The sequence below is a fragment of the Actinocrispum sp. NPDC049592 genome (assembly GCF_040675465.1).
GTDB lineage: Bacteria > Actinomycetota > Actinomycetes > Mycobacteriales > Pseudonocardiaceae > Kibdelosporangium.
This window is the reverse complement of sequence record NZ_JBFAPA010000022.1, coordinates 173,014-230,354: the sequence shown is the minus strand read 5'-3', so window position 1 is coordinate 230,354 and position 57,341 is coordinate 173,014. Positions and strand designations below refer to the sequence as shown.

Sequence of the window (57,341 nt, the reverse complement as noted above, 5' to 3'; positions counted from 1 at the left end):
TGGCGCCGCTGGTGTCGACGACGATCCGCACGTCCGGCCGCGATTCCGGGGCCAGCGAACGACTCAGCAGCCGCCCCAGCCGGGTCAGCGCCAGCTGCACCAACGGCCCCAGCTCATCCGGTTCCTCCAGCACGATCACCACCGTGGCCGCCGAGGTCCGGGCCACCATCTCCAGCTCGGCAAGCCGGTGCAGGCCAAGGAAGGCGACCGGTCCGGTCAGCTCGACCGGCAGCCCGTACAAGGCATCCACGGCCTCCGGCGGCTCCCAGTCCAGCGGCTCGGCCACGAATGGGGCCTGCGGAACCCACGCATCGGTCAACTGCAGGTCCGCCAGCGCCTCGCACGCCGTGATGAGGTCGAATGGTTCGACCAAAGCACCGTCGATATCGGCCAGCTGAGAGGCGCCCTGCATCGCCGTGACCGCCATCCCGGCCAGCCGGACCCGGCTGAACGGCGGTGCCACGACCGGGCCCAGCCGTTCCAGCGCCAGCCCGAGCATGATCGCGGTCACCCTCGTGAGCTGGGCGAACGCCGTCCGGGACGACTCCTCGGCGAGGATCTGCGGCATCAGGTCCCTGGCCAGGGCGGAGTGCTGGCGGACCGAGACGAGCGCGAACGAGCTGAGCGCCGCCTTCACCGTGGTGGCCGGGCGCAGCTGCGGCACGTCGACCGGTTCCCGGGCCAGCACGGCGAAGTACAGCGCCCGCTTGCCCGGGAAGTTGGAGTAGACCGCGCCCCGGGTCAGCCCGGCCACCTCGGCGATCTCGTCGATCTTGACCGCGCCGAACCCGCGCGCGGCGAACTGTGCCCGGGCGGCGTCGAGGATCTTCGCCCGGTTGACCGCCTGCGTCTCGGCCCTGCTCGGTCGTGCCACGCAGATGATTACACCATCTGTTACTTGATCGGCACCCAGGGCGGCGGGATCTCCTCCTCGGTGCCGAACGCCAGCGGAATGCGGTACGGCACGGGGTTGACCAGCGGCGGGATCGGCCGCCCCGAGGACACATACCGGTCGGCGACGACATGTCCGGACACGTCGACCACGCCGAAGCAGTAGCCCAGCGAACGGGCCTTGTCGATGATCTGACCCACCGCGTCGACCGTGGCGGCGCCGGCCGGGGTGTCGATCGGGCCGTCGTGCATGCCGATGATCACGCCCGGTTTGAGCTGGGCCACGATGTCGTCGCGGATCGCCGCCGCGCTCTTGTCCGGCAGCCAGTCGGCGCCGTCGATCCGGTTGAGGAAGTACGTGTACCCCAGCTCGATCAGGAGTTTCTGCACGGCCGGGTTGGACCCGCCGAACGGCGGCCGGATGCCCTTGAACGGGATCGGCGCGCCCGCGGCGGCGAGCACCCGCTCGTTGTGCACGACCTCCTCGGTGTTCTGCTCAGGGGTCAGCTGGTCCATATGGACGTGCGAGTAGGTGTGGTTGAGCTCGACGTGTCCTTCCGCGGCCTGGAACCGGGCCCACTGCGGGTTGGCCTCGACGCGGACGCCGTTGTCGAAGAAGGTCGCGTGGACCTGCTTGTCCCGCAACACTTGCAGCAGCTTCGGGCGGTAGCTCGAGGTGCCGTCGTCGAAGGTGAACGCGATCCGGTTGGCGCACGAGTTGTCGAACTCGGGCACCGTGCCCACATCCGAACGGACAGCGGCCATCAGGATCGCCGCGCGCTGCCACGGGCCGAGATGGCGGGTCTCACGTTCCACTGTGGACACGAAGGCTCCGTGCGAGGCAAACGGAGCGTTGTCCCAGATCCGGTCGAGGATCGTGCAGCCGTCCGGGCTCTGCTGGTTGCGGACCTTGGAGTCGGCCTTGCCGAAGGCGACCGTTTGATCGGGTGACCAGCCATACGGACAGGCGTCCCGCGCCGGGATCACGTCCTTCTGTCCGGAAACGGCGTTGATGAGGCGTTCGGGAGCGTTCGCGGCCACGTTCATCACGACGCGGATCGGCGGGTAGGCGGAATGACCTGGCAGCGGGTCACTTCGGTGGCACGTCGTGCCTTCGCAGGTCCATCCCTTGCCTGCCACCGCTGTCGCGGTCAGGCCCGCGGGCAAGGGATCGGTGATGGTGACCGTGCCGGTCGCGGTGGCGGACCTGGGATTGGCGACGGTGATCTCGGTGTAGGCGGCCACCATTCCCGGCAAGAAGTGCGAGGGTGCGTGGCTGAGGGAGACAACGAGGCCGGGTGATACGGGTTCAATGGCAGTGGCAGGGGCAGGGGTACCAGCCGTGATCAGAGCCGCGATCGCGGCGATGACGACCTTTCTCATGGCGACCCATTCGTTAGGAATCTTTACACACCGGTCGCTCCCAGTGTCGCGCTCACGTCAACCCCGGCGGGGAGTAGGTTGGGCGGTGTGCAACCGATGCTGGGGGTCACCGGGATCACCAAGCAGTTCAACGACGTGGTGATCCTGGACGACGTGAGCTTTGAGGTCCACAGTGGACAGGCGCTGGCCTTGACCGGCCCGAACGGGTCCGGCAAGACCACGTTGCTTCGTTGCGTGGTGGGCGCGGACATCCCCGACGAGGGTGACGTTCTGCTCGACGGCCGGCCGTTGGTGGAGAGCGATCCCGAGGTTCGCGCGGCCATGGCGTGCGCCCTGGACGACGCGGACTTCTTCGCCGAACTGTCGGTGGTCGAGCACCTGGAGTTGCTGGCGCGGGCGCACGGAATCGCCGATCCGGGGCCGGTCGTGTCGCTGGTTCTGTCCGAATTGGACTTGGTTGGGCAACGCGACCAGATGCCAGTCACGTTGTCCAGCGGTCAGCGCCGTCGGTTCACCCTGGGCGCCTGCCTGGTCCGGCCGCGGAAGCTGCTGGTGCTCGACGAACCCGAGCAGCGGCTGGATGTCGCCGGGCGGGCGTGGCTGGCCGAGCGGTTGCGGCAGGAGAAGGCCGAGGGCTGCGCGATCCTGTTGGCCACGCACGACCCCGACCTGACCGACGCGGTCGCCGACTACACCCTCGAACTGGGATGACCGCCACCGTCCGGCAGATCCGTGCCGAGATCCGCACCGCACGCCGCAACAACCGCGACGCGCACGCCCGCCGGGACCGCAACGACAATCTGTACATGCTCCTGCTCGGGATCCTCATCTATGGCGGGATCCTGGTCCAGGCGGTGCGCCGGATGATCCGGACCCCACCGGAAGGCCCCGCCGCCCTGCCGAACCTGCCTGCGGCGCAATGGCTTGTACTGGGCTGCGCGGTGCTCGCGCTGGGTTTGTTGATGCGTGGGCTGCTGTTGTTCGGTCCGGTGGTGGCCGGTTCGCCGTTCCAGTTCTGGTTGTTGTCCACTCCCCTGGACCGCAAAGGCTTGCTCGGCAGGCGGTTCTGGTGGTCCGCCGGGCTCGCTACCGCCTTCGGGGCTTTGTTCGGGCTTGCTTTGTCGGCGTTGTTGCGTGCCGGCTCGGACGGCAAGGTGTTGACCACCGTGGTCGGCGCGACTCTCACGCTCACCGTATTCGCCGTGAGTGTTCTGTTGCAGGCCAAGGCGAACGAGGGACGGCCGCTGTCGAACACCTTGATCGTGGCGGGTGCGCTGCTTGCCGCCGCGGCCGCTGGTCTTTCGGTGCCGACCATCGATCTGCCCTTGGTCACGGTCGCGATCGCTGTCGTACCAGTAGTTCTGGTCGTGCAGGCGTTGTTCGCGCTGGGGCGGCTGGATCGGGCGGCTTTGGCGAGCGGGACCGAGATCCTGACCACCACCCGGGCGGCGGTGACTTGGCTGGACATCACGATGTTCAGCGGGATTTCGGCGACCCGGAGGTGGCGGCGGATCGGGCGGGTCACGTCCCGGCCGATGCGCGGAACCCGGTACCAGGCCATGCTTTCCGCCGAGCTGATCCGGGTTCTCCGCAACCGCAGGTCGTTGCTGGTCTGGCTCGGGCTGCTGATCGCGCCTTATGCCGCGGCACGGGTGATCCCGGCGCTGTTCGTGCCATTGGTCGAGCTGGTGGTGTGCACGATCGCGGTGAGCCCGTTCGCTTCCGGGTTGCGGAGTGCCGGGCGGTCACCGGCGTTGCGGCGGAGTCTGGGCGGGACGGACGCGCTGATCCGGCTGGCACACGTCGTTCTTCCGGCGGTGATGGCCTTGCTGTGGACCGCTTTCGCCGTTCCGGCCACCGGTTTCGCCTGGGCGGTGCTGCTCGTCCCGGTCGGTGCGGTCGCGTACGCGTACCGGCGCGCCACGCAGCCGCCGATGGAGTACTCAGGCGCGGCCGTTGACACTCCCTTCGGGTTCTTCCAGCCGGACGTGTTCCGGCAGATGAGCCGCGGGCCGCTCCTCCTGCTCGTGCTGGCCGCGATTCAGCTGAACCTGTGAGTCCAGCACGAACTCCCGCACCACCAGAACGAGCGCGACCAGCATCGCCACGGCCAGGTACTTGAGGTCGACCGCGGCCGTGCCTGCCCCGCGTGCGCCGAACAGGAACGGAACGTAGGAAAGGAAAGACGCGAATTGGACCAGTAGCGGAACAACCCAGAGCCGCGGCACGTAGAACGCGAGGATCACCGTGAGTGCATCGGCGAGATAGAAATAGCGCTCGTGCATCGCGGGCAGGAAGAACGGCACGAGAATGGCGAAAAGCGCGGCGAGGTGAACCACCCGGGTCGCGGTCAGCGGCACGCGCCTGATCACGGACAGTAGTACGACAACAAAGACGAGCGCCCCGGTGAACCACACCCCAGCGGACCGGATCAGGTCCGAACCGACCTGGACGCTGAGGAACTGGTATGCGTTCGGCGCGTTCAATGTCAGCTGGGTGTATTCGCCGATCTGGCTGGTGTAGACCGAGAGCAGCTGGCCCGGGTCGGCGCCGACCAGCAGCGCCGGGATGTCCAGCGCCAGCACGACTCCCGGAATGACCGGCAGCGCGGCCCACGGGAGTTTCTTCAGCAGGAGCAGGACCAGCACGGCCGGCAGGATGAAGATGACCTGCAGTTTGAAGGCCAGCGAGAGCCCGAAGAACACGCAGGCCAGGTAGGGGCGCGAGCGCAGGGCGTAGTAGAGGCCGCCGAGTCCAAGTGATGCGTAGATCGAGTCGCACTGACCCCACATCGCGCTGTTCGTCACGACCGTCGGCAGCAGGATCACGGTCGCCGCGGCCAGGAACGGTTTCCAGCCAGCGGGATATTTCAGTGCCACGAGCTTGTACGTGAAAAACGCCAGGAGCAGGTCGAACAACACCGAGATCGCCTTGACCCCGGCCAGGACCGGCACCGGCAGGTAGGTCAGCAGCGTGATCAGGTACAGGTAGGGCACGTTGTAGTCGGCGAACTGGAACCGCAGCGCGGGCAGGCCGCCGTTGGCCTTGATGAAGTCGTACCAGCGCGCGAAGAACGCCGTGTAGTCGTTGGACTCGAACGGGAACAGCACCAGGCGGACGTAGATCGCGAGGACCGCGATCATCGCCGCCGCGAACAGCGCTGGGGTCGACCGTGCGACACGCACCTGGGGCTCCTTATGCCGGCTTGGACCATTCCAGCAGACCACCGCCCGCTGTGTCCCCGCTGTGAGGTTCCTGAATGCCGGGCTATTGACGAATGTGGTCCAGACCACACACACTCGGGGTGACACCTCCGCCGCCACCGGACGTCCTCCGAAGGAGAACGATGCCTGAATCCGGTCGGGGTCTACGGCTGTTGTCAGCTGCCTTAGCGGTGTTCTGCGCAGCCACACTCCCTGCATCGCCCGTATCCGCCGCGCCCGCCACCTTCACCCACCCTGGGGTGCTGGTCAGCCGGGCCCAACTCGATTTCGTCCGTACCCAGGTGAACGCGAACGCGCAGCCCTGGCGCAACGCGTACACCCAGATGATGGCCAGCAAATACGCCTCGCTGAGCCGCACACCGAAACCCCGCGCGATCGTCGAATGCGGACCCACCTCCAACCCCAACCTGGGCTGTACCGACGAACGGGAGGACGCGATCGCCGCGTACACCCTGTCGCTGGCCTGGTACATAACCAGGAACTCCCAGTACGCCACCAAAGCGATCCAGATCATGGACGCCTGGTCCGCGACCGTCCAGGACCACACCAACTCCAACGCTCCACTGCAGACCGGCTGGGCGGGAGCCTCCTGGACCAGGGCGGCGGAGATCATCCGGTACACCTACACGTCCTGGCCCAACGCGGGCCGGTTCGGCACCATGCTGCGCAACGCCTACCTCCCCAAGATCATCAACGGCCACGCCACCAACAACGGGAACTGGGAGCTGGTCATGATGGAGGCGACCCTCGGGATCGCCGTCTACCTGGAGGATCGGACCGTCTACGACCGAGCGGTGGCCAAGTACCGCACCAGGGTGCCCGCCTACGTGTACCTCCCCAGCGACGGAGCCCTCCCGAAAACCCCACCAGGAAGCGGGATAGACACCCGCACGGAGATCGTCAACTACTGGCAGGGCCAAAGCACGTTCATGGAAGGCCTCACCCAGGAAACCTGCCGCGACTTCACCCACGTCGGCTACGGCATAGCGTCCATAGCGGACTTCGCGGAGACAACAAGGATCCAGGGCCAAGACCTCTACCCCGAGATCGCCGACCGACTACGGACCGCCCTCGGCTTCCAGGCCAAGTACGAACTGGGCACCGCCCCACCATCAAACCTGTGCGGCGGCACCATCCACAGAGGACTTGGCCCGGTCACCGAAGTCGGCTACAACCACCTCCACACCCGCCTGGGCCTGACAATGCCCAACACCCAAACCCTCACCGAATCAAGAAGACCCCAAGGCACCAACAACCTCTTCGTAGCCTGGCAAACCCTCACCCACGCCAACAACCCCCACTAACATCCACCACACCCCCGGGCCCCGCACCCCAGCAGCCCGGGGGTGTGGTTTTGGAGACGCGGGGCAAGGGACCTACCTAGAAGCAAAACCTATTCAAGCCCAACATCCTCAGGAGCCCCACCCGCAATACCCGCAAGAGTATCCAAAGCAGACGCAAGAACATCCCGCGCCGGAGCAGCAAGAGACAACCGGACAGCGTTGGGAGCATGCCCAGGAACCACAGCAAAGGCAGCGGCGGGACTCAACGCGATCCCCCGCCGAGCAGCAGCGGCAACGAAAGTCTCAGCCCGCCAAGCCCCCGGAAGCTCCCACCAACAGTGGTAGGCACGCGAGTCACCAAGCAACCCAGGGATGCGAGCCCGAGCAAGAGCCTGACGCGCCAAAGCATCGGCCCGCTTCTCCTCCTCGACCCGAGCCACCACCCCATCCCCAACCCACGCCTCCATCGCGGCCACAGCAAAGGACTGCGCACCCCACCCACCAGAACGCACCGCAGAAGCGACCCGATCAACAAGCTCCGGAGGCGCCGAAAGAAACCCGACCGAAAGCCCCGCCGCAAGACGCTTCGAAAGGCTGTCCACCACAATCGACCGCGAAGGAGCCACCGGCGCAACCGGAGCCAGAAAGCTGTAGATGCTGTCCTCAATCGCATAGATGTCCAGGTCGGCAAGAGCAGCGGCCAAGTCGACTCGCCGCGCAGCAGACATGTTGCACCCCAAGGGGTTGTGCAGCACCGGCTGGATGTACACAGCCTGTACACGAGCGGTATCCAAAGAGGACACAACCAGACCGGCAGAGTCCACGGCAAGCGGAACAAGAGTGATCCCCAACCGCGCAGCCAAAGACTTCACGACCGGATAGGTAATCGCCTCAACCCCAAGCCGCCCGCCAGCAGGTACCAAAGCCGCCATAGCCGCGGCAATGGCCTGACGCCCGTTCCCGGCAAAGAGAACAGACCCAGGCACCCACCCATCCCGCGCCAGCAAAGAACCAGCCGCAGCGACCGCCCCCGAAGGGCCACCCACAACAGAGGGCCGCAACACGGAAGCCCGCATCACCCCACCCAACGACCCAGCCATCAACTCGGCCTGCCCAGGCAGCACCGAGAAGTTGAGCTGCAGATCAACCGGCGCCCCACCAGGCTCAGCCAAAGCATGCTCGACCGGAGAAGACGCCCTGATGTAGGTCCCCCGCCCCACCTCCCCCACAGCCAGCCCGCGCCGGACCAGCTCCCCGTAAACCCGCGCCGCGGTGGAAGAAGCGATCCCCCGCTGGCGAGCGAACCGCCGTTGAGGCGGCAACCGATCCCCAGGCTTCAACCGCCCCGATGCGATGTCCGAAGCCAACGAGTCAGCCAGCGCCTGATAGTCCACGACATTGCTCCGAGTGCATTGTTTTCATTGCACCGAGATAGTGCACCGATTACGGTCGAGACGTCAAAGGAGGGACGCATGTACGACGACAAAGGCGCAGGCCAACCCATACTGCTGATCCACGGTCACCCGTTCGACCGCACCATGTGGCGTCCCCAGCTCGACCACTTCAGCCAGACCCACCGGGTCATCACCCCGGATCTCCGCGGCTACGGCGAGCACAAAACCACAGCCACCAAAACCCCGCTGAGCACCCACGCCAAGGACCTCAACGACCTGCTCCACGAGCTGGAAATAGACACCGCCATCGTCGGCGGCCTCAGCATGGGCGGCCAGATCGCGATGGAGTTCTACCGGACCTACCCGCACAGGGTGAAAGCCCTGATGCTCGCGGACACCTTCCCGGACGGCGAAACGGAAGAAGGCCACCGCGCCCGCAACGCCATGGCGGACCGGCTGCTGAGAGAAGGCATGGCGAGCTACGCCGAAGAGGTCATCTGGAAGATGGTGGCCCCATACAACAAGCACGCCGCCGACCACGTCATGGCCATGATGAAGAACACAGACCCCACCGGCGCCGCCGCGGGCCTGAGGGGCCGCGCGGAACGCCCGGACTACGTGGAAACACTGAAAACCATCAGCATCCCCACACTCGTAGTCGTCGGCCGGGACGATGAGTACACGCCGGTCGGCGTCGCCGAGCGGATGCGCGATCTGATCCCAGGCGCCACACTCGAGGTGATCGAAGGCGCCGCGCACCTGCCCAACCTCGAGCGGCAGACTGAGTTCGATCGTGCGTTCCAGCGATTCCTCAACACGGTGGGATAGATGAGCAACTACAAGATCGCGTTCGTGACCGGGGCGAGCAGCGGGTTCGGTGCCGCGATCGCGCGGCGGTTCGCCGCCGAGGGCATCCGGGTGGTCGCCGCGGCCCGGCGGGTCGAGCGGATGCGAGATCTAGGCGACAACGTGCTGCCGCTCGCGCTCGACGTGCAGGACCGCGCGGCGGTGTTCGACGCGGTGAACGGCCTGCCGGCCGAGTTCGCCGAGATCGACATCCTGGTCAACAACGCCGGGCTGGCGCTGGGCATCGAGCCCGCGCACAAGGCCGACCTGGACCAGTGGGAGCAGATGATCAACACCAACTGCACGGGGCTGGTGTACTGCACCAAGGCGATCCTGCCGGGCATGGTCGAGCGCGGCCGCGGGCACGTCGTGAACATGAGCTCGGTCGCGGCCACCTGGCCGTACACCGGCGGCAACGTCTACGGCGGCACCAAGGCGTTCGTCCGCCAGTTCAGCCTCGGTCTGCGCAGCGACCTGCACGGCACGGGGGTCCGCGTGACGTCCATCGAGCCGGGCATGGTCGGCGGCACGGAGTTCTCCAACGTCCGGTTCTCCGGTGACGATGCCAAAGCCGACGCGACCTACGAGGGCATGCAGCCGCTGACCGCCGAGGACATCGCCGAGTCGGTGCACTGGGTGACGTCACAACCCGCGCACGTCAACGTGAACACGCTCGAGCTGATGCCGGTGGCGCAGAGCTACGCGGGGTTCCAGGTCTCGCGCAAGTAAACGTCCAAAGTGGTCTCCAGGGCGTCGCTGCCGGTCAGCACGAGACCGTTCAGCGACGCCCACAGCGAGGCCGCGAGCAGGCCCGGGTCGGCGGCCGACCGCCAGCCCGTGGCCTGCACATCCGCCACCAGCGACCGGAACCGCGCGACCAACGACTCGTCCGGGTACCTGGCCATCAACGCGAACAACGCGGGCTCACGCCGCCCGAAGTCCACATAGGACTCACAAGCCGACACCAACGCGGAAACCGGATCACCCGAAGGCGCGATCGAGGCAGTCACCCGCGAAAACCCGCTCGCCGCAACGGCACTGAGCAACGCCTCGCGGTTCGGGAAGTGCCGCAGCGGTGCGCCGTGCGAGACCCCGGCCTCCCGGGCCACCCGGCGGATGGTGACGGCGTCGACGCCCTCGGCCGCGAGCACCGTGACCGCGCACGCGATCAGGCGTTGCCTTGTACCGTCCGGCATTCCGCCACCGGCAACAGGTCGGGCCGCTTGGGCAGGATCCCGTCGCCCGGCTGACGGCCGATGACCCGGTTGCGGATCCGTCCCCGCACGACCGGCCACACCTGCTGCAACAGCCATCGAGCGTGTGCCCCCATCCCCAGCACCGGCGCCGGACCGGTCAACGGCGCCAGCCACGAAGCCTCGTGCGAAATCCCCAGGCTGCCCAGCAGGTGCGCGGCCAGCCGCTGGTGGCCGAGCTCGGCCAGGTGCAGCCGGTCCGGGCCGAAGTAGCGGTGGTCGGCGACGGCCGGGTCCGGCCAGAGATCGATCAACCGCGCGCCGTAGCTCACCGCGGCCTCACGCAGAGAGGCGTTCAACGCCTCGATCCGCGGCCGCATCCGCCGGCCGAACGGCATCCGGTTGGCGATGTCGCTCAACGTGAACACGACGACGGTGGGAGCAAACGAGGTTAGCGACCGCACCGCGTGGTCGACGCGACGGGCCACCGTTCGCTCGTTCCAGCCACCCGACATGATGTCGTTGCCGCCGCCGAACAAGGCCACGAGGTCCGGTCGCAGCCGGGCGGCAACCGGGATCTGCTCGACGATGATCTGGTCCAGCCGCCGGCCGCGGACGCCCAGGTTGGCGTACCGGAAGCCGGGGTTGTCCTGAGCCAGGCGCGCGGCGACCAGGTCGGCCCAGCCACGGTAGGTCCCGCCGTCCGGGTACGGGTCGTCGAGGCCCTCGGTGCAGCTGTCGCCGAGGGCGACGAAGCGTTGGTATGGCATTCAGATCCTAGTAACCTGGAGTTCACGTTGTAGACACTGTCTACCAGAAAAGCGCGATTGAGGCCAGGAACTGACCGCAATGGCGCATAAGGTCACCTCATGGCTCCGAAGATCTCGCTGAAAGCGCTCAACCGCGCCACCCTGGACCGCCAGCTGCTGCTGGAGCGCTCGACGATGTCGCCCCTGGCAGCGGTCGAACACCTCGTGGGCCTGCAGGCGCAGACCACGAGCACCTGGTACCACGGCCTGTGGAGCCGCCTGGTGGGCTTCGACCCGCGCGAGCTGTCGGACCTGCTCGCACGCCGCGAGGTCGTGCGTATGGCGCTGATGCGGTCGACGATCCACCTGGTCAGCGCGCGCGACGCGCTGTTCCTGCGGCCGCTGGTGCAGATCGTCAGCGAGCGCGGCACGGCCAGCATCTTCGGCAAGAACCTCAAGGGCCTCGACCTGGACGAGGTGCTCAAACACGGCCGTGAGCTGCTCGACCAGGAGCCGATGGTGTTCAGCGAACTGGGCCGGCGGATGGCCGAACGCTGGGACCGGGATCCCGCCTCCCTGGCTCAGGCGGTCCGCGCGCACGTCCCCCTGGTCCAGATCCCGCCGCGCGGCCTGTGGGGCGGCAGCGGCCTGGCCAAGCACTCGACCGTGGAGACCTGGCTCGGAAAGGCGGTCGACGAGAACCCGTCGGTCGAGGACATGGTTCTGCGTTACCTCAAGGCGTTCGGCCCGGCGTCGGTCAGGGACGCGCAGACCTGGTCCGGTCTGACCAGGCTGAACGAGGTGTTCGACCGGCTGCGCCCGCAGCTGGTGACCTTCGCGGACGAGAACGGCCGCGAGCTGTTCGACCTGCCCGGGTCACCGCGCCCGGACGAGGAAACCCCTGCCCCGCCACGGTTCCTGTACGACTTCGACAACCTCCTGCTGTCGCACGACGACCGGTCGCGCGTGGTCACCGAGCCCGCCCGGCTGTTCAACCGGCCGGTCAACGGCTTGCTGGCCAAGCTTTTCCTCGTCGACGGGTTCACCGCGGGCCAGTGGACCATCGAGCAGGACAAGGACACGGCGGTGCTCAACCTCAAGCCGTACCGCAAGTTGACCCGCAAGGAGATCGCCGCGCTGACCAAGGAGGCCAAGCCGTTGTTCGACTTCGTGGCCCCGAAGTCGGCTAGGCGTGACCTGCGAGTGGTGTAGTCCCGGGGAACATCGACAACGCCCGCAGAGCCGTGCCGATCTCCATGATGTCCGACGGGTCGGTCAGCGACCGGCCCAGCTCGTCGGTGATCCGCTTGAGCCGGTGCCGGATCGTGTTGGGGTGGCAGAACATCCGCTGCGCCGCCAGCCGGGTCGAGCCCTGGCTCTCGAACCACGACCGCAACGTCAGCAGCAGCACGTTCCGCTCCTCCCCGGGCAGCTCGAGGATCGGCTTCAGCACGTGGTGCGCCAGCTGGACGGACGCCTCCGGCGCGCTCGCCACCAGCCCGGCCAGCGGGGAGTCGTTGAACTGCACCATTCCCGAGGACCCGGCGGCCAGACTGGACAGCGCCACCCGCGCCAGGTGCAAGGCTCGCGCGGTGTTCCCGAGACCCGTGTAGACCAGGCTGACGCCGACCCGGCCGGTCAGGTTCGCCCGCACCAGGTCCACGATCACCGCGGACGCCTCGGCATGCCGCAGCGACACCACGCCGACCTGCAGGTCCGGCGTCAGCCGCCAGGCCGACGCATGACCGCGCCCGCGCAGCTGGATCTCGATCTGCGGCAACGGTTCCTGACCCAGCATCGGCGTCTCGGCGGCCACCACGACGAACTTGCCGTCCAGCGACAGCTCGAGAACCCGCGCGATGTCCCACAACGTGCCCTCGGTCGCGCAGCCACCGGCGAACAACGCCTCGATCAGCGCCGACCGCCGGGCCTGGTGCGCGAGCGTCAACTCGTCGGTGGTCGCGCGGTAGGCCTGGGTCAGCGCCTCGGCGTAGTCGTCGACCAGCTTCCAGATCGCGGTCGTCGCGGCGACCAGAGCGGCGATGTCACCGGGTCCGCCGGCCGCGGTCAGGTCCACGAACCGGTTCCAGACCTGGGTCAGCCCGATCCGGTACGCGCGAAGAAGTTCCGGCAGCGGCGCGCCCTGCAATGCCCGCGCCCGGCCGGTCGCGGTCGCCTGCGACAGGTCCGGCGGGGCGCCGCGCAGGGTGCGCATGACCTCCTGCAGGTTCATCACGACGGACCGGCGCAGCTCAGCGTGCCGGACGAACTCGGCCCGGCCGTACACCGGCATCTCCTCGAGGATCTGTTCGTACGTCGCCTCGATCAGGTGCGGCATCCGCCGTTCGACCTCGACGGCGAGCTGCGCCACCACCGGGTCGGTGTCCACGAAGTGCATCGACGCTCCACGCTGAGCCCCTGCAAATCACCAACACCGGACAGTAGCACCCGGATGGGCCGGATGGTCTAGCCGTTGTTCATCTTTTCGGCGGCACGCTTGATCGCCTGGCGGATCCGGAAGTACGAGCCGCACCGGCAGACGTTCTCGATCTTGTCGATGTCCGCGTCGGTGATGTCCCGCTTCTCGGCCAGCAATGCCGCCGCGGCCATGATCTGACCCGGCTGGCAGTAGCCACATTGGGCGACGTCCTGCTCCAGCCAGGCCTCCTGCACCGGATGCAGGTCGTCGCCGTCGGCCAGGCCCTCGATCGTGGTGACCCGCTGGCCGTCGGCCTGTTCGACCGGGGTCACGCAGAGCTGGATCTCCTTGCCGTTCAAGTGACTCGTGCAGGCCCGGCAGACGCCGATGCCGCAGCCGTACTTGGGGCCCTTGACGTTGAGCTTGTCGCGCAGCACCCACAGCAGGGGCATGTCCGCGGGCAGGTCGAGGCTGACCGGCTTCCCGTTGACGGAGAAGGTGTACATGGGCATTCCGGCTCCTCAGCGGGGGAACGGGTCGAAGTCGACCGGGAAGTTGATCGGGAAGCTGCGCGGTTTGATGCCGGTCGCACGGGCGTAGGCGTTCGCGATCGCGCCGACCGCCGCGGGGACGCCAAGCTCGCCCGCGCCGCCGGGTTCCCCGTTGGCGGGCATGATGTGGATTTCCACCTGTGGCGGCGAGTCCTTCTGCCGCGCGTAGTGGAAGTGCGAGTAGCTGCCCTCGAGCGGAAGTCCCTTGTCGATGTGCAGGCCGGCGCGCAGGGTCGTGGAGATCGCGTCGGTCAGACCGCCGAGCAGCTGCGCCTCCAGGCCGCGCGGGTTGATCGGGCGGCCGACGTCCGCGGCGATCACGGCCTTGGTCACCCTGGGCGCCTTGGGATCCCGCGCGTCGATCTCGACCAGGCAGGCCGTGCACGACTTGTACTCGTCGTGGAAGCCCACGCCCTGGGCATAACCCTTTGGCATGACGCGGCCCCAGTTTCCCGCGCTGGCAACCTTGTCCAGCACGGCCCGCTGACGGTCGTGCTTGAGGTTGGCGCGGCGGAACGCGACCGGGTCCTTGCCTAGGCGTTTGGCCAGCTCGTCGACCATGATCTCCTCGGCGCCACGGGTGTTCGCCGAGTACACCGACCGCCAGGAACCGGTGTGCATCCGCAGCGGGACCTCGTTGAGCAGCTGGGTCACCACGCCGAAGTTGTACGGCACCTTCACTGTCGTCAGAAACACCGTTTCCGCGAACGAAAGATCGCCGCCGACCGGCAGATGCGCCGCGGTGGCAGTGAGAATCTCGCCGAGGCCGTGCCGGAAGTCGGTCTCCACCGAGGCGACGCGATGCTCGAACGTGAGCACCTCGCCGAGCGCGAAGGTGGCGCGGATCTTGTGGTGACTCGCGGCGCGGGCGCGGCCGTGGCGCATGTCGTCGGTGCGCGTCCACATCAGCTTGACCGGCCGGCCCATCGCCCTGGAGATCTGCGCGGCCTCCAGAGCCGAGTCGAAGAACAGCCTGCGACCGAACGAACCGCCGCCCTGGACCACGTGGACCTTCACTTTGTCCTGTGGTAGCCCCAAAGTGGCGGCGATGGTCTGCTGGGCCACGATCGGCGACTTCAGCCCGGCCCAGATCTCCGCGCGGTCGGCCCGCACGTCGGCGATGGCCGAGTTGGTCTCCATCGGCGCGTGGCTGACGAACGCGAAGTCGAACTCGGCGTCGACGTACTGGGTCAGCAACGGCGGCACGACGAACGGCAACGCGGCCGCGTGCAGCTTGCCACGGATGTCCACATCGGACAGATCGTCGACCGTTCCCTTGTTCCAGGTGACCGTCAAGGCGTCGCGAGCGTCGAGCGCCTGACCGAACGTCTCGGCCATGACCGCGACACCGGTGGGCACCACCGCGACCGCGAGCACACCAGGCATTGCCTTGGCCGCAGCGGCGTCGACCGCCCGAACCGAACCGTTGATCGTCGGTGGCCGCCGGACCACGGTCGGCATCGCCCCGGGAACGTCCAGGTCGAGGGTGTAGCGCTGGTTGCCGGTGACCATCGCGCGAGCGTCCACCCTGGACGTCGGCGTGCCGACGAGGCGGAACGCCGACTCGTCCTTCGGCTGCGCGGCCGCGACCGCGATCCGCGCGGCCGCCGTGGACAACGCGCCGTAGGTGAGGCTGCGGCCGTCCGGCGCGAACACCTTGCCGTCCTTTGTGGACAATCGGCCCGTGTCGAGCTGCCACTCCTGCCCGGCGGCCGCCACGAGCTGAGCCCTCGCGGCGGCGGCCGTGCGGCGCACCGGCCCGTAGACCGAGCGGATGGTGTTCGACCCGCCGGTGAGCTGGTTGAACAACAGCTCCGGGCGGGCGTCCGAAAGCGACACGTGCACCGAGCCGAGCGGCAGGTCCAACTCCTCGGCGACGAGCATGGTGACGGCGGTGGCGATGCCCTGGCCGACCTCGGCCCTGGGCAGCTGGAACGAGACCTGGCCGTCCGCGCCGACCTCGAGGACCAGCATGTTCGACGTGGGCGTGCCGGCAAGGATCAGCACGTCGCCGAGGTCCATGACCTCGGCCGGGGCAGGCAGGCTCGGCAGGGCGTCCGCGGGCAGCCGGCTTGCGACCGTGAGCGTGGGAGCGGCCACCAGAAAGGTGAGAAAACCGCGACGGGTGGTGGGGCTGGCCATCCGCCGACCCTAGGAAAGCGGTCCGCGGGTGACAACGTTCCGTAGCCGCGTGCCCCCGATTGTGTGACGAGATGACAGTGGACGCTGGGGAAAAGTGCACCCGGGCACAACCCGGCATAATCACGGGTGTGACGGGGAGTTTCCAAAACGCCTGCGCCGAGTTGCGGTCCGTGTGGGACCGCACGATCGCCGCCGCGGACGGTCCCCTGCCCGGCTCGGTGCTCGATCCGCTGGTCACGCCGCAGGGCTGGTGCGGGCACGTCCGGCTGGCCGCCGGGCAGACCGCGGCCAAGCTGATGGCCGCGGCCGGTGACATCCAGGAGGCCTACGGGCTGCCGGGCAAGTCCATCGTGGTCCGGACCTTCGACAACGGCGGCGAGGCGTTCCTCTGGGCGTACAGCACCAGATCGGGCGCCGACTACCACCTGGGCTGGCCGCACCCGGTGCTCGACGGCACCGAGTTCATCGACATCAAGCGGGAAAGCGCCGGCACCACCCTGTTCGACCTGGTCCAGCTGACCACGTGGGCGCGGGCGTACAAGGAGAGCTGGATCGCGATGCGCTCCGGCCGTCCCGTTGACGTGCAACAGTTCGTGCGCCGCCTGGCCCGGGTGCGCGCGGGCATCCTGGACATTCTCGCTCGCGCCAAGCCCCGGCAGGTCAAGGAGCTGCTGCTGCGGGTCGGCATCGACCACGAGTCGCTGCCCGGCGACCTCGTCGACGCGCTGGACTACCCGAAGGACCGCGATCCGACCATTCCGATCCCGCGCTGACGGTATCTTGTGGACGTGACGGGCGTACCGGAAACAGCGCAGCCACGGCACCTCATCGTGACCGTGTACGGCCTGTACGCCCGGCGGACCGGCGGCTGGCTTTCGGTCGCCAAGATCATCAGTCTGCTGGCCGACCTGGGCGTGGACGAGCCCGCGGTGCGCAGCTCGATCTCCCGGCTCAAGCGCCGCGGCATGCTGGAACCCGTGCGCCGGAACAACGTCGCGGGTTACCAACTGTCCACTCAGGCCGAAGACATCCTCCGCGAGGGTGACCGGCGGATCTTCCGGCGGGAACGGGCCACCCTGGAGGACGGCTGGCTGCTCGCGGTGTTCTCGGTGCCGGAGTCCGAACGGAGCAAACGGCACACGTTGCGCACCGAGCTGACCAGGCTCGGCTTTGGCACAACTGCGCCAGGTGTGTGGATCGCGCCGGCCCACCTGGCCGAGGCCACCGAGAACATGTTGCGCCGCCTCGGCTTGACCGGGTACGCGGAACTGTTCCACGGCAAGCACCTGGCCTTCGGCGAGCTTGCCGCGAAAGTCCGGCTGTGGTGGGATCTCGACCAGCTGGAACGGCTTTACGCGGATTTCGTCAGCACGCATGGCCGGAAACGTCGTCGCAGAACAGACCGCGAGGCGTTCGCCGACTACGTGCGGCTGCTGACCGACTGGCGGCGGCTGCCCTACCTCGACCCCGGCCTGCCGGCCGGGCTGCTGCCGGCCGGATGGATCGGAATCCGTGCCGCCGAAACGTTTTTCGCGCTACAGGAGCAGCTGGAAGGACCGGCGGAACGACACGCCGTAACCGTTTCGTGATCTAGCCGGATGTATCTGCCGTCCAGAACCGCGCACCTGTGGTAGAGCGACCCGAGTGGGGAGAAGCTACATGGTGGTCAAGTTCGTCCATTGCGAGTCCGAACCGTTCGGCCCGGACGACGGCAGTGCGGCACCCGCTGTGCCACAGCCGTTGCTGGAACGGCACGGCGCTCGTGTGCTCAACCCGTCCGAGGTGACGGTGGCGCCGAAGGAACCGCGGCCACGCTCCACGGCGTACCGGACCGGTGCCATGCTGTTCGGCTGGGAATTGCTGAACGACGACCGGAAGTTCCGGGACATCAAGGCTTTCGTGAACCAGAAGATGGGCGTCGACCTGGTCATGCCCCGCAACCACAAGGAGACAAGGCACTGCGGGCGGGGGCCGCGGCCGGTCGGCCTGCAGCCGGTCGAGGGGCGGTCCGAGGCGCTGCGGGTGGACGCCTGGCAGGTGCTGCAGGCGTTGCGCGCCTCCGAGCACCGCGGCGACTCGATGCAGATCTCGGTGGAGCACCTGATGTTCGGCACTGTCGACATCGGAGGGACGCCCTGGGAGGCCAGCGGCGCGCCAACTGGCACGACGTATGTCCGCAACGGCACGACCGGCCGGATCCCGGTGACCTACTTCGGTCCTCCGCCCGCGCGCCAGGAGCTCGACCGGCGGCCGGTGATCGCCGTGGTGGACAGCGGTCTCGGCCCGAACGACTGGTTCGGCATGCCCGACCGCTCGACCCCGCCGCCGCCCGGCGGGTTCCTCGCGGTCTACCCGCAGCTGCAGGACGCGATCCGCGCGCAGGAGCAGCAGAACCAGAACGCCACGCCGACCCAGCTGATCCGCACCTTCTGGGACGCGCCGGTCACCGACAACCCGCTGGTGGGCACGCTCGACCGGGACACCGGGCACGGCACGTTCATCGCGGGCATCATCCGCCAGGTCGCGCCGGACGCGAACGTGCTGGCGATCCGCGTGCTGCACAGCGACGGCGTGGCCTACGAAGGCGATGTGCTGCTGGCGTTGTGGGGCCTGGTGGACCGGGTCGAGCGCGCCCAGCACGGTCACCCCGAGGACATGGTCGACGTGGTCTCGTTGTCCCTGGGCTACTTCGACGAGAACCCGGACGCCGAGGGCTACACCGGGATGATCTCCCAGGCCATCGACGCGCTGCGCAGGCTCGGCGTGCTCGTGGTGGCCGCGGCCGGCAACGACGCCACCAGCCGGCGGTTCTACCCGGCCGCGCTGGCCGAGCGCCCGGAGAACGGTGCGGGACCGCAGGTTCTGAGCGTCGGTGCGCTGAACCCCAGCAACACCAAGGCGTTGTTCTCCAACGAGGCGCCATGGGTGCGGTGCTGGGCGACCGGCGCCGGGATCGTCAGCACGTTCCCGAAGGACGTGCAGGGCGCCATCTCCGCGGGCGTGTCCCCCAGAACCGACCGGGGCGCCCTGGATCCGGACGACTTCCGCGCGGGTTTCGCGGTCTGGGACGGCACCTCGTTCGCCGCACCGCTGGCTGCCGCCGAGATCACCACGCAGATGATCAAGGTCGCGCAGGACAACCCGGCCATCGGCCTGAAGGTGGTCGACAAGGACACCGCCACCGAGCGGGTGCGGGCCGCCATCGAGCAGGCCCAGAAGGCGAGCGGCTGACCATGCCGGACACGTCCTTGCACCACGCCCGCATGGCCGACCTGTTACAGGCGGCGCGCGAGGGCGACAACCAGAGCCTGGGCGAGCTGGTGGACGAGCTCACCCCGCTGCTCTGGCAGGTCGCCCGCGCGCAGGGGCTCGACCGGGACACCAGCAGCGACATCGTGCAGACCGCCTGGCTCAAGCTGCTCGGGTCGCTCGGCGAGATCCGCACCCCGATCGCGCTGACCAGCTGGCTGATCACGGTCACCCGGCGCGAGGCGTGGCGGGTGCGCAACTCCACCCGGATGGAGCTGCCCGCCAAGGATGTGCTGTTCGCCGAACTGCCGGACGTGGCGCCGACCCCAGAGGAGGAACGGGTCGACGTCGAACGCCGCCGGATGCTGTGGACCGCGGTCGCACAGCTGTCCGAACGGTGCCAGCGGCTGCTGCGGATCATCGCGTTCACCCGGCGCCCCGACTACGACGTGGTCAGCATGGCGCTCGGGATGCCCCGCGGCAGCATCGGCCCCACCCGCGGCCGCTGCCTGGCCAAGCTGCGCGACGCCCTGTCGCCCGATTTCCGGTGAAGGAGCGCCCGTGAGCACCGCGGCGGACGAACCCATGGACGAGCTCGACACCACGATCCTGTCCGGGCTCAAGGACATGTGGGGCACCGTGGACCCGATGCCCGCCAGCCTGCTCGACCGGATCAAGTTCGCGGTCGAGCTGGAGAACGTCGACCTCGAGGTGATGCGGCTGACCGAGCTGACCGAGCCGGCCGCCGTGCGCGGGGACGCCGAACAGTCCCGGCTGATCACGTTCGACAGCGAGACGCTGACCATCATGGTGAGCATCCGGCCCAACCCGGACGGCACCATCCGGGTGGACGGCTGGCTGACCCCGGCCGGCTGCCATCCAGTTGAGCTGCGCGCGGCGGGCGGCGACCAGACCACCGTGTCCGATGAGGACGGCCGGTTCGTGCTGGACACGATCGTGCCGGGGCTGGCCCAGCTGGTGGTCCGGCCAGATGGCACGACAAGAACGGTCACCACACCGGCGATCTCGTTGTAGCGTTCGCGATACTGGGCCGGTGCGGGTGCGGGAACTCCACCAGCGCGGCCTGGACGCCCTCAACCGGGGCCGGCCGTTGGTGGGTGCGCGGGCTCTGCGCGCCGGGCTGGCCCTGGTATCGCCGTTGGATGACCCCGCGATGACCGTCCGGCTGTTGAACAGCCTGGCGGCGGCTGAGGCGGCGCTGGGGAACACGGCGCGCGGGTTCGAGCTGCTGGACCAGGCGGACGCACTGGCCACACCGGACACTGCGGGCGTTCTGCTGCAGCAACGGGGGCTGCTGCTGGTGCTGGTCGGGCGCATGGACGACGCCTTGGCCTGCATGGACCAGGCCATTCCTCTGTTGCGCCGTGAGCGGACGGTGTTGGCTCGGACTCTGTTGAACCGGGCGATGCTGCACCAGATCGCTGGCCGGGTTACTCCCGCGTTGGCTGATCTGGATCGGTGTGAGCGGTTGGGGCGGGAGCTTTCCCAGCCTCGGTTGGTGGCCAAGGCCATTCATGGGCGCGGATCTTGTGAGCTGCTGGCGGGGAACATCCCTGCGGCGCTGCGGGATTTCGACAGTGCACGGGTTGTATACGAGACGTATGCGGATGGCATGCTCGCTGTAGTCGCTGTTGAGCGGGCGCGGGCCTTGTTGGCGGCTGGGCTGCATCGGGACGCGGCTACCGAGTTGGACTTCGCGCTGGATGCTTTTCCGCGGATACGGATGGATCAGGAGCATGCTGAGGCGCAGCTGACCCGGGCTCAGGCTGCTTTGGCTGCTGGGGACTTGGCTGCTGCCAAGACTTGGGCTTCGCGGGCTGCCGGGCGGTTTCGGCGCCGGGGCAATGCCGCTTGGGCCGCTGTGGCTGCTGCTACCCGGTTGCGGGCTGAGTTCTTCGGCGGCAAGCGTCTGGCCGCGGTGGCCTCGCAGGCCGCTTCACTGGCTTCTGAGCTGTCTTCGCTGGGGCTGGACAATGACGCCGAGGCCGCTGGTCTGCTGGCTGCTCGTGCTCACATCCGCAGGGGTTCTTTTGATTCGGCTCGGTTGTTGATTGGGGCGCGTAGTGGGCCTCGGGCTCTTCTGGAGACCCGTCTCACCCGCCAACTGGCTCTGGCTGAGCTCGCTTCCGCTGTTGGTGATCGCGCGGCGACCTTCCGGCATGCGCGGAGTGGCCTGACTTTGCTGCGTTCTCACCGCAGTCGGATCGGGAGTGTGGATCTCCGTACCAGCGCGACTTTTCTGGGGCGGGAACTGGCTGAGGCCGGGTTGGCTGCGGCGCTTTCCGATGGGCGGCCTTCGGTTGTCTTTGGGTGGCTCGAACGATCTCGGGCGCAGGCGTTTCGGTTCCAGCCTGTGCGTCCGCCTACCGATGAGGTGACTATGGAGGCGGTTGCCGAGCTTCGGCAGCTGGCTCATCAGGTCCGGGTCGCTGAGTTGGAGGGGCGGCGGGAGCCTGAGGCTCGGCGTCGCTGTACTCAGCTGGAGCGGGAGATCCGCGCTCGCGGCTGGCAGGCCGAAGGGACTGGGGAGCATCACGCTGAGGCTAGGTTTGCTGAGATCCGCGCGGCTTTGGGGTCTGACACCGTCATGGTCAGCTATGCGGCTGCTCAGGATCGGTTGTGGGCGTTGGTGATCACCTCTGGGCGGGCGCGGTTGCTGCCGTTGGGCTCGCTTTCGGTGGTGTCCGAGTCTCTTGCGAAGTTGCACTCCGATCTGAATGCGTTGTGCGGGCGGCAGCTTCCTGCGGCTTTGGATCGGGTGATCCGGGCTTCCATTGCGCGTCAGCTGGGCGTTCTCACTTCTGCTCTGGTTGCGCCCGTCCGGGGTCTTCTGTCTACTTTGGATGCTGTCATTGTTCCTACTGGGGCGCTGTCGGCGGTTCCTTGGGGTTTGCTTCCAGATATGGTCGGCCGTCCTGTCACGGTGTCTCCCTCCGCGTCGACCTGGCTGTCCGGGCGCGGTGTCTCTCTGGCTTCTCCTACCCGGGCTCTTCTGGTCGCTGGGCCCGATCTTGCTCACTCCCAGGAGGAAGTTCGCCAGTTGAGCTCGATCTACCCGGACAGTCCTGCTCTCGTTGGTCCACACGCGACCGTTGGGGACACTTTGAAGGCGCTGGACGGGTGCACTACCGCTCACTTTGCCACTCATGGGCATCACGAGACTGAGAACGTCCTGTTCAGTCGGTTGGATCTCACTGATGGTCCGTTGATGGCGTATGACATCCATCAGTTGGAGACGGCTCCTGCTCATGTCGTGCTGTCTTCTTGTGATGTTGGGCAGACTGTTGTGCGGCAGGGGGATGAGATTTTGGGGTTCACCGCTGCGCTGCTTTACAGCGGGACCAAGACGGTGATTTCCAGTGTTGCCACTGTTGATGACAGTTCTGCTGTTGAGGCTATGGCTGCCTATCATCGGGGGCTTGTTGCCGGGTTGCGTCCTGCTCGGGCTCTTGCTGAGGCTACTGCTGCTACTCCCATGATGCCCTTTGTGTGCTTTGGGTCCTCCTGAGCTTCTAGGTGGGGTCTCGTCGATGCTTTGCCTTTAGGTGGGGGTTGTCCTCGCCGGGCGGGCTGACGTCCAGTTGGGTGAAAGAGCGCTCGCCGCGTGGCAGCGCCACCCAGAGGGGGTTCAGGGCCGTGCCCTGTCCCTCCGGTATGGCCTGCCCGGAGGGAATCACATCTGTCAAGTGGGGGCCGGGCTTCCAGCCGGGGTGCCGGTCCGTATGGCTTGGGTGGATGGTTGGTTTGCGTTGGCGGACCGGCGTTTGGTTTTGGGCCCCCACTTGACAGATGCGATTGCGCAAGCGCCAGGCCATACCGGAGGGACAGGGCACGAAGGCGGGATCTGTTGCGCTTCGCGTTGGTGGGTCACCCACATCGGTGATGGCCTTGCGCAGCACTGAAATCACGGAGTTCACCCGGTATTGTGGAGCTATGCAAGGCAGTGGAAAGCATTGGGGTAAAACAAAAGAAGAGATAGTCGCTGCCCTGCAAGCGTCCGAGACCCAGGCTCGGCGGATCCACCACGGACAGCTCGAGCTCGTGGCCTTCCTGAACAACCAAGGCCTCGCCACCGAACTCGGCTACTCCAACCCCGCCGCGCTCCTCGTGCACGCGCTACGGATCTCCCCCAAGGAAGCCAAACTCCGGCTAGCCTAAGCCGAAGCGCTGTTCCCCAGCGTCACGCCTACCGGGTCGGTCATCGAGCCCACTCTCCCGGTTGTCTCCGCTGCCCTAGCCGCCGGAGACCTCGGCTCCGAAGCCGTGGACGTCATCCGCAAGACTCTCAAGGACCTGCCCGATCTGGAGCCCGAGAAGCTCGCTCTGGCCGAGTCCACGATGGTCGCCCAAGCCGCCGAAGACGACCCGAATGCGTTGGCCCGCTTTGGCACCCGGGTCCGCAACATCGTCGACCCCGACGGCCCACCCCCATCCGACCCGGAACCCAAGCAGCCCGACCGGATGCTGCACGTCCGCACCCGCCGGGATGGCGGCCTCGACTTTCGCGGCCATCTGCACGCCGAGGACGCCCACCTCCTGCACCCGGTGATCAAGAAGGGCGAGCAGCGCCCCATCGACCGCACGGATGACCGGTGCCAGGCCGAGCGCACCGCTGATGCGTTCGTAGAGATCCTGCGGATGGCCGCACAGTGCCCCGCCAAGCCCACCAAGAACGGGCTGCGCACGCCGGTCGCCATCACCATCTCCTATGACGATCTGCTGCGGGATCTCGACGACCGTATCCTCGTCGGCCCAGACACCTACCTCACCGCCCGCGAGGCCCGACGCATCGCGTGCGACAGCCACGTGTTCCCGGCAGTGCTGGGCAGCAAGTCCGAACCCCTCGACATCGGCGTCAGCTCCTACACCGTCCCCGCCCACATCCGCAGAGCCTTGATCCTCCGCGACGGAGGCTGCGCCTTCCCCAGCTGCGGAGCCCCCGCCAGCGCCTGCGACGCCCACCACATCATCCACTGGCGCAACCACGGCCCCACCAAAATCGACAACCTCGTCCTGCTCTGTCCACACCATCATCGTTTGGTGCACCGCAGTGACTGGGCCATCCAGATGGTCGACCGCACCCCGCAGTTCATTCCACCCACCTACATCGACCCACACCGCCGCCCCAGAACCAACTCCGCCCGAAGATCCATACCCACCGCCGCATAGCCCCAGGATATCCGCTCTCCCTGGGCTCAAGGGGTACCCGAACCGGGCCCCAACCCACGAAGCACCTAAGAGACCGCGGCGTAGCCCTGAACCTCAACAAGGGCCTCAACATCCCAAAGCCGACTCACCCCAATCCCAGCCATAGCGGGGTAAGAGGAGCCGACGAGGCGACGCCAGACTGCACCGATCTCCCTGGCGTGGGCGCGGTAGTCGTCCATGTCCACTATGTACACCGTCAGGCTCACGAGGTCCGATGGTGAGCCACCGGCGGCGTGGAGGGCGGTCAAGAGGTTCCCGAGCGCCTGCTCGAACTGCTCGACGACTGTGTCCCCCACGATCTTTCCGGAAGCATCCAACGCCGTCTGGCCGGCGAGAAACACCAGTTTGGACGCCGTCACTGCTACTGCGTGGGAGAAGCCGGAGGGTTTGGCGAGGGATTGGGGGTTGATGTGTTCGATCATGACTGGGTTGCGCCTCCGTCCACGACAATTCCCTGGCCGTTGATGGCCGCGCTGGTTATGCAGAGGTCTACGGCGTCGGCTACTTCGTCGGCGGTGATGAGGCGGTTGATGGGTTGTTTGCGTTCCAGGGCCTTGCGGATGTCCTGCTCTGGGCGGTTGGTGCGGGCGGCGAGGAGGGTGATGTTGGTGTCGGTCATGGGGGAATCGACGTAGCCGGGGCAGATGGCGTTGACGGTGACGCCGGTGCGGGCGAGTTCCATGGCGGCGCTGCGGACCAGGCCGAGGACGCCGTGTTTGCTTGCGGTGTAGGCACTGATGTTGGGTTCGCCGCGTTTGGCCGCGACGGAGGCTATGACGATGATGCGGCCCCAGCCCCTCTCGACCATGGCGGGGATGGCGCGGCGCATGTACCTGAACGGGGCGGTGAGGTTGAGGTCCAACTGGCCCTGCCACTCCTCATCCGTCAGTTGTGTGAGGGGTTTGGGGACGGCTGCTCCGGCGTTCAAGATCAGGATTTCTACTGGGCCCCAGGCTTCTTCCACGGTGCGGAAGATGATCTCGGTGGCCGCCCCGTCGGTCACATCCGAGGGGATGACGAGGGAGGGGCCGGCCAGGGACGCTGCGGTGGCGGCCAGGGTGTCGGCGCTGCGGGCGGTGAGGGCGACGTGGTGGCCGGCGGCGGACAGGCGCGCCGCGATGGTGGCGCCCATACCCCGGCTCGCGCCTGTGACCAGGCAGTTTCGTGGTGACACGGATACAGCGTGGCAAAGCCTCGTTACGGTCGTCAAACGGGCACGATATGTTGTATTCTTGACGACCGTACCGATCACGACAGAGGGATGTGAGCGGCGTGCGGATCGCGGTATCCGGTGGCGGACCCGGTGGGCTCTACTTCGCCGCGCTCGCGAAGCAGCTGAACCCGGCCCATGAGATCACCGTGTGGGAGCGCAACGCGCCCGACGACACGTTCGGGTTCGGCGTGGTGTTCTCCGACGAGACGCTGGGCGGCATCGAGCACGCCGACACCGCCATCTTCGACGCGATGCGCAGCGAGTTCGCCCGCTGGGACGACATCGACGTGCACTACCGCGGCACCACGTTCACCTCCGGCGGCCACGGGTTCGCCGCGATGAGCCGCAAGAAGCTGCTGAACATCCTCCAGCAGCGTTGTTTGGATCTCGGCATCACGATCAACTTCCGGACCGACGCGCCGGATCTGAGCGATTATGATCTTGTTGTCGCCTCCGACGGCGTCAATTCCGGGTTGCGCGCGAAGTACGCTTCGACCTTCCGGCCGACCCTGGAAACGCGGCGGTGCAAGTACATCTGGCTCGGCACCGACCTGGTGTTCGACGCGTTCAAATTCTACGTGCTGGACACGCCCGCCGGGATCATGCAGGTCCACGGCTACCCGTACAGCCGCGACGCCAGCACGTTCATCCTCGAGATGCACGACGACGTCTGGCAGCGCGCTGGGTTCACCGCCCCGCAAGGCCTCAGGCCCGGCGAGAGCGACGAGAAGTCCATCGAGATGATCCGCGAACTCTGCGCGGAGATCCTCAGTGGACATCAGGTGTCCGCCAACAACTCGAAGTGGACGAACTTCACGACTGTGCGCTGCGCGACCTGGCGGCACGGCAACGTGGTCCTGCTCGGCGACGCCGCCCACACCGCACACTTCTCCATCGGCTCGGGCACCAAGCTCGCCATGGAGGACGCCCTCTCGCTCGCCGCGTGCCTGCACGAACAGTCCTCAGTGGACGAAGCGCTGCACGCCTACGAAGCCGAACGCCGCGCGGTGGTCACCTCGACCCAGCGCGCCGCGCAGGCCAGCCTGGAGTGGTTCGAGAACATCGGCCAGTACGCCGACCAGGATCCGCACCAGTTCGCGTTCAACATCGTCACCCGCAGCCGCCGCGTCACCTACGACAACCTCCGCCTGCGCGACCCGGAGTTCGTCGCGGACCTGGACGCCTGGTTCGCCCGCGACCACGACGAGGTCCGCCCGCCGATGTTCCAGCCCTACCGGATCGGCGACCTGGAGCTGCGCAACCGCGTCATCGTGTCGCCAATGGACATGTACTCCGCGAACGAAGACGGCCTGCCCACCGACTTCCACCTGGTCCACCTGGGCAGCAAGGCGCTCGGCGGCGCGGGCCTGGTGATGACCGAGATGGTCTGTGTGTCCGAGACCGGCCGGATCACCCCCGGCTGCACGGGAATGTACGCGCCCGAACACGAACAGGCCTGGCAGCGGGTCACCGACTTCGTGCACGCCAACACGGACGCGAAGATCGGTATCCAGATTGGGCACTCCGGTCGCAAGGGGTCGACCAAGCTGATGTGGGAGGGCATCGACGAGCCGCTGCCGGAAGGCAACTGGGAGGTCTGCGGCCCGTCACCGATCCCCTACTCCCCCGCCAACCAGACCCCGCGCGAGCTGAGCCACGACGAACTCCAGGAGATCAAGGAACAGTTCGTGGCCTCGGCGGAAGGCGCTGTACGGGCCGGGTTCGACCTGCTCGAACTGCACTGTGCGCACGGCTATCTGCTGTCGTCGTTCCTGTCCCCGCTGACCAACCAGCGCACGGACGAATACGGCGGCTCGCTGGAGAACCGGCTGCGCTATCCGCTGGAAGTCTTCGACGCGATCAGAGCTGTCTGGAGTGGACCGATCACCGTCCGCGTGTCCGCGACAGACTGGTGCGAGGGCGGCATCGACGCCGAGGAGTCCGTCGAGATCGCGCGAGCGTTCGCCGAGCACGGCGCGAACGGCATCGACGTCTCGACAGGACAGGTTGTCAGCACTGAGAAACCGGCTTACGGACGCAGCTACCAGACCCCGTACGCGGACCGGATCCGCAACGAGATCGGCCGCAAGTACGGGGTCGCGGTGATCGCGGTCGGCGCGATCTCGTCCTACGACGACGTGAACTCGCTGATCCTGGCCGGACGAGCCGACCTGTGCGCGTTGGGCCGCACGCATCTCTATGATCCACATTGGACGCTGCATGCCGCGGCCGAACAGGACTTCCCGATCGCCTGGCCGAAGCCGTTCGCGGCGGGCAGCCGGAAGCCGCAGGGTGGTCGCACGGACGGCCCGAAGCCCAGGCTGGACCTGATCCGGCGGGGCGAGCCGAAGACCGCGCACGCCCGGTGGAGGGGATGACATGCTCAGCCAGGAGCAGCGTGAGTTCGCCGGCGAGGTCAAGGCTCTGGCGGCGGACTGGCTCGTGCCGATCCCGCATACGCCTGGACATGTGAACCGCGATCTCGTCAAAGCCATGGCCGAGCTGGGTTTGCTGGCGCGGCTGTTCCCCGGTGTGGAGACTGGCAAGCCCTCACGGGACGCGGCCGCCCTCGATCTCTGCTTGCTCCGCGAGGCGCTGGCCACCCAGAACACCGAGGCCGAGACCGCTCTTGCCTTGCAGGGTCTGGGGAGTTACCCGGTGCTCCAGTCCGGTTCGGACACCCAGGTCGGGAAGTGGCTGCCCGCGGTCGCAGCCGGGGATGCGATCGCCGCGTTCGCGTTGACCGAGCCGGAGGCCGGGTCCGATGCCGCCGCGCTGCAGCTGAAAGCCGAGCCGGATGGTGACGGCTGGCGGCTGACCGGCGAGAAGATCTGGATCTCCAACGCGCCGGAAGCCGACTTCTACACGGTCTTCGCCCGCACAGCCGAGGCCGGTTCGCGCGGTGTCACCGCGTTCGTCGTGCCCGGCGACCGCCCTGGCCTCAGCGGCGAGCACCTCGACATGGTGAGCCCGCACCCGATCGGCCGGTTGACTTTCGACGGCGTTGCTGTGCGGCGCGACGAGTTGCTCGGCGAGGAGAACCGCGGCTTCCACGTGGCCATGCGGACGCTGGATCTGTTCCGGCCCAGTGTGGGAGCGTTTGCAGTCGGCATGGCCCAGGCCGCTCTGGACGCCGCCATCGAGCATGCGGGCACCCGGCACGCGTTCGGCGGACCGTTGAAGAACCAGCAAACCGTGTCGCACACGCTCGCCGAGATGGCCACCCGCACCGAGGCCGCCCGGCTGCTCGTCTACTCCGCCGCCCAGGCCTACGACTCTGGCGAGACCAAGATCGCGAGTCGTTCGGCGATGGCCAAACTGTTCGCGACCGAGACCGCACAGTACGTGGTCGACGCGGCCGTCCAGCTGCACGGTGCCCGAGCCCTGCAACGGGGCCACCTGCTGGAACAGCTCTACCGTGAGGTCCGCGCACCCCGGATATATGAAGGAGCTTCGGAAATTCAGCGGACCATCATCGCCCGCGAGCTCTTCCGGTCCTGATCAGCGCATGTATGACTACCATGCCTGCTTGACCCTCAATTAGTACAACGCCTAAACTTACCCGCCGATCGTGACAACGTTGTCGCTCCATCCTGCGGGAGAGTCGCATGCGCGCACATGCTCGGCGGTTAGGAGTTGTCCTCGTTCTGGCCGGATCCCTGCTTCACGCTGTGCCGGCCGCAGCACAGCCGGATCCCACCGGCCTCGTGAACTCGTTCATCGGCACCGGATCCGGCGGCGACTTCGTCGGCCAGGTGAACACCTATCCCGGTGCCGTCGCCCCCTTCGGAATGCTTTCGTGGAGCCCGGAAACCTCGTCCAGACCAACCGGCGGCGGCTACAACCACGCCGACAACGCGGTGACCGGCCTCAGCCTGACACACCTGTCCGGCGTGGGTTGCCCGATCCAGGGCGACCTGCCCATCCTGCCCACTGTCGGCGCCATCGAGGCGCAGCCCGCGCGGACCACGGCCGCGTTCAGCCACGCCGACGAACGCACCGCACCCGGTTCGTACGCAACAAAACTGGCCGGGGTCGACGTCCAGGTGGCTGCCACCACCCGGACCGGCATCGGCCGCCTCGGTTTTCCCTCGACCACCCAAGCGAATGTGCTGTTCAAGACCGGTTCCTCGCAGAACGGCAACAGCGGCGCCACGGTGAGCGTCGGCGCGGACCGGCTGTCCGGGAAGATCGACAGCGGCCGGTTCTGCGCCCAGGAAAACGCTTACACCGTCTACTATGCCGCCGTTTTCGACCGGCCGTTCGCCTCTTTCGGGACCTGGGAGGCAACCACCGTCCGGCCCGGCTCGGGTTCGGCCTCGGGACCGGGTTCCGGCGCCTGGGTCACCTTCGACACGACCAAGCAGGCCTCGGTCGGGGTGAAGGTCGCCATCAGCTATGTCAGCGTTGACAACGCCTGGGCCAACCTCAGCGCCGAGAACCCCGGCTGGCAGGTCGCTCCGGTCGCGGCGCAGACCCGGACCGCCTGGCGCAAGCTGCTGTCCAAAGTAGAGATCGGCGGCGGCACGCACGACCAGCAGGTCCAGTTCTACACCGCGCTCTACCACTCGCTGTTGCACCCCAACGTGTTCAGCGACGCCAACGGCCAGTACCTGGGCTTCGACAACAAGGTCCACACGGTCGCACCCGGAAGGGCCCACTACGCCAACTTCTCCGGCTGGGACGTCTACCGGACGCTGATCCAGCTGCAGGCGATGGTGGCACCGGCCGAGTCCAGCCAGATGATGCAGTCGCTGGTCACCGACGCCCAGCAGGGCGGCTGGCTGCCGAAGTGGCCGGTTGCCAACGGGTACACCAACGTCATGAACGGCGACGCGGCCGTGCCGATGATCGCTTCGGCGTATGCCTTTGGCGCCAGGGACTTCGACACCGGAGCCGCACTGGCCGCGATGATCAAGGGGGCTTCGCAGGTGCCGGCGCCGGACCAGCTCGGTCAGGGCCGGTACGAGGAACGCCCTGGTTTGGCGGACTACAAGCGTCTTGGCTATGTCCCGAACGTCAAGGGCAGCGACATCTCGGACGTGCCGAACGGCGCCTCGGCCACCTTGGAGTACGCGCTCGCCGACTTCGGCCTGGCCCAGTTCGCCCGTTCCCTGGGCAACACGGCCACGTACGACGAGTACCTGGCCCGGTCGCAGAACTGGACCAACCTGTTCAATGTGGACTCAGGGTTCATGCAGCCGCGGGACGCCTCGGGGACGTTCCCCGCGGGCAACCCGGTCACCGCTGGGATGACGAACTTCGGGCAGTCCGGGTTCCAGGAAGGCAACGCGGGCCAGTACCTCTGGTTCGTCCCGCAGAACATCGCCGGGCTGTTCTCGGCCATCGGCAAGGACAACGTCCGGCGCCGGCTGGACACCTTCCTCACCGAGAACAACGCCGGCCCGAACCGGCCGTTCTACTGGGCGGGCAACGAGGTCAACATGCTCGTGCCCTGGCTGTACACCTACGCGGGCGCGCCTTGGCAGACCCAGCAGAAGGTCCACCAGCTGCTGTCCACAATGTACTCGAACACCCCCGGTGGTGAGCCGGGCAACGACGACCTTGGCGCGTTGAGCTCCTGGTATGTCTGGTCGTCGATGGGCCTCTACCCCACCACGCCGGGAACGTCCACGCTGGCCATCGGCGCGCCGGTGTTCCCGGAGATCAAGGTGCACCTGGCTCGCGGGATGCTGGTCATCAACGCTCCTGGTGCGGCGCCGGGCAAGTACGTCCGGTCCTTGTCCGTCAACAACCGGGTCACCCAGCAGACCTCACTGTCCGGGGTGGACGGATTCACCCAGTTGCAGTTCTCCTTGTCCGGCACGCCGAACAAAGCGTGGGGCGCGGACAGCCCGCCACCGTCGTTCCCGGCCGGGCCACTGAAGTTCCCGCCGGGGCAGACTCCCGTAGAGATCACGGCTCCCGCAACCACTGTCACCGCTGGCGCTTCCGTGGCCACGCCGTTGACGTTCACCGTGGGCGCGGGCGCCGATCCCGCTGTGGTCGAACCAGTCCCCACCATCACCTGGACCGCCCAGCCGCAGAACGGCCTGAGCATCAGCCCGGTCAGCGGCACGGCCCCGGTGGTGAACGGCGTCGCGCAGGTGAACGCCTCAGTAACGGCGTCGGCTGATGCCAAACAAGGGTTCCGGTCGATGTCGGTGGCGTTGAGCGCGCCCGGGGCGAACCTGCCCAGGGTGGAGTTCCCGGTCGCGGTGATCGGCGCCGGGAAGACCGCCAAGGGGTGCACGACTTTGGGCCCGGTCAACGTCGACAACGGCCTCCAGCAACGGGAACTGGCCGGTGATGGCGTGACAACCCCGGTCACTGCTGGTGGTCAGGACGCCCGGCAGACCGTGTTGCGGGTTCCCGACAACCTCAACATGTACTTCCGGGTCGACCGGCGGCTGGCCTTCGACGGCGACTTCACCGCGACGTTCGACATCACGTACTTCGACACCGGCACCAACGGCTGGACGTTGCAGTACGACTCGACTGGCGAGCCTTACAAGGGCGCACAGACCGTCGTGAACACCAACACGAACACCTGGAAGACGGTCACCATCACGGTGAACGACGCCAGGTTCGCCGAACGGGAGAACGAGCAGACCGACTTCCGGATCGCCTCGGGCTCCCCCGTCACCATCCACAGTGTCCAGACCACCATCACGGGCGACGGCGTGCTGCCCATGGACCTGTGTTCCTCCTGATGAGCCGTCCGGGCGGGCCCGCCGTCCCGCCCGGACCCTAAACTCCGGCGGCGGCGTGGCGGCCGGCGGTGAGCTCCCGGCTGCTGGCGATCATGCGTTCGGACATGCGGTCGACCGCTTCGCTGAAGCCGTTCTCCAACTCGTCCCAGTCGGCCAGGCGTTCCAGCATCCACACCCGGGACGCGCCGATCAGCCTGGTGAACGCCTCTGTCCCTTGTGGAGTGAACCGGTAGTGCCCCTCGGCCTCGGTCGCGTACCCGGAGTCGACCAGCTGGCGGGCCACCGGTTCGAAGATGCCCGGTGGGATCCTCGAGTTCTCGGCGATCTCGAGCAGGGTCGCGTCGCCGTCGTCGCGGCTGTGCTTGAACACCCTTACCAGCAGCCAGGCCTGCGCGAACGACAGCGGAACCCCCGATCTGGCCAGGATCTCCGGCCGCGGGTCGGTCTTCTGCTTGCTCACCACCAGCGAGATGAGCTTTTCCAGCTCGACCTCGGAGTCCGACGACGCGGGCACCGCGAAGCTCTCGCCGACCCCGCTGTTGCCCGAGGCGATCACGCGTGCCGAGTCCCGCAACGGAACCTCACGCAGCAACAGCGCGACCAGGAACGCAAGAATGCCAACGGGTGCGGCCACCAGGAACATCGTCTGCAATGTGTCGGCGTAGGCGTTGATGACCGGAAGCCTTGCCGGGTCGGGCAAAGCGGCGACACCCTTGGGGCTCATCACGATCCGCGGGTCGATCCCGGGTGGGGTCGCCGGGCCCAAGTGGTCCGGCAGCTGGCCCGCGTAGATCGTGCCGAAGATCGCCACCCCGAACGAACTTCCCAGTGTGCGCAGGAAACTCACGCCCGAGGTGGCGACGCCGAGGTCCTTGTAGTCGCTCGTGCTCTGGACGACGACGGTGGGCACGGGCATGACCATGCCGACCCCAAGGCCCAGCACGATCATGTACCCGGACGTCACCCAGAACGTCGTCGAGGCGTCCATCAGGGACAGCAGCAGGAGTCCGCCCGCGATCAGCAGCGAGCCGATGACCGGGAACCACCGGTACCGCCCGGTCTTGCTGATCACCTGGCCGACCACGATGGCCGCGACCATCAGCCCGGCCACCAGCGGCAGCATCCGCAGGCCCGACCCGGTCGCCGTCGCGCCATGGACGAACTGCAGATACGTTGGCAGATAAGTGACTCCGCCGAGCAACGCGAACCCGACGATGAAGCTCAGCACGCTGGACACGGTGAACACCCGGCTGCGGAACAACCGCAACGGCAGCATCGGTTCCGCGGCCCGCATCTCCACGAAAACGAAGGCCACCAACGCGACCACCGAGCCAACGGCCATCCAGATGATCGTCGGCGAGCCCCACGGGTACTCGGTTCCGCCCCAGCTGGTCACCAGCGTCAACCCGGTGGACGCCAACGCGATCAGCAGGATGCCCAGGTAGTCGATCTTCGGTTTGTTCGGCGCGGCCACGCTCGGCAGCGCGAACGCCGCCACGGCCAGCACGAGCAGGCCGATCGGGATGTTGACGTAGAACGCCCAGCGCCAGCTCAGGTGGTCCACGAACAGGCCGCCGAGCAGCGGGCCGACCACTGTGGCCACGCCGAACACCGACCCGACGAAGCCCTGGTACTTGCCTCGTTCGCTCAACGGGACCACATCCGCGATCACCGCCGTCGCGGTCACCAGCAGGCCACCGGCGCCGAGGCCCTGTACCGCGCGGGAGGCGATCAGCCAGCCCATCGAGTCCGCCCAGCCCGCGAAGAACGAGCCGACCACGAACAGCCCGACGCTGAGCAGGAACATCTTCTTGCGGCCGTACAGGTCGCCGAACTTGCCCACCAGGATCGTCATGATCGTCTCGGCCAGCAGGTACGACGTGACCACCCAGCTCAGGTGGTTGCCGCCGCCCAGATCGCTGACGATCGTCGGCAGCGCGGTGGACACGATGGTCTGGTCCAGTGCGGACAGCAGCATCCCCAGCATGATCGCGGCGACCACCGCGTTCTGCGCCCCTCGACCGGTGCTGCGTGTCTCGGCCTGCGTCATCGGCCCTCCCATGTGGACGGTCGCAGAATAGGTCCCATCCAGCACGCTCGCGAGTCGGCCTAGGCTGGGCCGCATGACGTTGCGAGTGGGTCTGATCGGTTATGGCACCGCGGGTGCGGTGTTCCACGCGCCCCTGATCCAGGCGACCGCGGGGCTGACGCTGAAGTCGGTGGTCACGTCGCGGGAGGTGCCCGAGGGCGTTCAGCGGCTGGACCGGCCGGACCAGCTGTGGGAGGACCACGACCTGGTGGTCATCGCCTCGCCGAACCGGACCCACGTGCCGCTGGCGACGGCCGCCGTTGAGGCGGGTGTGGCCGTGGTGGTCGACAAGCCGTTCGCGCCGACGGCCGAGGAGGCCCGGCGGCTGACGATGCTCGCGTCCGAGCGGGACGTGCCGCTGACCGTGTTCCAGAACCGCCGGTGGGATGGCGACTTCCTGACGGTGCGTGCGTTGCTCGAGCAGGAGTCGCTGGGGCAGGTGGTGCGGTTCGAGTCGCACTTCGACCGGTGGCGGCCGGTGCCCAAGACCGGCTGGCGCGAGCTGCCCGGCCGCGACGAGGCCGGCGGGGTGCTGTTCGACCTCGGCGCACACCTGATTGACCAAGCCATCATGCTGTTCGGCACGCCGGACTCGATCTACGCCGAGGTCAACAAGCAACGCGCGAACGTCGAGGTGGACGACGACTTCTTCCTCGCGTTGAAGCACCCGTCGGGGGTGATCTCGCATCTCGCGTCCAGCTCGCTCGCCCAGCACCCGGGACCCCGGTTCCGCATCCTGGGCACCGCCGGCTCGTACACGAAATACGGCCTGGACGTGCAGGAAGGCCAGCTCAAGGAGGGTCTGCGGCCGGGCGACCCGGACTGGGGCGTGGAACCCGAAGCGCTCTGGGGCCTGCTCGGTGACGACCCGGTGGAGACCAAGATCGGCAGTTACCAGTACTTCTACACGGCCGTGGCGTCTAGTTTGCGGGAAGGGACGCCGTTGCCGGTGACGCCCGAGTCCGCGATCGCGACTCTGGAGGTCATCGAGGCGGCACTGGACTTGGTTGGATAGGCGGTATGGATCGCGACCGGGACACCGAGGGAAGGGCGCGCAACGCCAGGCCGCGGGACGGCCTGGGGCGCCCGCTCCCCTACGGCTCCAGCGAGGGCGTCGAGCGGCAGCCGGAAGGCGTGCCGCGGACGCCCGATGAGTCGTTGACCGAGGCACAGCGGCTGCTCGACGCCGGGATGCCGTTCCACGCGCATGAGGTGCTCGAGGACGCGTGGAAGACGGCGCCCCCATCGGAGCGTGAACTGTGGCGTGGGCTGGCGCAGCTCGCGGTCGGGATGACGCATGCCGCGCGGGGCAACACCTCCGGTGCGGCGGCGTTGCTGCAGCGCGGGGCGGACAACATCTGGCCGTACGAGGCCGACCCGCCGCACGGGATCGACATCGCGGGATTGTTGAAGTGGGTCTCGGCGCCTTCGGGCGTGCCGCGGTTGCGTCACGGACGGCCGTAGAGACCGGGTCCCTCGATCTTGAGGTCCTCGAGGAACTCCTTCGAGCTGGTGTACGCGGCGTCGATGAGCTCTTGGGTATGCGTGAAATCTAACGGTGTTAGATTCCGCACCGGGGCGCCCGGCAGGTAGACCACCGGGACGTCCTTCGCGGCCAGCTCGGACTCCAGCACGGCCTGGTTGCGCATCCCCAGAGTGGCCCAGAAGAACACCGCGTCCGCCAGGGACTCGGGGACCCGCGGCAGGTGGCCCGGGAACGCGCAGTCCAGGATCACCAGCGACTTCGCGCCCGACGCAAGCGCTTGCCTGATCGGGACGTTCGCCACCACCCCGCCGTCGTAGAGGACGCGGCCGTCGATCTCCACCGGCGGGTAGATCCCCGGGATCGCGCTGGACGCCAGGATCGCCGGCGTCAGCGCACCCTTGTTGATCAGCACCGGCTGCCCCGTCAACGCGTCCACCGCCACCGCCCCGAACGGCAGGGTCAGGTTCGCGAAGTCGTCCACACCCGCCAGCTCGGTCGCCAGGATCTCGGCGAGGCCGGTGTTCGGGAAGATGTGGTTGCGGTGCTTGCGCAACGTGGTGAGCTGGGCGATCGGGCCACCCGGGAACACCTTCTGCCGCGTCATCCGGGCCCACACCTCCGCCAGCCGGTCCGGCGCGTTGTCCGGGTCCAGCGCCAGCAACGCCCCGTTCACCGACCCCACCGACGTCCCCACCACCAGATCCGGCCGGATCCCGCGCTCCGCCAGCGCCCGCAGCATCCCCACCTGCCCGGCCCCCAACGACCCACCGCCACCCAGCACGAACCCCACCGGCCCAGTCATGGCTCCCATTAGGACACATCTACCGCGCCGGCGCTGCCGCAACCGGGCGGCCGGGCGAGAATTCCCTGGTGTCCCAGCGGGTGCTCGCCATCGGGTGGGGGCGGCATGAAGTCCGCGCCGACTGGGTGCCAGTCGTTGCCGCCGATCCAGTTCCGCAGGCCGTGGTGTTCGTCGTCGGGCAACAGGGCTCGGTAGGCCGTCGATGCGGGCGACGGTGACCGCCTGAGCCGTCGCCAAGGCGCGCGAGGCCTTCGAGCCAGGTCGCGACCGGCGAGGGTGCGCTGAGCGCACGGACGGCGCCCTCGACGTCGAACGCGCGCTGAGCCAGTTCGGCGGACATGGTCGGCGAGCGGGTCAGCAGGTTGTCGGGCAGGTACGCGGAGAAGCGGCCGCCCTGCTCGGCCCGCCGTCCCGGGGCGTCGAACGACGTCCGCCAGCGGTTCTGTGCAGGGTTGGCCGTTATCGGGTATTCACGGTTCATGCGGTTCAGGGACCGGGAGCACGCTGGGCGGGAACTGGTGGGGTTGTTGGGGGCGTATGCGGGGCGAGGGGATGTTGTGGTGCTTGGGGTGGCGCGCGGTGGGGTGGCTGTGGCGGTTGAAGTGGCCCGGGGGCTGGGAGTGGGGATGGCGCCGTTCCTGGTGCGCAAGCTGGGGGTGCCGGGGCGCGAGGAGCTGGCGATGGGCGCGATCGCGAACGGCGTGGTGGTGCTCAACGAGGAGATCGCGGGACGGGTGAACCAGGCCGACCTCGATCGGGTGATCCGGGCGGAGACCGAGGAGCTGGAACGGCGGCGCGTGGCGTACGGGGCGAAGCCGGTGGACGTGACCGGTCGCACGGTGATCCTGGTCGACGACGGGCTGGCCACGGGCGCGAGCGCGCGGGCGGCGGTGGAGGCGCTGCGCAAGCAGAACCCGGCGAGGATCGTGCTGGCCGTGCCGACCGCGCCGAGGGAGACCGTCGAGGAGTTCCAAGCCCTGGTGGACGAGGTCGTCTGCGCGTACACACCCGAGTCGTTCGCGGCCGTGGGGCAGGCGTACCGGGACTTCGCTCAGGTCAGCGACCGGGAGGTGCGCCGGCTGCTTCGGTAGACTGGCCCCGTGCCGCGAGTGAGGATATTGGTGGCCATCGGGCTGCTCGCGGCGCTGGTCGCGGCGGCTTTCGTGCTCCCCGTGCCCAAGCCCGAGGAGGTCCGCGCGTGGGCGCTCGGCGCCGCGGGTGACGCGGCCGTCCTGCTGATGTTCGCCACGTACGTGTTCGCCACGCTCATCCCCATCCCCCGCACCGTGTTCTCGCTGGCGTCCGGGTTGCTGCTCGGACCGGTGGTCGGCGTGCTGGTGGCGATCACGGCCACCGCGGTCAGCGGGCTGATGAGCTTCGCGCTGGCCAGGTGGGTGCTGCGTGGGATGGTGCGGCGGCACATGGACCGGCCCAAGGTGAAGACCCTCAACGAGCGGCTGTCCGGCGGCGGCTGGATGGCGGTGGCGTCGCTGCGGCTCATCCCCGTGGCACCGTTCCTGCCGGTGAACTACACGTGCGGGATCCTGCACGTCCGCACCTGGCCGTACCTGATCGGCACGGTCCTGGGCTCGCTGCCCGGGACGATCGTGGCGGTGGTGGTCGGGGACACGCTGACGAACATGCCCCCGACCGTGGTGGTGCTCATGGCGATCCTCGCGATCGCCGGGCTGGCGGGTCTGTGGTTCGCCACCCGCAGCCGGGAGAACTCAGTCGATCAGCTCGACCAGCCGGTCGAGTGACTTGCGCAGGTCGCCCTGGAGCGTCTTGCCCACGGCGGCCGAGATCGGGCCGAACATCCCTGGCCCGGTGAACTCCACGTCCAGCTCACCGGTCGCCCCGCCGGCCGACGGAACCAGCTTCAGCCGCAGCGACGCCTTCACGCCCGCCTTGCCCTCGCCGGACAAGGCGATCCCGTTCGGCGGATCGTACGAGGTGACCGACCAGGTGATCCGGTTGCGCAGGCCCTTCACCGACACCACCGATGTCAGCACTGTGCCCGTCCTGATCTCGCTGGGCACTTCGCCCCGCCAGCCCTCGTGCAGGGCGAGCCACTCCCCGAACCTGGTCAGGTCCGAAGCGGTCGCCCAGGCTCTCTGCGGGTCGACGGGCATCGCGGCGGTAACGCTCACTTTGGCCACGGCATCCTCCTTACGGTCGCAAGGACGGTACCGCCAAACAGCGCATCGCGCGCCCGCAAACAGTCGGTGAACTACGCACTAACACGTGTATACCGGTCACGCCACCAGGCGGCTCGGCCGGGGGATGCCTCGAATGCCGTGAACACCGGCCGCGGCGGTTGGGTCGGCACCGGGAGGAAACCGTCGACCGGAACCAACGGTGTCTCAACGACATCCCCGGTCAACAACGACAAAGTGCCCAGCCCGCAAGCGAAATCCAGCTGCGGCAACGCGCCCGCCAACGCCAGCTGCGCGGACAGCCCCACCGACGTCTCAAGTGCCGACGACACAACACAAGGCAGCCCGGTGGCCTCGGCGACCCGCAGGGCTTTCCGCACGCCGCCGAGGGGTGTGCACTTGATGATGGCGATGTCCGCGGCCCCGGAAACGACGACTTCCAGAGGGTTCTCGGCGCGCCGGATCGACTCGTCCACGGCGATCCGCACGTTCACCCGCCGCCGCACCGCCGCCAGTTCGGCGGTCGACTTACAAGGCTGCTCAACGTATTCGAGCCCGTTCGCGGCCCGGTCGAGCGCCCGGATGTGCACCACCGCGGTGTCCACATCCCAGGCCGCGTTCGCGTCGACCCGGATCTTCCCGTTGGGCCCCAACGCATCCCGCACGGCCTCGACCCGGGCGACATCCTCGCCGAGCGACTGCCGATGGTCCGCGACCTTGACCTTGGCGGTCGAACACCCGGATCCCACCGCGATCTTGAACGCCTGCGACGGGTCGACCGCGGGCACGATGCAGTTCACCGGGATCCGGTCACGCACCGGCGCGGGCCACCCCACCGTCGCCTGCTCAACCGCCGTGGCCAGCCACCGCCGCGCCTCGGCGTCGTCGTACTCGGTGAAAGGGCAGAACTCGCCCCACCCCCTCGGCCCTTGGATCAACATCCCCTCGCGCACGGTGATCCCACGGAACCGGGTGCGCAAGGGGATGGCGTAGACCCAGGTCTCAGTCACCCAGGACCGACTCGATGGCCGTGATCACCTTGGGGTCGTTGGGTGTCGTCATCGGCCGGAACCGCGCGACGACCTCGCCCTCGGCCGACACCAGGAACTTCTCGAAGTTCCACTGGATGTCACCGGCCTTGCCCTCCTCGTCGGGGAACTCGGTCAGCGCGGTGTACACCGGGTGCCGGTCCGGGCCGTTCACGTCGACCTTCTCGGTCATCGGGAACGAAACGCCGTACGTGGTCGAGCAGAAGGTCTGGATGTCCTCGGCCGACCCGGGCTCCTGACCCCCGAACTGGTTGCACGGCACGCCGATCACGGTGAACCCGCGCTCGCCGTACTTCTGCTGCAACTCTTCCAACTGCGTGTACTGCGGCGTCAGGCCGCACTTGGACGCCACGTTGACCACCAGCGCGGCCTTGCCGTCCCGCAGCTCCGCCAGGGTCGTCGGCCGGCCATCCAAAGTGTTGATCTCAGGCACCTACTACTCCTGTCCGTAAACCTCCCCCCACACTATCCGGAGATCCACTACCCCCGCCCCCAAGCCGATCCCACCCACCCGGCCGGGCCGCGCGCGAAGACGCGGCCGGGGCAGCGCCATCTGTGGGAGCGGCGAGTTGAGGGAGGTGCGGCGAGGACTCAGGAGAAGTGTGGGAGGAGGCTCGGCAGGAGCTGAGGAGAGCCGCGAGGCTGCAAGCCCGCCGCGGTGCGGAGGCGAGGCGCGCCGCCGAGCCCGGCAGTCGGCATGGCGAGCGAGCGATGCAGGAGGCGGGGCGAGGCGAGCAGTGCGTCGCGCGGCCATCGGGATGGCGGATGGGACATGCGACGAGGGCCAAGGAAAGCGGCCCGGCCAGGAGTGGAGGAAAGCAACGGCGAGGCCGCGCCGGTGCGGTGAGGCGGCAAGCCGCAGCGTCGCAGGGCGACGGCGCAGGGCGACGGCGCAGGGCGACGGCGCAGGGCGACGGCGCAGGGCGACGGCGCAGGGCGACGGCGCAGGGCGGCTTGCGGCGAGGCCGCAAGCCGCGGTGGTGGGTGTGTGGCAAGCCGCGCGGAGGTCTGGGGATGGGGTGGACGAGTGGGCTGAGGTGAGTGAGTGAGTGAGTGAGGTGGGTGAGTGGGCTGGGGTGAGTGGCGGATGAGTGGGTGGGGTGAGATCGGGCAGGGGCCTGGCTCGCCGGGGTGGCGGGCCAGGCCCCTGGGTGTGTGGTGGGCTGCTAGTACTGCTGGATGGAGTACTGGCCGTTGGTGCCGAAGAAGATGTAGCCGTGTTCGAAGTTCGAGCGCCAGCCGCCGGGGATGGCTGTCTCGTCACCGATGGGGTAGCCGAGCCAGGAGGCGTCGCCACCGAGTTCGAGGTACTTCATCAGGATCGCGCCCTGGACGTTGTGCGATCCGTAGCCCGGGCTCCAGTAGATGGACCCGCGCTCGAAGTGGTTGTAGAACCCGCCGTTGGCGCCCGGGATCTCGTCGGTCAGCGGGAAGCCCAGGCCGTGCTCGTAGTTGAGCTGCCCGAACTTCTGCCAGATGCCGCCCTGGACGTTGTGCGCGCCGGCACCGGCGGACCAGTAGATGGCGCCCCGCTCGAACAGGTTGAAGTACCCGCCCGGAGGGGTAGTGGCCAGGTCGTCGGTGGTGGGGTAGCCGAGGAACGACTTCTCGTTGCCCAGCTCGGCGTACTTCACGCCGATCGCGCCCTCGACGTTGTGCGCGCCGGTCGCCGCGCTCCAGTAGATGCCGCCGCGCTGGAACTGGTTGAAGAACCCGCCGTTGGCGCCCGGCATCTCGTCGGAGGTCGGGTACCCCGGGTAGGAGTGCTCGCGGCCGAGCTCGTTCCACTTGTCGCTGATCGCGCCCTGGACGTTGTGCGCCCCGGTGTCCGCGGTCCAGAAGATCGACCCGCGCTCGAAGAAGTTGAAGTACCCGCCCGCGGGGGTGGTCCCGAGGTCGTCGGTGGTCGGGTAGCCCAGGTAGGAGGTGTCCTTGCCCTTCTCCGCCCACTTGGCGCCGATCGCGCCCTCGACGTTGTGCGCCCCGGTGTCCTGCTTCCAGTAGATGTAGCCCCGCTGGAAGCCGGCGCCGCGCCCGCCGTTCGCCCCGGCCTCGTCGTTGCTGACCGGGAAGCCCACGTACGCGTTGCCGTAACCGAGCGCGACGTACTTGTTCTTCACCTCACCGCGCAGCACCTGCGACGGCGTGGTCGGACTGGCGATGATGATCGCGTCGGCGAAGGTGTTGTAGTGACCGGACAGGTCGCCGCCGGAGGTGCGCTCGTTGTCGGTCGGGTACCCCAACGCGCCCGCTTCGGCGCCGAGCGACTTGTACAGCGCGTAGTTGTCGGCCTGCAGCGCCGCCGCCGGGGTGTTCGGCGACTTGTAGATGGCACCGCCCTTGGACAGCATGATCCGCGTGCCGGCGCCGTCCGGGTTGGTCACCACGTCGGTCGTGGGCACGCCCAGCTTCGCGACGCCGCCCACGGCCAGGTACGCGTTGAGGTAGTCGCCCTGCATGGACCGCACCCCGCCGGACGGCGACCAGAACAGGTAGCCGTTGGCGTACTGCTGCGACCGGGCCAACGAGTCGCCCTGCTCCGCGCCCACCGGCGCGCCCAGCTGGGCCCGCAGGGCGGCGTCGTCCTGGTAGCGCTTCTCGATCGGCGTCAGGTAGGTCACGTTGATCACCGAGTCGCCATCCGGAACCGTGATGACCTTGGTCCGGTTGGCCGACCCGTCCGCCCAGTTCTGGAACTGGGCGACGCCGTCGGTGGCCACCTGCGGGGCGACGATGGTCAGCTGCTGGCCCACCGAGAACAGCCCGGACGTGCCCTGCTCGTCACCGATGGTGAACGCCGCCGGGGTGTCGGTCTGCACGGTCACCCGGCGCTGCTTCGCCTTGGCCCGGAACACCGTCGTCGTCTCGGTGCCCTTGCTGTCGGTCGCGTGCGCGGTCACCTCGAGGTAGCTGTTGCCGGGGTGGCCCTCGAACGGCATCGAGTACTGCGGCCCGGTCTGGTTGCTGCTCGGGTGCAGGTGGCAGCCGCCGGTGCTCACGCAGTGCACCAGGTTCGTGGTCCACAGCACCTGCAACGAGCCGTCTTCCTGGTCCGCCGCGGTCGCACTGGCCTGGATGACCTCTCCGACGGCGTACTCGTGCGCCGCGTCCGGCGGGGTCAGGTTCAGCGCGGGCGGGTGGTTGCCCGGCGCGACCACGATCGACGTGGTTCCGGTCAGCCCCAACGGGTCCGTCGCGGTGAGCTTGGCGGTGAACGTGTCACCCGGGCCGTAGGTGCGGCTCGTCGTCGGGCCCGTGCCGGTGGTGCCGTCACCGAAGTCCCACTTGTAGGTCAGCGGGTCGCCGTTCGGGTCGGTGGACGCGGTCGCGTCGAAGGACACCGTGCGGTGGTCGGGGTCGACGGTCGCCTTCGGCACCGCCTGCGGGGCCGCGTTGCCCGGCGCCCAGGTGATCCGGCGCAGGGTGCGGGACAGAATGTCCGCGTACACGATGTCGCCGTTGCTCGGCATGCTCTGGAACCTGACCGGGCCGCCGATGTCCTGGGCGAACCCGTCCTGCTCGGGCTGGGTGAGCACGTTGCCCGCGCCGTTGAAGCGCATCGTCCAGATCCGGTTGGCCACGTAGTCGCCGAAGAAGTACCGGCCCTTGTAATCGTCCGGATAGGACGATCCCTTGTAGACGACACCGCCGGTGACGGAGTTGCCGTACGGGTGTGGGTAGCTGAAGATCGGGTTCACCGTGGTGGAGGTGCCGCACTCGGCGAAGTTGATGTACTCCACGGTGCGGTCCGGGCCCTCCCAGCACGGCCAGCCGAAGTTCTGGCCCGGGCCGACCAGGTCGACCTCCTCCGTGCGGTTGAACCCGACGTCACCGAGCGCGATCTGGCCGGTGGCCGCATCCACGCTGAACCGGAACGGGCTGCGGAAGCCGTACGCGTACACCTTGCTGCGCACCGAACCCGGGTTGCCCGCCTGGTAGAACGGGTTCGTCGGGACACCGGTGCCGTCGGTCCTGATGTGCAGCACCTTGCCGTGCGGGTCGTCGATGTTCTGCACGCGGAACGCCTGCTGGTCCGCCCCGGCGTAGCTGGCGCCGTCGCCGATGCTCACCCACAGCGTGCCGTCGTCGGGGGCGAGGACCGTGGTCATCGCGTGCGCGTCGGAGTCCGCCGTGGTCTCCAGGATCGGGGTCTCGTTCTGCAGGCCGGTCGGCGCCCCCGCGCCGTCGACGCTCACCTGCCAGCGGCTGAGCCGCAACGTCCACGGCGGCCCCGCGGCCGCGGTGGCGTACGTCGTGTAGATGGTCCGCGACGTGGCGAAGTCGGGCGCGACGGCGACGCCGACCAGGCCGAGGTCGTTCTTGTTCGTCACCGCGATGGTGCCGAGCGTGCGCGGGGTGCCGGTCTTGGGCACCCAGTTCACCTGGCCGGCCTTGCCGATCGCGATCGCGCTGTCGTCCTGCAGGATGAAACCGGTCGGCAGCGCCGGGGCGGCGACGGCGGGCGTCACCACCGGGACCGCCAGCGTCGCCGCGGTCAGCGCACCGACCGCGGTGATCTTCATCAAGGCACGGATGTGCCGCATCTTCAGCCCTCCTGCTTCCCCCAGAACCGGTGCGCACCGATGACCGGATCATTCACCCTGTGGATCGCCACAGTGCCGGAGAGTGTTTCACAGCGGACTGACATTTCGGGCAGGCCCGGAAGGCCGCGCCAGGCGGATTGGCGCGGCCTTCCGGAGTCAGGAGTTGCGCTAGAAGCGAACAGCCACCAGATAGTCGTGGCCGCGTGCGGCGGTGACGAGCGGAATCGGCGGAGTGTCGTGTTCGACGACGTACTCCCGGATGCCCGATTGGGCGTACCGAGCGAAGATCCGGGGGAAGTCGATCGTGCCGCGGCCGAGGTCCTCGAAGGACCCGTTGGCGGCCCGGTCCTTCACGTGGAACACCGGGAACCGCCCTGGGTAGCGGTCGAAGTACGGCACCGGGTCGTAACCGCCCGCGATGATCCAGTACAGGTCCAGCTCGAAGTTGACCAACCGCGGGTCGGTCTCGTCGAGCAGGATGTCGTACAGCACCTTGCCATCGGCCTTCACGAAGTCGACGTTGTGGTTGTGGAACAGGAACTTCAGGCCGGCGCTGCGACATTTCTCACCCCAGGACGAGAATGCGGCGGCCGCATTCCGGTACCCGGCGACGTTGCGCAGGCTCCCCGGCAGTGACGGGACCACGACGTAGCGCACGCCGAGGATGCGGGCGATCTCCAGCTCACGCTGGACGTTCGCGAGCATCGCGTCCCAGCTGGTGTGGGTGAGCACGGCCCGCAGGCCGGCCGTGTCGAGCATGTCCCGGAACGCCGCCGGGGTGTGTCCATAGAGGCCGCTGACGCCTACTGTCGCGTAGCCGATCCGGCCGAGCGCGTTGAGTGTCCCTTGTGGATCGGTCGCCATGATGTCACGGACGGTGTACAGCTGGATGCCGATGTGGTCCGGCGGCACGGAGTGCAGCGGCGGGTCCGCCGCCGCCACACCCGCCGTCATACCGCCGACGACCACGCCAGACCCGGCGGCCAGCCGCAGGAACCCGCGCCGAGAGGTGGTCATCTTTCGTAAACCTCCAGCTCAGGCCTCGTGAGTGGGTTCGGCCGTGCTAACGGGCCAAAACCACTCACGAGGGGACCTCAGGAAACGGTCACGACGACTGTGCGGGCGGTGTGCACTCCGGCACTGTCCGTTGTGGTCAGTCGCGCTGTGTAGGTTCCCTTCTTGGTGTACTGGTGGGTAACCGACGCACCCGAGCCCGCGGCGGTGTTGTCGCCGAAGTCCCAGGCGTACCCGGTGATCGTGCGGCCCGCCGGTGCGGTCGCCGTTCCCTTGAGCGCCACGCTCAGCGGCGCGGTGCCGCTGGTCGGTGTGGCGGTCACGGCGATGTCCGCGGTGGTACCGGGTTTCGCCATGCCGTTGCCGTTGAGGTTGAGCCAGTCCAACGACATCAGGTCGGGCGAGGCGGGCGTCCACGCGGGGTTGGTGAAGACCAGGAACAACTTCACCGTCCGGCCGGGATTGACCAACGGCACCGTCGGTGAGATGACGTTGTTCCAGTCACCCGTGTTCGGCACGTCCACCGAACCCAGCAGCTGCCCGGCCGGCGAGTCCGCGCGGAACTCGATCCTGCCGCCGAGACCACCGGAGGAGACCCCGACCGTCACCGAGTCGATGTTGGTCAGGTTCACCGGGTCGTAGGACACCCAGTCACCGTGCTGGATCGAACCGAGCCGCTTGCCCGCCGACGCCGACGCGTTGCTCACCACCGTCGGACCGCCTTGTGCGCCACCGAGGCCCTCGTGGTGCTCGGCCTCCTTGCGCTTGGGCTCCAGTCCGATGTGGGCGGACCCGGTCAGCGCCGGGGTGTTCCGCACGCCGCCGTTGTCCGTGTACTGCACGGCCATCGCGACGAACAGGTTCTGCCCCGGGCCATGGCTCGTGCCCTGGTCGGTCTTGAACTCGCCCCGGCAGCCCGTGGTGTTGTCCATCGGGTGCAGGTGCAGGTCGTGACCGAGCTGCGACTGCACAACGACCTTCGAGCAGTCGATCCGGCCGTCCTCCCGGTCGGTCACCTGGACCTCGAACGGGATGGTGTCACCCCACTCGAAGGCGCCACCGTTCCGCGGCGAAAGGATCTTCACCTCGGGACGGCTGTTCCCCGGCGTGATGGTCGAAACGGCGACCCCGGTGAGCCCGTTCTTGCGGCTCGTCACCGTCAGCCGGGCGTCGAACCGGCCCGGCGCCTGATAAACGTACGTCGGGTTGGCCTCGGTGGAGTCGATCGTGCCGTTGCCGTCGAAGTCCCACGCGTAGTCGACGGCTTCCCCGTCCCCACCACCGGATCCGGCGCTGGAGAACCTGACCGTCAACGGGTACCGCCCGGAGTCGGCGTCCACCGACACCTTCGCGTTGGGCCTCCGTCCATTCGCGACATAGTCGATCCGGTAGATCCCGGAGCCCTCGTTGCTGGCCCCGCGCCCGGTCCCGCTGCCAGCGCCGAAGTCGATCACATACAGCGACCCGTCCGGCCCGAAGTGCGCGGAGAACGCCTGGATCCACGACATATTGGTGAAGATCTTGTTGATCGACTGCAGATCCCCTTGGTTGACCGCGGGGAACCGCGGGTTGCCGAAGGTCTGGTCGGTCCGCTGGAACGACAAAGTCTTGAAGTACCCGCGGGTCAGCTCGTAGACGAACCACTTGCCGTCGAAGTACTCCGGGAACTTGGTCACCAGCGGGTTGGCCGGGTTGTAGGAGTAGACCGGCCCGGACATCGGCCCGCCACCACCACTGCCCAGTTCCGGGAACTCCGCCGACTGCGAGTACGTGTACCAGACCGTCGGCGCCTCGGCCGGGGGCAGATCGCGCAGACCCGTGTTGTTGGGCGAGTCGTTGACCAGGTGCCCGCAGTCGAACTTCGGCCCGGACACTCCGGTCGCGAAGTCGTAGTCGTTGAACGGGGTGTTGTTGCCGATGCAGTACGGCCACCCTTGGTTGCTCGCATGGGTGATCCGCGCGAACTCGACCGTCCCTTCCGGACCGCGGTCCGGGTTCGCCGCCCGCGCGTCCGGCCCGTAGTCGGCCACCATCAACGCATCCGTCTTCGGGTCGACCGTGATCCGGAACGGGTTGCGCTGACCCATCGTGTAGATCTCCGGACGGGTCTTCGCCGTGCCCGGCGCGAACAGGTTGCCCGCCGGGATGGTGTAGGACCCATCGGCCTGCGGGGTGATCCGCAGGACCTTGCCGCGCAGGTCGTTGGTGTTGCCCGCGGTGGACTGGGCGTCCATCGACCGGCGGCCCGGCCGCTCGTCGATCGGGTTGAACCCGTCGGAGTTGAACGGGTCGGTGTTGTCACCCGTTGCCACGAACAGGTTCCCGTGCCGGTCCATGGCCAGCGAGCCGGCCATGTGCGAGTTGGCGCGGTTCTCGTCGCGGTAGGTCGGGATCTCCAGCAGCCGCTTCTCACTGGCCATGTCGACCTTGTCACCGACCACCGTGAACCTGGACAGGTTCTCCTTCTTGTCGACCTTGTCCGAGTACAACAGGTACACCCAGCCGTTCTGGGCGAAGTTGTTGTCCAGCACCAGCCCCAGCAGACCGTCCGACTGGCTGGTCATCTGCGGGGTGTAGGCGAAGTCCAGCGCGGTGGTGGTGCGCAGGGTGTCCTGGTTGAGGATCTTGAGCGCACCGGTGCGCTGGATGTAGAACACCCGGCGGTCGTCGGCCACGGCCAGCTCGAACGGGTCGGCCAGGCCCTCGGTCACCAGCGGGACCTTCTGGAACATGTTGTCCTTGGTGGGCGAGCAGTCGCCGGGCACCACGCCCGCCGCCCACTCGATGCCACCGAGGATGTGCTTGAGGTACACCGGATCGGAGTACCGCGACGGCGGGTGGCCGATGGTGGTGTACCAGGATCGGCCGCCGTCGTAGTTCTGGCACCAGGCGAACGGGTGGTCCACCCCCTGGGTCAGCCCCTCTATGCCGTCCCGCACCTTCACCTGCGCGAGCACGTGCACCTTGCCGGTCGGGTTGACCTTCCAGTTGTACCACTCCTCGCCTTCCAGCTCCCACAGGTCCGGAAGGTGCTTCGTGGACGGATGGACGTGGTCGAGGACCTTCACCCGGCCCGGCTGGATCACCGGGTGGAAGTCGAAGATCGCCCCGGCGAGGCCCTCGAACCAGCTCCAGTCGCGCTCGCTCGCGGTGGCCGAGTGCATGCCCATCCAGCCGCCGCCGTGCTCGATGAACCGCTGGAAGGCACCCCGCTGATCGGCGTTCAGCAAATTGCCGGTCTGCGGGGTGGAGTTGGTGTTGTTGAAGATGATCAGCTGGAAGCGAGCGAGGTTGGCGTCCGAGAACGCCGCCGAGTCCTCGGTGAACTCGACGGCGAAGTTGTTCTCGTCCGCCAGCTTGCGCAGCGCCGCGTTGGCGTAGGGAATGTTCTCGTGCCGGAAGTTGGTGGTCTTGGAGAACACCAACGCGGTGAACCGCGGGGTGGCCGCGGTCGCCGGGACCCCGAAGAGCCCGACCAGGAGCAGCACAGCGAAAACCAACGCCCTCATGCGCGCGGCGGAAGCCATCTTGCGTGAGTGCTTACAGGTGTGCCGGTCCGGCAGCGTGCGCCTCGGCGAGCGCGTCGGACTTGCGGCCGGTCATCACGTCCGGGTTGTGCTGCGGTGCGGCAGCGGCCGCGGCACGGGCCGCGGCGGGCGGGGCGAGGTTGACGAACTGGCCCGAGATGGTGCCACGGACGCGGTTGTTCTCGCCTGCCGGTGCCGGGTCGTTGTCCACACCGGCCAGGTTGCCACGGATGATGGTGTTGCTCACCGTGACGCCACCGGTGTTGCCGGACGCCGTGACGTTGCCGTTGAAGAAGCTGGCCTGCCCGCAGGACGCGATCGGGCCGTCGGCGCCGATCTGCAGCGCGCCCTGGTTGCCGGTGTACGAGGTGTTGCCGTACACCTCACCGGCGCAGAACACGCCGCCGAGCCTGGCACCGGACACGGTCAGGTTCTGGTTCACGACGGTGCTGATCAGGTCCACATAGGACACATTGGTCCCGGTGACGCTGCCCAGCTGGCTGTTCTCCGCGTACACCTCGCCCACGCTGGAGTTGAGCTCACCGTTGACGGTGGCGGTGTTCAGGTAGGCGTACGTACCGCGATCGGGGTGCTGGTTCGCGGACACCTTGACGTTGCCTGACTTCGTGTCGGCCAGGTAGAACCCGTAGGCGTCCACCGCGGTCACGGTGCTGCCGAACGTGGTTCCCTTGGCGTCGAAGAAGGCGTCGTCCTGCAGCATGACCTCACGCTGGAAGTTGCCACCGGTGATCACCAGGTTCGCACCCGGCTCAACGGTGACGGTCCCGGTGACGATGGTGCCGTCCAGGACGCAGGACTTGGTGGCCGCGACTCTCAGGTCGCCCGGGACCGTCACAGCCCCGGCCTCCCCCTCGCAGAACGTTGTCAAGCCGGCGCTCGCCGGGACGGCGAACACACCGAGCGCGGTGCAGGCCACGCTGGCGGCGACGACTAAGACGGAACGTGCCTTCATTGTTGGATCCCTCCAGGTGCAACACAGTCGACGGGTTCAATCGTTACTGGTGGCGGCGCCCAGCAGATCTCGAATACGGCCAGTGACCCTTGCGAACTCAGGCTCGGCCATGGTTTTGCCGTAGTCTCGTTCAACTGGCAAATCGACAGCGATCAGCTCGTCGACCGTGCCAGGGCGGGGTGTCATGACCACTACCCGGTCCGCGAGGTAGACGGCCTCGGGGATCGAGTGGGTGACCAGGAGGACAGTTGTCCCCGTTTCGCGCCAAATTCGACGCAGCTCGATGTTCATCTGCTCACGGGTGAGCGCGTCCAGCGCGCCGAACGGCTCGTCCATCAGCAGAACCGGGGGGCGGTGCAGCAACGCCCGGCACAGGGCCACACGTTGTTGCATACCGCCGGAAAGCTCGTACGGGTAAGCGTCCTCGAAACCGGTCAGGCCGGTCATCGCGATCAGCTCGTCCGCACGTTCGCGGGCCTCGGTGGCCGGCATCCTGCGCATCTCGGCCTGCAGCAGGATGTTGCGGCGGGCCGAGCGCCAGTCCAGCAGGGCGGCCCGCTGGAACACGTAGCCGATGTCGCGGCGCGGGCCGCGAACCTCCTCGCCCAGCAACTCCACCTGCCCAGCGGACGGCTTGAGCAGGCCGGAGACCAGTTTGAGCAAAGTGGACTTGCCACAGCCGGACGGCCCGACGATGGCGATGAACTCCCCCTGCCTGACGCTCAGCGAGACGTCGTGCAGCGCGGTCACGTCCATTTTCTTGGTACGAAAACGAACCGAGACGTCCTGAAGGTCTACCGTGCTGTCTTTCCGGGTGGTGTCCATCTCAACCATCGCGGGTGCCTGGCCGGGCATCCTCATCCCTTCGGCGCGAAGCTGACGTCCCAGTACGCGGACGGTTCCTGGGCCTTGTCGATCACACCGGCGTCGGCGAACACCTGGATCGTCTTGCGCCAGTCGCCTTCGTCGTTGACACCCGGCGCTTTTCCTTCGGTGGCGGGGGTGTGCAGCAGCTTGAGCGTGGCGCTGAACTGCTCCTTGAGCACCGTCGGCGACGGAAGCTGTTCCGAGGCGCCCTTCATCGCGTCCACCGCGCCGCTCTCGTTGGCGCCGGCGGCCGTCCACGCCTCGCTGGTGGCCGCGACCATCCGGGTCACCAGGTCCTTCTTCTCCGACAGGTTCTTCACCGAGGTGAGCAGGCCGTTGGAGTAGAAGTTCAGCCCGAAGTCGGCGAACTTCAGGTAGGAGACGGGTTTCTTGCCCTTCTCCTGGATCGTCGGGCCCTGGTCGGTGGCGAAGCCGAGCAACGCGTCGGTCTGGCTTGACAGCACAGCAGCCATCTTGCCCGCGGCGTCAAGGTTCTGGAGCTTCACGTCGGACGCCTGCAGGCCGTTCACCTTGAGGAAGGCCGGGAAGGTCTTGCTCAGCGCGTCACCGGCGGTGCTCGCGATGGTCTTGCCCTTCAGGTCGGCGGGCGACTTGATGTTCTTGTCGCTGAAGAACTGCACGGCCGACGGCGTGGTCTGCAGGAACACGCCGACGCTCTTGACCTTCATGCCGGTGCCCACCCCGGCGAGCAACGCGGGCGTGTCCGCCCAGCCGAAGTCGTTCTGCCCGGCCGCGGTGGCCTGGATGGTCTTCTGCGAGCCCTGGCCCGCGTTGATGGTCAGGTCGATGCCGTGCTTCTCGTAGATCTTCTGTGCCTTGCCGTAGTAGAACGGCGCGTGTTCACCGTACGGGTACCAGTTCAGCGTGAGGGTGACCTTGTCCAGCTGCTTTCCCTCGCTGCTGGTGGTCTTCTCGCCCCCGCTGCTGCCACAGCCGGCGGCCAGCGCCAGTAACGCCACTGCCGCGGTGAGCGTGCGGAACCTCATGGTGGAACTCCCTTTTCACATGCTGGTCGTAGCGGCGTCGATACGGCGGCTGGCGTGCCAGGGGAGAACAAGGGCCTCGATCACCTCGACCACCGCGAACAGCAGCAGACCGAGTGCGGACATGATGATCAGGCCGGCGAACAGGGTCGGCGTGTCGAAGTTGCCGTTGGCCTGCTGGATCACGAAACCCAGCCCCTCGTTCGCGCCGACGAACTCGCCGACCACGGCGCCGGTGACCGCGAGCGTCACGCCGACCTTCAGCCCGGAGAACAGGTGCGGCAGCGACGCGGGCAGCCGGATCTTGACGAACGTGCTCACCGGCCCGGCCCCCATGGTCGACGCCAGCTGCAGCATCTCCGGGTCGATCGACTTCAGGCCGGTGACCATGGAGATCACCACCGGGAAGAACGCCATCAGCACGGCGACGATGATCTTGGGCGTCAGGCCGGTGCCGAACCAGACGATGAACAGCGGCGCGATCGCGATCTTCGGGATCACCTGGGCGAACAGCAGCAACGGGTAGAACGTGCGCTCGACCGTCGGCGAGTACACCATGAACACCGCGCCGAGCACGCCGATCAAGATGGCCAGCAGGAAACCCGCGATGGTCTCCCACAGCGTCACCAGTGTGTTGTCCCAGAAGTACTCCGGCTTGGCGAGGATCGTGTCGAAGGCATCCCCGGGGGAGGCGACCAGATAGGGCTCGACCCACTCGGCGGCGGTGACCACCCACCAGACCACGAACAACAGCGCCAGCAGCGCGACCGGACGCCAGATCTGGTGGATGAACCGCACGGCACGCGCGCCCGTTCCCGGACGGCTGCGCTCGGCCACCCCCGCCGGCGCCGCTCGCGTGCCCCGCACCGCCATACCCCTCCGCCTTCCCGGTCAGGGAATCCTCTTTCATTTCGCATACGTGAAAGCGCTTACCCGCAGCTAGAAGCGCCTCCAGCGGATTTCTGAAAGCGCTTTCAGAAAGCGCTTTCTGCGCTAGAGTAAACAGGGCCCGCACGGCAGGTCAAGAAGTACGGCAGGTCAAGAAGTGGAGCGCCGATGGCCGACCGGACGCACGTGACGTTGCAGGACGTCGCCCGCGCCGCCGCCGTGTCCCCCGCGACCGTGTCCCGCGTGCTCAACGGGTCGGCGAACGTCCGGGACGACCTGCGCGCGCGCGTGCAGGACGCGGCCGGACGCCTTGCGTACGCACCGAATGCGCATGCCCAGGCGCTCGCGGGCGCCTCCCGGCGGACGGTCGGGGTCATCTGCCACGACGTGTCCGACCCGTACTTCGCCATGATCGCACGGGGAATCATGCGCGTGGCCGGGGACAACGGCCTGCTTGTCATGCTGGCCAGCACTTTCCGCGATGCCGATCGCGAGGTCGCGTACGTTTCCATGCTGCGGGCCCAGCGTGCGCCGGCGATCCTCTTGATCGGTTCCGGCTTCGAGGACAAGTCCTGGGAGCGTTCACTGGCCGCCGAGATCGACCCGTACCTGCGGGGCGGCGGGCGGGTCGCGGTGGTCTCACGACACCGAAGCCTACGCGTTGACAGTGTCCTGCCAGAGAACCGAGAGGGGGCGGCCGCATTGGCTAAGGCACTGCTGGAAATGGGCCATCGCCGGTTCGCCGTTCTGGCCGGTCCCAGGGACTTGACCACGGTGTCCGACCGCATCGCCGGGTTCCGCTCGACGCTCGCCTCGGCAGGCCTGACACTGTCCGAAGAGGACATCGTCGAGGCCGGGTTCACCCGGGACGGCGGCTACGACGCGATGAACACGCTGCTGACCCGCGGCCTGGCCGCGACCTGCGTTTTCGCGGTGACCGACGTGATGGCGATCGGCGCGCTGTCGGCGTTGCGGGACAAGGGGATGTCCGTACCAGGGGATGTCTCCATCGCCGGGTTCGACGACATTCCCATTGTCCGGGACCTGACCCCCGCGCTGACCACGGTGGCGTTGCCGTTGGAACAACTGGGCGAACGGGCGATGGAGCTCGCGTTGCGGGACTCCGGACGGCGCAGGCGAATCCTCCGGGTGGCGGGCGAGGTCGTCATCCGGGCGAGCACAGGAAGGGTGCCCCCAGGAAATTGAACACTGTGACTCTGGACGGACTCACGATCGACCGCGTTGAGACATTCGCCGTACCGCTGCCGACGCTGCGGTCGTTCGGCGTGTCCGGCGGGTCGATCGCGACCGTGGGCAAGCCCAGCATCCGCGTACTGGTCAAGGTGACGGCGGGCGACCACTTCGGCTGGGGCGAGGCGACGCCGATCCCCGCGTGGACCTACGAGACGCAGGAGTCGATCGTCAGCACGATCGACGGCTACCTCGCGCCCGCGATCATCGGGCTGCCCGCGTGGGACCTCGACGGCGTCACAACGGCGTTCGACCGGGCGATCAACCGCGGTTTCTCCATCGGGTCGCCGCTGGCCAAGTCCGCAGTCGACGTCGCGCTGCACGACCTGCTGGGGCGGGCTTTGGGCGTTGCGGTCGGCGTGCTGTGGGGTCAGCGCCGGCTGTCCTCGATCCAGCTGGGCTGGGTGGTGTCCGGGCAGGGGCCGTCCGAGGTCGCCGCGGCCGTGGCCGAAGGTTCAGACCTCGGCTACCGGGCGTTCAAGGTCAAGATCGGGCTGCACGCCGAGGAGGTCGACCTCGCGATCGTGGCCGCGGTCCGTTCCGCCGCCCCCGACGCGCCGCTGTGGGTGGACGCCAACCAGGCCTATTCGGTGGGCGAGGCCGTGCGGATCTCCCACGCCCTGGCGGACTTGGGCGTGACCGCGTTCGAACAACCCTTGCCCGCCAACGATGTCGCCGGGCTGCAACGCCTGCGCGACCGCTCGGCCATCCCGGTGGCGCTGGACGAGAGCCTGCGGCACCCCACCGACATGTCCACGTTCGTGCGGCTGGGCGCGGTCGACGTGGCCATCGCGAAAGTCCAGCGCAGCGGGGGTTTGACGTTGTCGCGGCGGCTTTGCCAGCTGGCACAGGACAGCGGCGTCCGCGTGATGGGTTCCGGCCTCACCGACTCCGACCTGGGCCTGGCCGCGTCCCTGCACCTGTTCTCGGCCTTCGGTGTGGACACCCCGGTGGACCTGAATGGACGGCAGTTCATCGACTCCGTGTACGCCACCGGGGAGACGGTGAAGATCGCCGACGGCATGGCCACCGTGCCCACCGGACCGGGCCTCGGGGTCGAAGTGGACGAGGAGCTGGTGCGGTCCCTAAGCTCGCGGCATGGCTGAGGTGCTGCTGTTCCACCACGTCCATGGCCTGACGGCCGGCTGCCTGGCGTTCGCCGAGGACCTCCGCAAGGCCGGGCACACCGTGCACACCCCCGATCTGTACGAGGGCAAGACGTTCGCGGACCTCGCCGACGGCAAGGCGTACGTGCGGGAGCTCGGGCTGGAGACCTTTGTGGACCGCGGCCGGGCCGCGGCCGAGGAGCTGGACGTCGGGATCGTGTACGCCGGGTTCTCGGCCGGCGTGCTGCCCGCGCAGCTGCTGGCCCAGACCCGGCCCGGCGCCAAGGGCGCCTTGCTGATGCACAGCGCCATCCCGCCCGCCGAGTTCGGCGAGGGCTGGCCTGCCGGCCTGCCGGGTCAGATCCACACCATGGACGGCGACGCACTCGGCGACCTCGACGTCGCCCGGGAACTGGCCGCCGACACCCCGGAGGTGGAGCTTTTCCTTTACCCCGGCGACAAGCACTTGTTCAGCGACAGCGGCCTGCCTGACTACGACCGCGCCGCCACGGACGTGCTCAAGCAGCGCGTTCTGGCGTTCCTGGACGCCGTTTAGGTGCGGGCTGGGGTCTTCCAGGCGCTGTAGCCCGCCTTCTCGGCCTCTGCCACCGACTCGAAGATGACGTCGCCCTTGAGCCGGCCGTAGTACGGCGAGTCCGGGGTGTGGTAGCGCATGGACTTCCGGGAGCCCTTGATGATCATCGGCTCCGGCTCGTCCTCCTCGTCCTCGTCCTCGACCGCGTCGAGCACCGAGGTGTCCTCGGCCTGCGCCGGGCGCCGTTTACGCAGGACCACCGCGGTGATCACCACACCGGCGATGAAGGAGACCAGGCACAGCAGGTAGGTCTGGGCAGCGAGCCACAACAATGGCTTTACTCCTTGGTTTTCGTCTTGTCGACCACGGTGTCCGCGCCGAACAGGCGGCGCAGCACCGTCACCACCGCCATCCGCCGCGCGTTGTCCGGCACGACCCCGGCGACCATGACCCGGCCGGGCTCGACCGCCACCGTCATGTCCTCGGGCTGCTGGGTGATGACCGAGACCACCGCCCTGGCCGCCTCGGTGGTGATCGGGAAGTCCGTTCCCGCAACGGTTTTGGTCTCGTCGACGATCCTGCGGCCGTGCGACTGCTCGCCGATCGCGGTCAGGAAGCCGTCGCGCCACGCGGCCTGGCCGGTCACGCCGGTGACGGTGACCTGACCGGCAGCGAAGATCATCCGCATCGGACCGAGCTCGGGATCCCTCGTGGTGGCCTCGCGCACACCTTCGACCCCGGCGGCCACCTCACGGGCCTTGCCGAGCCGCTCGGCCTGGATTCCGCCGATCACCACGTCCCGGCCGTGCACGTCCACCGTGACCTCGGGCAGGGCGGCGTGCACGTTCGCCGCGATCTCCCGTTCGATACCGCCGGTCAGCACCGCGAGACCGGCAGCCGTGATCACGGCGGGCACGGTCAGCGCAGCCCACAACCACCGGCGGGGAAACCTCGACATGGCCGAAGTTCCTACCGGCCGCCCTTCATGATCGCCCGCCGAATCGCGGCCACACGCGCGTGTTTCACCCGATCAAGCGACCGGGGGTTCAGTCGTTCGGGTCGGCCAGCGACAGCAGCTCGTCGGCGAAGTCGGGATCGGCGACGGCCTGCCGGGCCACCAGGTCCACCAGCTGGTCGAAGCTCAGTGTGGCGGCCACCTCGGCGAACCGGTCCTCGTCGTCGTCATCGTCGCTCTCGGGGACGGAGGTGAACGACAGGCCGTCCTCCAGTGCGGCCAGGGTCACCGCGACCGCGTGCCCGCACAGCGGGGCGGTCTCGTCGTCCTCGCAGTCACACTCCCCGGTCAGCGCGCCGTTGACCACGCCGACCCAGACATCGAACTCCTCACGGGCGGAGTCCAGCACCACCGCCGCAACACCGCCGTCCTCCCGGGCGAGCTCGAAGACGCGCCCCTGGTCGAGGTGCTCCCGCCCGATCCGGGCGAGATCCGGTCCGACCAGCGAGGAAACGGTGTCGGCATCAAGACGTACGGCCACCGAGCCATCCAACACCACCGGGCAACCCCCCGTGAGTGTTTTTCGACTCACGGAGGGTCGCTTGACTGTCAGCGA

Annotated in this window: 52 protein-coding genes (2 of these 52 only partly in view); 24 read left to right on the top strand and 28 right to left on the bottom strand. The window is 67.9% G+C overall.

Features of this window, described 5'->3' with window-relative positions:
* Together AB0J95_RS42575 and AB0J95_RS42570 are read right to left on the bottom strand one after the other, a co-directional pair.
* Positions 1-874 carry the 5' portion of a helix-turn-helix domain-containing protein gene (locus AB0J95_RS42575; RefSeq protein ID WP_364771083.1) on the bottom strand. The gene continues 77 nt to the left of window position 1, outside the view, so the window shows 874 of its 951 coding nt (coding positions 1-874); it begins with the start codon at positions 872-874; its stop codon lies off the left edge, out of view.
* 20 nt (positions 875-894) lie between these two features.
* Complete coding sequence (locus AB0J95_RS42570) at positions 895-2,139, bottom strand: polysaccharide deacetylase family protein (protein WP_364771137.1); 1,245 nt, start codon at positions 2,137-2,139, stop codon at positions 895-897.
* Positions 2,140-2,370: 231 nt separating this feature from the next.
* Between AB0J95_RS42570 and AB0J95_RS42565 the strand changes: the two genes are divergently transcribed.
* The gene (locus AB0J95_RS42565) at positions 2,371-2,985 is read left to right on the top strand and encodes an ABC transporter ATP-binding protein (RefSeq protein WP_364771135.1); all 615 of its coding nucleotides are present in this window, start codon (positions 2,371-2,373) and stop codon (positions 2,983-2,985) included.
* Positions 2,982-4,331 carry a DUF6297 family protein gene (locus tag AB0J95_RS42560; protein WP_364771081.1) on the top strand — a complete coding sequence of 450 codons (1,350 nt, stop codon included), beginning with the start codon at positions 2,982-2,984 and terminating at the stop codon, positions 4,329-4,331. Before AB0J95_RS42565 ends, AB0J95_RS42560 begins: the two co-directional genes overlap by 4 nt.
* Here the strand turns inward: AB0J95_RS42560 and AB0J95_RS42555 are convergent.
* Positions 4,218-5,459: a hypothetical protein gene (locus tag AB0J95_RS42555; RefSeq protein ID WP_364771079.1), complete on the bottom strand. Its 1,242-nt coding sequence runs from the start codon at positions 5,457-5,459 to the stop codon at positions 4,218-4,220. The genes AB0J95_RS42560 and AB0J95_RS42555 overlap by 114 nt on opposite strands.
* Before the next feature lie 278 nt (positions 5,460-5,737).
* Here AB0J95_RS42555 and AB0J95_RS42550 point away from each other — a divergent pair, with 278 nt between their 5' ends.
* Positions 5,738-6,802, top strand: coding sequence for an alginate lyase family protein (locus AB0J95_RS42550; RefSeq protein WP_364771078.1), 1,065 nt, complete (start codon positions 5,738-5,740; stop codon positions 6,800-6,802).
* A gap of 89 nt (positions 6,803-6,891) precedes the next feature.
* Here AB0J95_RS42550 and AB0J95_RS42545 read toward each other — a convergent pair whose 3' ends face one another.
* A complete protein-coding gene (locus AB0J95_RS42545) occupies positions 6,892-8,175 on the bottom strand; it encodes a PLP-dependent aminotransferase family protein (protein WP_364771077.1) in 1,284 nt (427 codons plus the stop codon).
* Positions 8,176-8,253: 78 nt separating this feature from the next.
* Here AB0J95_RS42545 and AB0J95_RS42540 point away from each other — a divergent pair, with 78 nt between their 5' ends.
* Together AB0J95_RS42540 and AB0J95_RS42535 are read left to right on the top strand one after the other, a co-directional pair.
* Entirely contained in the window at positions 8,254-9,003 is a 750-nt protein-coding gene (locus tag AB0J95_RS42540) for an alpha/beta fold hydrolase (RefSeq protein ID WP_364771076.1), read from the top strand.
* Positions 9,004-9,750: an SDR family NAD(P)-dependent oxidoreductase gene (locus tag AB0J95_RS42535; RefSeq protein ID WP_364771074.1), complete on the top strand. Its 747-nt coding sequence runs from the start codon at positions 9,004-9,006 to the stop codon at positions 9,748-9,750.
* On the opposite strand, the gene AB0J95_RS42530 is transcribed toward AB0J95_RS42535, so the two are convergent.
* Both AB0J95_RS42530 and AB0J95_RS42525 read right to left on the bottom strand, forming a co-directional pair.
* Entirely contained in the window at positions 9,720-10,217 is a 498-nt protein-coding gene (locus AB0J95_RS42530; protein ID WP_364771072.1) for a TetR/AcrR family transcriptional regulator, read from the bottom strand. The two genes, AB0J95_RS42535 and AB0J95_RS42530, sit on opposite strands and share 31 nt — an antisense overlap.
* Positions 10,190-10,984 (bottom strand): SGNH/GDSL hydrolase family protein, encoded by a 795-nt coding sequence (locus AB0J95_RS42525; RefSeq protein ID WP_364771071.1) that lies wholly within the window; start codon positions 10,982-10,984, stop codon positions 10,190-10,192. The genes AB0J95_RS42530 and AB0J95_RS42525 overlap by 28 nt, the downstream gene beginning before the upstream one ends.
* 99 nt (positions 10,985-11,083) lie before the next feature.
* Between AB0J95_RS42525 and AB0J95_RS42520 the strand changes: the two genes are divergently transcribed.
* Entirely contained in the window at positions 11,084-12,175 is a 1,092-nt protein-coding gene (locus AB0J95_RS42520) for a winged helix DNA-binding domain-containing protein (protein ID WP_364771069.1), read from the top strand.
* On the opposite strand, the gene AB0J95_RS42515 is transcribed toward AB0J95_RS42520, so the two are convergent.
* The 3 genes from AB0J95_RS42515 to AB0J95_RS42505 form a co-directional block, all read right to left on the bottom strand.
* Entirely contained in the window at positions 12,150-13,361 is a 1,212-nt protein-coding gene (locus tag AB0J95_RS42515) for a helix-turn-helix domain-containing protein (protein ID WP_364771067.1), read from the bottom strand. The two genes, AB0J95_RS42520 and AB0J95_RS42515, sit on opposite strands and share 26 nt — an antisense overlap.
* 68 nt (positions 13,362-13,429) lie before the next feature.
* Complete coding sequence (locus tag AB0J95_RS42510; protein WP_364771065.1) at positions 13,430-13,894, bottom strand: (2Fe-2S)-binding protein; 465 nt, start codon at positions 13,892-13,894, stop codon at positions 13,430-13,432.
* Between the two features lie 9 nt (positions 13,895-13,903).
* A complete protein-coding gene (locus AB0J95_RS42505; protein ID WP_364771063.1) occupies positions 13,904-16,075 on the bottom strand; it encodes a molybdopterin cofactor-binding domain-containing protein in 2,172 nt (723 codons plus the stop codon).
* 128 nt (positions 16,076-16,203) lie between these two features.
* Here AB0J95_RS42505 and AB0J95_RS42500 point away from each other — a divergent pair, with 128 nt between their 5' ends.
* From AB0J95_RS42500 to AB0J95_RS42465, 8 genes are all read left to right on the top strand, one after another.
* Positions 16,204-16,848: a hypothetical protein gene (locus AB0J95_RS42500; protein ID WP_364771061.1), complete on the top strand. Its 645-nt coding sequence runs from the start codon at positions 16,204-16,206 to the stop codon at positions 16,846-16,848.
* A gap of 15 nt (positions 16,849-16,863) precedes the next feature.
* Positions 16,864-17,664, top strand: coding sequence for a PaaX family transcriptional regulator C-terminal domain-containing protein (locus tag AB0J95_RS42495; protein ID WP_364771059.1), 801 nt, complete (start codon positions 16,864-16,866; stop codon positions 17,662-17,664).
* Between the two features lie 70 nt (positions 17,665-17,734).
* Entirely contained in the window at positions 17,735-19,306 is a 1,572-nt protein-coding gene (locus AB0J95_RS42490; RefSeq protein WP_364771057.1) for a S8/S53 family peptidase, read from the top strand.
* Between the two features lie 2 nt (positions 19,307-19,308).
* The gene (locus AB0J95_RS42485) at positions 19,309-19,875 is read left to right on the top strand and encodes a sigma-70 family RNA polymerase sigma factor (RefSeq protein WP_364771055.1); all 567 of its coding nucleotides are present in this window, start codon (positions 19,309-19,311) and stop codon (positions 19,873-19,875) included.
* A 10-nt stretch (positions 19,876-19,885) separates the two neighbouring features.
* Positions 19,886-20,359 (top strand): hypothetical protein, encoded by a 474-nt coding sequence (locus AB0J95_RS42480; RefSeq protein WP_364771053.1) that lies wholly within the window; start codon positions 19,886-19,888, stop codon positions 20,357-20,359.
* A 19-nt stretch (positions 20,360-20,378) separates the two neighbouring features.
* On the top strand, positions 20,379-22,853 hold the full coding sequence (locus AB0J95_RS42475) for a CHAT domain-containing protein (RefSeq protein WP_364771051.1): 2,475 nt from the start codon (positions 20,379-20,381) through the stop codon (positions 22,851-22,853).
* A gap of 425 nt (positions 22,854-23,278) precedes the next feature.
* Entirely contained in the window at positions 23,279-23,503 is a 225-nt protein-coding gene (locus tag AB0J95_RS42470) for a DUF222 domain-containing protein (RefSeq protein ID WP_364771049.1), read from the top strand.
* 9 nt (positions 23,504-23,512) lie between these two features.
* Positions 23,513-24,514: a DUF222 domain-containing protein gene (locus tag AB0J95_RS42465; protein WP_364771133.1), complete on the top strand. Its 1,002-nt coding sequence runs from the start codon at positions 23,513-23,515 to the stop codon at positions 24,512-24,514.
* 65 nt (positions 24,515-24,579) lie between these two features.
* Here AB0J95_RS42465 and AB0J95_RS42460 read toward each other — a convergent pair whose 3' ends face one another.
* The gene (locus AB0J95_RS42460; protein ID WP_364771047.1) at positions 24,580-24,975 is read right to left on the bottom strand and encodes a RidA family protein; all 396 of its coding nucleotides are present in this window, start codon (positions 24,973-24,975) and stop codon (positions 24,580-24,582) included.
* The gene (locus AB0J95_RS42455; protein WP_364771045.1) at positions 24,972-25,727 is read right to left on the bottom strand and encodes an SDR family oxidoreductase; all 756 of its coding nucleotides are present in this window, start codon (positions 25,725-25,727) and stop codon (positions 24,972-24,974) included. The genes AB0J95_RS42460 and AB0J95_RS42455 overlap by 4 nt, the downstream gene beginning before the upstream one ends.
* 98 nt (positions 25,728-25,825) lie before the next feature.
* Here AB0J95_RS42455 and AB0J95_RS42450 point away from each other — a divergent pair, with 98 nt between their 5' ends.
* The 3 genes from AB0J95_RS42450 to AB0J95_RS42440 all read left to right on the top strand — a co-directional run bounded on the left by AB0J95_RS42450 (position 25,826) and on the right by AB0J95_RS42440 (position 32,479).
* The gene (locus AB0J95_RS42450) at positions 25,826-28,144 is read left to right on the top strand and encodes a bifunctional salicylyl-CoA 5-hydroxylase/oxidoreductase (RefSeq protein ID WP_364771043.1); all 2,319 of its coding nucleotides are present in this window, start codon (positions 25,826-25,828) and stop codon (positions 28,142-28,144) included.
* A gap of 1 nt (position 28,145) precedes the next feature.
* The gene (locus AB0J95_RS42445; RefSeq protein WP_364771041.1) at positions 28,146-29,267 is read left to right on the top strand and encodes an acyl-CoA dehydrogenase family protein; all 1,122 of its coding nucleotides are present in this window, start codon (positions 28,146-28,148) and stop codon (positions 29,265-29,267) included.
* A 107-nt stretch (positions 29,268-29,374) separates the two neighbouring features.
* Complete coding sequence (locus AB0J95_RS42440) at positions 29,375-32,479, top strand: GH92 family glycosyl hydrolase (RefSeq protein WP_364771039.1); 3,105 nt, start codon at positions 29,375-29,377, stop codon at positions 32,477-32,479.
* Positions 32,480-32,516: 37 nt separating this feature from the next.
* Here AB0J95_RS42440 and AB0J95_RS42435 read toward each other — a convergent pair whose 3' ends face one another.
* Complete coding sequence (locus tag AB0J95_RS42435; RefSeq protein ID WP_364771037.1) at positions 32,517-34,529, bottom strand: MDR family MFS transporter; 2,013 nt, start codon at positions 34,527-34,529, stop codon at positions 32,517-32,519.
* Positions 34,530-34,602: 73 nt separating this feature from the next.
* Here AB0J95_RS42435 and AB0J95_RS42430 point away from each other — a divergent pair, with 73 nt between their 5' ends.
* On the top strand, positions 34,603-35,583 hold the full coding sequence (locus AB0J95_RS42430) for a Gfo/Idh/MocA family oxidoreductase (RefSeq protein ID WP_364771035.1): 981 nt from the start codon (positions 34,603-34,605) through the stop codon (positions 35,581-35,583).
* 5 nt (positions 35,584-35,588) lie between these two features.
* Positions 35,589-36,032, top strand: a complete 444-nt coding sequence (locus tag AB0J95_RS42425) for a DUF309 domain-containing protein (protein ID WP_364771033.1) — start codon at positions 35,589-35,591, stop codon at positions 36,030-36,032.
* On the opposite strand, the gene AB0J95_RS42420 is transcribed toward AB0J95_RS42425, so the two are convergent.
* Both AB0J95_RS42420 and AB0J95_RS42415 read right to left on the bottom strand, forming a co-directional pair.
* Positions 36,017-36,865, bottom strand: coding sequence for a patatin-like phospholipase family protein (locus AB0J95_RS42420; RefSeq protein WP_364771031.1), 849 nt, complete (start codon positions 36,863-36,865; stop codon positions 36,017-36,019). The two genes, AB0J95_RS42425 and AB0J95_RS42420, sit on opposite strands and share 16 nt — an antisense overlap.
* Positions 36,866-36,875: 10 nt before the next feature.
* A complete protein-coding gene (locus tag AB0J95_RS42415; RefSeq protein WP_364771029.1) occupies positions 36,876-37,337 on the bottom strand; it encodes a hypothetical protein in 462 nt (153 codons plus the stop codon).
* Between AB0J95_RS42415 and AB0J95_RS42410 the strand changes: the two genes are divergently transcribed.
* Positions 37,336-37,947 (top strand): phosphoribosyltransferase family protein, encoded by a 612-nt coding sequence (locus tag AB0J95_RS42410; RefSeq protein WP_364771027.1) that lies wholly within the window; start codon positions 37,336-37,338, stop codon positions 37,945-37,947. The genes AB0J95_RS42415 and AB0J95_RS42410 overlap by 2 nt on opposite strands.
* Before the next feature lie 9 nt (positions 37,948-37,956).
* Positions 37,957-38,616: a TVP38/TMEM64 family protein gene (locus AB0J95_RS42405; RefSeq protein ID WP_364771025.1), complete on the top strand. Its 660-nt coding sequence runs from the start codon at positions 37,957-37,959 to the stop codon at positions 38,614-38,616.
* Here AB0J95_RS42405 and AB0J95_RS42400 read toward each other — a convergent pair.
* From AB0J95_RS42400 to AB0J95_RS42355, 10 genes are all read right to left on the bottom strand, one after another.
* Positions 38,584-39,015 carry an SRPBCC family protein gene (locus tag AB0J95_RS42400; protein WP_364771023.1) on the bottom strand — a complete coding sequence of 144 codons (432 nt, stop codon included), beginning with the start codon at positions 39,013-39,015 and terminating at the stop codon, positions 38,584-38,586. The genes AB0J95_RS42405 and AB0J95_RS42400 overlap by 33 nt on opposite strands.
* Before the next feature lie 71 nt (positions 39,016-39,086).
* The gene (locus AB0J95_RS42395) at positions 39,087-40,022 is read right to left on the bottom strand and encodes an o-succinylbenzoate synthase (RefSeq protein ID WP_364771021.1); all 936 of its coding nucleotides are present in this window, start codon (positions 40,020-40,022) and stop codon (positions 39,087-39,089) included.
* A complete protein-coding gene (locus AB0J95_RS42390; protein WP_364771131.1) occupies positions 40,015-40,485 on the bottom strand; it encodes a glutathione peroxidase in 471 nt (156 codons plus the stop codon). Before AB0J95_RS42390 ends, AB0J95_RS42395 begins: the two co-directional genes overlap by 8 nt.
* A gap of 742 nt (positions 40,486-41,227) precedes the next feature.
* Positions 41,228-44,605: a PQQ-dependent sugar dehydrogenase gene (locus tag AB0J95_RS42385; protein WP_364771019.1), complete on the bottom strand. Its 3,378-nt coding sequence runs from the start codon at positions 44,603-44,605 to the stop codon at positions 41,228-41,230.
* Positions 44,606-44,773: 168 nt separating this feature from the next.
* Positions 44,774-45,622, bottom strand: coding sequence for a sugar phosphate isomerase/epimerase (locus AB0J95_RS42380; protein WP_364771017.1), 849 nt, complete (start codon positions 45,620-45,622; stop codon positions 44,774-44,776).
* Between the two features lie 77 nt (positions 45,623-45,699).
* Positions 45,700-49,128: a ThuA domain-containing protein gene (locus AB0J95_RS42375; RefSeq protein ID WP_364771015.1), complete on the bottom strand. Its 3,429-nt coding sequence runs from the start codon at positions 49,126-49,128 to the stop codon at positions 45,700-45,702.
* Positions 49,129-49,159: 31 nt separating this feature from the next.
* Positions 49,160-50,119 carry a hypothetical protein gene (locus AB0J95_RS42370; protein WP_364771013.1) on the bottom strand — a complete coding sequence of 320 codons (960 nt, stop codon included), beginning with the start codon at positions 50,117-50,119 and terminating at the stop codon, positions 49,160-49,162.
* A 36-nt stretch (positions 50,120-50,155) separates the two neighbouring features.
* Positions 50,156-50,944: an ABC transporter ATP-binding protein gene (locus AB0J95_RS42365; protein WP_364771011.1), complete on the bottom strand. Its 789-nt coding sequence runs from the start codon at positions 50,942-50,944 to the stop codon at positions 50,156-50,158.
* Between the two features lie 32 nt (positions 50,945-50,976).
* Entirely contained in the window at positions 50,977-51,993 is a 1,017-nt protein-coding gene (locus tag AB0J95_RS42360) for an ABC transporter substrate-binding protein (protein ID WP_364771009.1), read from the bottom strand.
* 15 nt (positions 51,994-52,008) lie between these two features.
* Positions 52,009-52,863 (bottom strand): ABC transporter permease, encoded by an 855-nt coding sequence (locus tag AB0J95_RS42355; RefSeq protein ID WP_364771007.1) that lies wholly within the window; start codon positions 52,861-52,863, stop codon positions 52,009-52,011.
* Between the two features lie 183 nt (positions 52,864-53,046).
* Here AB0J95_RS42355 and AB0J95_RS42350 point away from each other — a divergent pair, with 183 nt between their 5' ends.
* The 3 genes from AB0J95_RS42350 to AB0J95_RS42340 are packed head-to-tail and all read left to right on the top strand — an operon-like array spanning position 53,047 to position 55,791.
* A complete protein-coding gene (locus AB0J95_RS42350) occupies positions 53,047-54,084 on the top strand; it encodes a LacI family DNA-binding transcriptional regulator (protein ID WP_364771005.1) in 1,038 nt (345 codons plus the stop codon).
* A 5-nt stretch (positions 54,085-54,089) separates the two neighbouring features.
* Positions 54,090-55,235: an enolase C-terminal domain-like protein gene (locus AB0J95_RS42345; RefSeq protein ID WP_364771003.1), complete on the top strand. Its 1,146-nt coding sequence runs from the start codon at positions 54,090-54,092 to the stop codon at positions 55,233-55,235.
* Positions 55,228-55,791, top strand: coding sequence for a dienelactone hydrolase family protein (locus AB0J95_RS42340; RefSeq protein WP_364771001.1), 564 nt, complete (start codon positions 55,228-55,230; stop codon positions 55,789-55,791). Before AB0J95_RS42345 ends, AB0J95_RS42340 begins: the two co-directional genes overlap by 8 nt.
* Here the strand turns inward: AB0J95_RS42340 and AB0J95_RS42335 are convergent.
* The 4 genes from AB0J95_RS42335 to AB0J95_RS42320 form a co-directional block, all read right to left on the bottom strand.
* Positions 55,788-56,102, bottom strand: coding sequence for a hypothetical protein (locus tag AB0J95_RS42335; RefSeq protein WP_364770999.1), 315 nt, complete (start codon positions 56,100-56,102; stop codon positions 55,788-55,790). The two genes, AB0J95_RS42340 and AB0J95_RS42335, sit on opposite strands and share 4 nt — an antisense overlap.
* Before the next feature lie 5 nt (positions 56,103-56,107).
* Entirely contained in the window at positions 56,108-56,728 is a 621-nt protein-coding gene (locus tag AB0J95_RS42330) for a hypothetical protein (protein ID WP_364770997.1), read from the bottom strand.
* Positions 56,729-56,816: 88 nt separating this feature from the next.
* The gene (locus AB0J95_RS42325; RefSeq protein WP_364770995.1) at positions 56,817-57,266 is read right to left on the bottom strand and encodes an SWIM zinc finger family protein; all 450 of its coding nucleotides are present in this window, start codon (positions 57,264-57,266) and stop codon (positions 56,817-56,819) included.
* 68 nt (positions 57,267-57,334) lie between these two features.
* Positions 57,335-57,341: the 3' portion of a glycosyl hydrolase family 28 protein gene (locus tag AB0J95_RS42320; protein ID WP_364770993.1), read on the bottom strand. It continues 2,210 nt past the right edge of the window; 7 of the gene's 2,217 nt are visible here — the last part of the coding sequence; its start codon lies off the right edge, out of view — the gene reads right to left on this strand; the stop codon is at positions 57,335-57,337.

Coding starts and splice junctions, on each gene's coding strand:
- AB0J95_RS42340 (WP_364771001.1), top strand. CDS start 55,228: ATGGCTGAGGTGCTGCTGTTCCACCACGTCCATGGCCTGACGGCCGGC.
- AB0J95_RS42525 (WP_364771071.1), bottom strand. CDS start 10,984: ATGCCATACCAACGCTTCGTCGCCCTCGGCGACAGCTGCACCGAGGGC.
- AB0J95_RS42425 (WP_364771033.1), top strand. CDS start 35,589: ATGGATCGCGACCGGGACACCGAGGGAAGGGCGCGCAACGCCAGGCCG.
- AB0J95_RS42385 (WP_364771019.1), bottom strand. CDS start 44,605: ATGCGGCACATCCGTGCCTTGATGAAGATCACCGCGGTCGGTGCGCTG.
- AB0J95_RS42435 (WP_364771037.1), bottom strand. CDS start 34,529: ATGACGCAGGCCGAGACACGCAGCACCGGTCGAGGGGCGCAGAACGCG.
- AB0J95_RS42565 (WP_364771135.1), top strand. CDS start 2,371: ATGCTGGGGGTCACCGGGATCACCAAGCAGTTCAACGACGTGGTGATC.
- AB0J95_RS42420 (WP_364771031.1), bottom strand. CDS start 36,865: ATGGGAGCCATGACTGGGCCGGTGGGGTTCGTGCTGGGTGGCGGTGGG.
- AB0J95_RS42520 (WP_364771069.1), top strand. CDS start 11,084: ATGGCTCCGAAGATCTCGCTGAAAGCGCTCAACCGCGCCACCCTGGAC.
- AB0J95_RS42330 (WP_364770997.1), bottom strand. CDS start 56,728: ATGTCGAGGTTTCCCCGCCGGTGGTTGTGGGCTGCGCTGACCGTGCCC.
- AB0J95_RS42360 (WP_364771009.1), bottom strand. CDS start 51,993: ATGAGGTTCCGCACGCTCACCGCGGCAGTGGCGTTACTGGCGCTGGCC.
- AB0J95_RS42515 (WP_364771067.1), bottom strand. CDS start 13,361: ATGCACTTCGTGGACACCGACCCGGTGGTGGCGCAGCTCGCCGTCGAG.
- AB0J95_RS42490 (WP_364771057.1), top strand. CDS start 17,735: ATGGTGGTCAAGTTCGTCCATTGCGAGTCCGAACCGTTCGGCCCGGAC.
- AB0J95_RS42375 (WP_364771015.1), bottom strand. CDS start 49,128: ATGAGGGCGTTGGTTTTCGCTGTGCTGCTCCTGGTCGGGCTCTTCGGG.
- AB0J95_RS42440 (WP_364771039.1), top strand. CDS start 29,375: ATGCGCGCACATGCTCGGCGGTTAGGAGTTGTCCTCGTTCTGGCCGGA.
- AB0J95_RS42570 (WP_364771137.1), bottom strand. CDS start 2,139: ATGGTGGCCGCCTACACCGAGATCACCGTCGCCAATCCCAGGTCCGCC.
- AB0J95_RS42560 (WP_364771081.1), top strand. CDS start 2,982: ATGACCGCCACCGTCCGGCAGATCCGTGCCGAGATCCGCACCGCACGC.
- AB0J95_RS42410 (WP_364771027.1), top strand. CDS start 37,336: ATGCGGTTCAGGGACCGGGAGCACGCTGGGCGGGAACTGGTGGGGTTG.
- AB0J95_RS42505 (WP_364771063.1), bottom strand. CDS start 16,075: ATGGCCAGCCCCACCACCCGTCGCGGTTTTCTCACCTTTCTGGTGGCC.
- AB0J95_RS42365 (WP_364771011.1), bottom strand. CDS start 50,944: ATGGACACCACCCGGAAAGACAGCACGGTAGACCTTCAGGACGTCTCG.
- AB0J95_RS42460 (WP_364771047.1), bottom strand. CDS start 24,975: ATGATCGAACACATCAACCCCCAATCCCTCGCCAAACCCTCCGGCTTC.
- AB0J95_RS42530 (WP_364771072.1), bottom strand. CDS start 10,217: ATGCCGGACGGTACAAGGCAACGCCTGATCGCGTGCGCGGTCACGGTG.
- AB0J95_RS42415 (WP_364771029.1), bottom strand. CDS start 37,337: ATGAACCGTGAATACCCGATAACGGCCAACCCTGCACAGAACCGCTGG.
- AB0J95_RS42445 (WP_364771041.1), top strand. CDS start 28,146: ATGCTCAGCCAGGAGCAGCGTGAGTTCGCCGGCGAGGTCAAGGCTCTG.
- AB0J95_RS42485 (WP_364771055.1), top strand. CDS start 19,309: ATGCCGGACACGTCCTTGCACCACGCCCGCATGGCCGACCTGTTACAG.
- AB0J95_RS42470 (WP_364771049.1), top strand. CDS start 23,279: ATGCAAGGCAGTGGAAAGCATTGGGGTAAAACAAAAGAAGAGATAGTC.
- AB0J95_RS42380 (WP_364771017.1), bottom strand. CDS start 45,622: ATGACCACCTCTCGGCGCGGGTTCCTGCGGCTGGCCGCCGGGTCTGGC.
- AB0J95_RS42510 (WP_364771065.1), bottom strand. CDS start 13,894: ATGCCCATGTACACCTTCTCCGTCAACGGGAAGCCGGTCAGCCTCGAC.
- AB0J95_RS42355 (WP_364771007.1), bottom strand. CDS start 52,863: ATGGCGGTGCGGGGCACGCGAGCGGCGCCGGCGGGGGTGGCCGAGCGC.
- AB0J95_RS42540 (WP_364771076.1), top strand. CDS start 8,254: ATGTACGACGACAAAGGCGCAGGCCAACCCATACTGCTGATCCACGGT.
- AB0J95_RS42350 (WP_364771005.1), top strand. CDS start 53,047: ATGGCCGACCGGACGCACGTGACGTTGCAGGACGTCGCCCGCGCCGCC.
- AB0J95_RS42430 (WP_364771035.1), top strand. CDS start 34,603: ATGACGTTGCGAGTGGGTCTGATCGGTTATGGCACCGCGGGTGCGGTG.
- AB0J95_RS42370 (WP_364771013.1), bottom strand. CDS start 50,119: ATGAAGGCACGTTCCGTCTTAGTCGTCGCCGCCAGCGTGGCCTGCACC.
- AB0J95_RS42535 (WP_364771074.1), top strand. CDS start 9,004: ATGAGCAACTACAAGATCGCGTTCGTGACCGGGGCGAGCAGCGGGTTC.